At 60.8% G+C, this 57,671-nt stretch carries 47 protein-coding genes (1 of these 47 running past the window's edge); 25 read left to right on the top strand and 22 right to left on the bottom strand.

What is annotated here, in order from left to right; genetic code table 11:
• Both CLH61_RS17560 and CLH61_RS17555 read right to left on the bottom strand, forming a co-directional pair.
• Nucleotides 1-670 carry the 5' portion of a DNA cytosine methyltransferase gene (locus CLH61_RS17560; protein WP_099616029.1) on the bottom strand. Its footprint begins 929 nt before the window's first position, so only the first 670 of its 1,599 coding nucleotides appear in the window; its start codon is at nucleotides 668-670; the stop codon falls past the left edge of the window.
• A 102-nt stretch (nucleotides 671-772) separates the two neighbouring features.
• Nucleotides 773-1,869, bottom strand: a protein-coding gene (locus CLH61_RS17555; protein WP_228152692.1) for an IS3 family transposase whose coding sequence is annotated in 2 segments (ribosomal slippage) — nucleotides 773-1,638 and nucleotides 1,638-1,869 — 1,098 coding nt in all. Because the reading frame shifts where the segments join, the coding sequence is not laid out codon by codon here.
• 201 nt (nucleotides 1,870-2,070) lie between these two features.
• On the opposite strand from CLH61_RS17555, the gene CLH61_RS17550 reads away from it, so the two are divergent.
• Both CLH61_RS17550 and CLH61_RS18405 read left to right on the top strand, forming a co-directional pair.
• Nucleotides 2,071-2,529 (top strand): very short patch repair endonuclease, encoded by a 459-nt coding sequence (locus tag CLH61_RS17550; RefSeq protein WP_099616028.1) that lies wholly within the window; start codon nucleotides 2,071-2,073, stop codon nucleotides 2,527-2,529.
• Nucleotides 2,530-2,554: 25 nt separating this feature from the next.
• Complete coding sequence (locus CLH61_RS18405) at nucleotides 2,555-2,713, top strand: hypothetical protein (protein ID WP_155522957.1); 159 nt, start codon at nucleotides 2,555-2,557, stop codon at nucleotides 2,711-2,713.
• A gap of 103 nt (nucleotides 2,714-2,816) precedes the next feature.
• Here CLH61_RS18405 and CLH61_RS17540 read toward each other — a convergent pair whose 3' ends face one another.
• Nucleotides 2,817-3,188, bottom strand: a complete 372-nt coding sequence (locus tag CLH61_RS17540; protein WP_099616026.1) for a thiol-disulfide oxidoreductase DCC family protein — start codon at nucleotides 3,186-3,188, stop codon at nucleotides 2,817-2,819.
• 242 nt (nucleotides 3,189-3,430) lie between these two features.
• Between CLH61_RS17540 and CLH61_RS17535 the strand changes: the two genes are divergently transcribed.
• From CLH61_RS17535 to CLH61_RS17500, 8 genes are all read left to right on the top strand, one after another.
• Nucleotides 3,431-4,573, top strand: a complete 1,143-nt coding sequence (locus CLH61_RS17535) for an alcohol dehydrogenase catalytic domain-containing protein (RefSeq protein WP_099616025.1) — start codon at nucleotides 3,431-3,433, stop codon at nucleotides 4,571-4,573.
• Nucleotides 4,573-5,613 (top strand): proline racemase family protein, encoded by a 1,041-nt coding sequence (locus tag CLH61_RS17530; protein WP_099616024.1) that lies wholly within the window; start codon nucleotides 4,573-4,575, stop codon nucleotides 5,611-5,613. Before CLH61_RS17535 ends, CLH61_RS17530 begins: the two co-directional genes overlap by 1 nt.
• 98 nt (nucleotides 5,614-5,711) lie before the next feature.
• A complete protein-coding gene (locus CLH61_RS17525; protein WP_099616023.1) occupies nucleotides 5,712-7,361 on the top strand; it encodes an AMP-binding protein in 1,650 nt (549 codons plus the stop codon).
• 107 nt (nucleotides 7,362-7,468) lie between these two features.
• Nucleotides 7,469-8,269, top strand: a complete 801-nt coding sequence (locus CLH61_RS17520) for an ABC transporter ATP-binding protein (RefSeq protein WP_099616022.1) — start codon at nucleotides 7,469-7,471, stop codon at nucleotides 8,267-8,269.
• The gene (locus CLH61_RS17515; RefSeq protein WP_099616021.1) at nucleotides 8,266-8,988 is read left to right on the top strand and encodes an ABC transporter ATP-binding protein; all 723 of its coding nucleotides are present in this window, start codon (nucleotides 8,266-8,268) and stop codon (nucleotides 8,986-8,988) included. The genes CLH61_RS17520 and CLH61_RS17515 overlap by 4 nt, the downstream gene beginning before the upstream one ends.
• A 77-nt stretch (nucleotides 8,989-9,065) precedes the next feature.
• Complete coding sequence (locus CLH61_RS17510; protein ID WP_099616020.1) at nucleotides 9,066-10,280, top strand: ABC transporter substrate-binding protein; 1,215 nt, start codon at nucleotides 9,066-9,068, stop codon at nucleotides 10,278-10,280.
• Nucleotides 10,281-10,382: 102 nt separating this feature from the next.
• Nucleotides 10,383-11,270: a branched-chain amino acid ABC transporter permease gene (locus CLH61_RS17505; protein WP_099616019.1), complete on the top strand. Its 888-nt coding sequence runs from the start codon at nucleotides 10,383-10,385 to the stop codon at nucleotides 11,268-11,270.
• Between the two features lie 2 nt (nucleotides 11,271-11,272).
• On the top strand, nucleotides 11,273-12,268 hold the full coding sequence (locus tag CLH61_RS17500; protein WP_099616018.1) for a branched-chain amino acid ABC transporter permease: 996 nt from the start codon (nucleotides 11,273-11,275) through the stop codon (nucleotides 12,266-12,268).
• A 72-nt stretch (nucleotides 12,269-12,340) separates the two neighbouring features.
• Here CLH61_RS17500 and CLH61_RS17495 read toward each other — a convergent pair whose 3' ends face one another.
• Nucleotides 12,341-12,775: a DUF7282 domain-containing protein gene (locus CLH61_RS17495; protein ID WP_099616017.1), complete on the bottom strand. Its 435-nt coding sequence runs from the start codon at nucleotides 12,773-12,775 to the stop codon at nucleotides 12,341-12,343.
• A 244-nt stretch (nucleotides 12,776-13,019) separates the two neighbouring features.
• On the opposite strand from CLH61_RS17495, the gene CLH61_RS17490 reads away from it, so the two are divergent.
• Nucleotides 13,020-14,399, top strand: a complete 1,380-nt coding sequence (locus tag CLH61_RS17490) for a sensor domain-containing protein (RefSeq protein WP_228152690.1) — start codon at nucleotides 13,020-13,022, stop codon at nucleotides 14,397-14,399.
• 56 nt (nucleotides 14,400-14,455) lie between these two features.
• On the opposite strand, the gene CLH61_RS17485 is transcribed toward CLH61_RS17490, so the two are convergent.
• From CLH61_RS17485 to CLH61_RS17440, 10 genes are all read right to left on the bottom strand, one after another.
• Nucleotides 14,456-16,144 (bottom strand): AMP-binding protein, encoded by a 1,689-nt coding sequence (locus CLH61_RS17485; RefSeq protein WP_099616015.1) that lies wholly within the window; start codon nucleotides 16,142-16,144, stop codon nucleotides 14,456-14,458.
• A gap of 51 nt (nucleotides 16,145-16,195) precedes the next feature.
• Nucleotides 16,196-16,771 carry a peroxidase-related enzyme gene (locus tag CLH61_RS17480; protein WP_099616014.1) on the bottom strand — a complete coding sequence of 192 codons (576 nt, stop codon included), beginning with the start codon at nucleotides 16,769-16,771 and terminating at the stop codon, nucleotides 16,196-16,198.
• 29 nt (nucleotides 16,772-16,800) lie between these two features.
• The gene (locus tag CLH61_RS17475) at nucleotides 16,801-17,706 is read right to left on the bottom strand and encodes a hydroxymethylglutaryl-CoA lyase (RefSeq protein WP_099616013.1); all 906 of its coding nucleotides are present in this window, start codon (nucleotides 17,704-17,706) and stop codon (nucleotides 16,801-16,803) included.
• On the bottom strand, nucleotides 17,706-19,703 hold the full coding sequence (locus tag CLH61_RS17470) for an acetyl/propionyl/methylcrotonyl-CoA carboxylase subunit alpha (RefSeq protein WP_099616012.1): 1,998 nt from the start codon (nucleotides 19,701-19,703) through the stop codon (nucleotides 17,706-17,708). Before CLH61_RS17470 ends, CLH61_RS17475 begins: the two co-directional genes overlap by 1 nt.
• A gap of 2 nt (nucleotides 19,704-19,705) precedes the next feature.
• On the bottom strand, nucleotides 19,706-20,512 hold the full coding sequence (locus CLH61_RS17465) for an enoyl-CoA hydratase-related protein (RefSeq protein ID WP_099616011.1): 807 nt from the start codon (nucleotides 20,510-20,512) through the stop codon (nucleotides 19,706-19,708).
• A gap of 14 nt (nucleotides 20,513-20,526) precedes the next feature.
• Nucleotides 20,527-22,134 (bottom strand): carboxyl transferase domain-containing protein, encoded by a 1,608-nt coding sequence (locus tag CLH61_RS17460; RefSeq protein WP_099616010.1) that lies wholly within the window; start codon nucleotides 22,132-22,134, stop codon nucleotides 20,527-20,529.
• A gap of 15 nt (nucleotides 22,135-22,149) precedes the next feature.
• Nucleotides 22,150-23,316: an isovaleryl-CoA dehydrogenase gene (locus tag CLH61_RS17455; protein ID WP_099616009.1), complete on the bottom strand. Its 1,167-nt coding sequence runs from the start codon at nucleotides 23,314-23,316 to the stop codon at nucleotides 22,150-22,152.
• 72 nt (nucleotides 23,317-23,388) lie between these two features.
• Entirely contained in the window at nucleotides 23,389-23,808 is a 420-nt protein-coding gene (locus CLH61_RS17450) for a MerR family transcriptional regulator (protein WP_099616008.1), read from the bottom strand.
• A gap of 306 nt (nucleotides 23,809-24,114) precedes the next feature.
• Nucleotides 24,115-25,710 (bottom strand): fatty acyl-CoA synthetase, encoded by a 1,596-nt coding sequence (locus tag CLH61_RS17445; RefSeq protein WP_099616007.1) that lies wholly within the window; start codon nucleotides 25,708-25,710, stop codon nucleotides 24,115-24,117.
• 135 nt (nucleotides 25,711-25,845) lie between these two features.
• Nucleotides 25,846-26,862 carry an AraC family transcriptional regulator gene (locus CLH61_RS17440; RefSeq protein ID WP_099616006.1) on the bottom strand — a complete coding sequence of 339 codons (1,017 nt, stop codon included), beginning with the start codon at nucleotides 26,860-26,862 and terminating at the stop codon, nucleotides 25,846-25,848.
• A 123-nt stretch (nucleotides 26,863-26,985) separates the two neighbouring features.
• On the opposite strand from CLH61_RS17440, the gene CLH61_RS17435 reads away from it, so the two are divergent.
• The 5 genes from CLH61_RS17435 (at nucleotide 26,986) to CLH61_RS17415 (ending at nucleotide 32,667) form a co-directional block, all read left to right on the top strand.
• Nucleotides 26,986-28,143, top strand: a complete 1,158-nt coding sequence (locus CLH61_RS17435) for an acyl-CoA dehydrogenase family protein (RefSeq protein WP_099616005.1) — start codon at nucleotides 26,986-26,988, stop codon at nucleotides 28,141-28,143.
• 26 nt (nucleotides 28,144-28,169) lie between these two features.
• The gene (gene bktB / locus CLH61_RS17430) at nucleotides 28,170-29,357 is read left to right on the top strand and encodes a beta-ketothiolase BktB (protein WP_099616004.1); all 1,188 of its coding nucleotides are present in this window, start codon (nucleotides 28,170-28,172) and stop codon (nucleotides 29,355-29,357) included.
• Between the two features lie 109 nt (nucleotides 29,358-29,466).
• On the top strand, nucleotides 29,467-30,228 hold the full coding sequence (locus CLH61_RS17425; protein WP_099616003.1) for an SDR family NAD(P)-dependent oxidoreductase: 762 nt from the start codon (nucleotides 29,467-29,469) through the stop codon (nucleotides 30,226-30,228).
• A gap of 84 nt (nucleotides 30,229-30,312) precedes the next feature.
• Complete coding sequence (locus CLH61_RS17420) at nucleotides 30,313-31,464, top strand: acyl-CoA dehydrogenase family protein (protein WP_099616002.1); 1,152 nt, start codon at nucleotides 30,313-30,315, stop codon at nucleotides 31,462-31,464.
• 21 nt (nucleotides 31,465-31,485) lie between these two features.
• The gene (locus CLH61_RS17415; protein ID WP_099616001.1) at nucleotides 31,486-32,667 is read left to right on the top strand and encodes a thiolase family protein; all 1,182 of its coding nucleotides are present in this window, start codon (nucleotides 31,486-31,488) and stop codon (nucleotides 32,665-32,667) included.
• Nucleotides 32,668-32,772: 105 nt separating this feature from the next.
• On the opposite strand, the gene CLH61_RS17410 is transcribed toward CLH61_RS17415, so the two are convergent.
• Entirely contained in the window at nucleotides 32,773-33,051 is a 279-nt protein-coding gene (locus tag CLH61_RS17410; RefSeq protein ID WP_099616000.1) for an ACT domain-containing protein, read from the bottom strand.
• Entirely contained in the window at nucleotides 33,048-34,748 is a 1,701-nt protein-coding gene (gene ilvG, locus CLH61_RS17405) for an acetolactate synthase 2 catalytic subunit (protein ID WP_099615999.1), read from the bottom strand. The genes CLH61_RS17410 and ilvG overlap by 4 nt, the downstream gene beginning before the upstream one ends.
• 345 nt (nucleotides 34,749-35,093) lie before the next feature.
• Here ilvG and CLH61_RS17400 point away from each other — a divergent pair, with 345 nt between their 5' ends.
• Genes CLH61_RS17400 through CLH61_RS17390 form a run of 3 tightly spaced genes read left to right on the top strand, consistent with a single transcriptional unit; the run spans nucleotide 35,094 to nucleotide 40,031 of the window.
• A complete protein-coding gene (locus CLH61_RS17400; RefSeq protein WP_099615998.1) occupies nucleotides 35,094-36,176 on the top strand; it encodes an efflux RND transporter periplasmic adaptor subunit in 1,083 nt (360 codons plus the stop codon).
• Nucleotides 36,177-36,181: 5 nt separating this feature from the next.
• Nucleotides 36,182-39,283: an efflux RND transporter permease subunit gene (locus CLH61_RS17395; protein ID WP_099615997.1), complete on the top strand. Its 3,102-nt coding sequence runs from the start codon at nucleotides 36,182-36,184 to the stop codon at nucleotides 39,281-39,283.
• Nucleotides 39,276-40,031, top strand: coding sequence for a pseudouridine synthase (locus tag CLH61_RS17390; protein WP_099615996.1), 756 nt, complete (start codon nucleotides 39,276-39,278; stop codon nucleotides 40,029-40,031). The genes CLH61_RS17395 and CLH61_RS17390 overlap by 8 nt, the downstream gene beginning before the upstream one ends.
• Nucleotides 40,032-40,034: 3 nt before the next feature.
• Here CLH61_RS17390 and CLH61_RS17385 read toward each other — a convergent pair whose 3' ends face one another.
• Nucleotides 40,035-41,927: a putative bifunctional diguanylate cyclase/phosphodiesterase gene (locus CLH61_RS17385; RefSeq protein ID WP_099615995.1), complete on the bottom strand. Its 1,893-nt coding sequence runs from the start codon at nucleotides 41,925-41,927 to the stop codon at nucleotides 40,035-40,037.
• 362 nt (nucleotides 41,928-42,289) lie between these two features.
• On the opposite strand from CLH61_RS17385, the gene CLH61_RS17380 reads away from it, so the two are divergent.
• The gene (locus tag CLH61_RS17380) at nucleotides 42,290-44,107 is read left to right on the top strand and encodes a sensor domain-containing diguanylate cyclase (RefSeq protein ID WP_228152689.1); all 1,818 of its coding nucleotides are present in this window, start codon (nucleotides 42,290-42,292) and stop codon (nucleotides 44,105-44,107) included.
• Here the strand turns inward: CLH61_RS17380 and CLH61_RS17375 are convergent.
• The 3 genes from CLH61_RS17375 to CLH61_RS17365 form a co-directional block, all read right to left on the bottom strand.
• Nucleotides 44,080-45,543: an amidase gene (locus CLH61_RS17375; protein ID WP_099615994.1), complete on the bottom strand. Its 1,464-nt coding sequence runs from the start codon at nucleotides 45,541-45,543 to the stop codon at nucleotides 44,080-44,082. The genes CLH61_RS17380 and CLH61_RS17375 overlap by 28 nt on opposite strands.
• A 94-nt stretch (nucleotides 45,544-45,637) precedes the next feature.
• The gene (gene djlA / locus CLH61_RS17370; RefSeq protein ID WP_099615993.1) at nucleotides 45,638-46,411 is read right to left on the bottom strand and encodes a co-chaperone DjlA; all 774 of its coding nucleotides are present in this window, start codon (nucleotides 46,409-46,411) and stop codon (nucleotides 45,638-45,640) included.
• A 93-nt stretch (nucleotides 46,412-46,504) separates the two neighbouring features.
• Entirely contained in the window at nucleotides 46,505-49,372 is a 2,868-nt protein-coding gene (locus tag CLH61_RS17365) for an HD domain-containing phosphohydrolase (protein ID WP_099615992.1), read from the bottom strand.
• 212 nt (nucleotides 49,373-49,584) lie between these two features.
• Between CLH61_RS17365 and alkB the strand changes: the two genes are divergently transcribed.
• Nucleotides 49,585-50,235: a DNA oxidative demethylase AlkB gene (gene alkB, locus CLH61_RS17360; protein WP_099615991.1), complete on the top strand. Its 651-nt coding sequence runs from the start codon at nucleotides 49,585-49,587 to the stop codon at nucleotides 50,233-50,235.
• A 20-nt stretch (nucleotides 50,236-50,255) separates the two neighbouring features.
• On the opposite strand, the gene CLH61_RS17355 is transcribed toward alkB, so the two are convergent.
• On the bottom strand, nucleotides 50,256-51,536 hold the full coding sequence (locus CLH61_RS17355) for an MgtC/SapB family protein (protein ID WP_099615990.1): 1,281 nt from the start codon (nucleotides 51,534-51,536) through the stop codon (nucleotides 50,256-50,258).
• Nucleotides 51,537-51,892: 356 nt separating this feature from the next.
• On the opposite strand from CLH61_RS17355, the gene CLH61_RS17350 reads away from it, so the two are divergent.
• The 4 genes from CLH61_RS17350 to CLH61_RS17335 all read left to right on the top strand — a co-directional run bounded on the left by CLH61_RS17350 (nucleotide 51,893) and on the right by CLH61_RS17335 (nucleotide 56,889).
• On the top strand, nucleotides 51,893-53,380 hold the full coding sequence (locus CLH61_RS17350) for a SulP family inorganic anion transporter (RefSeq protein WP_099615989.1): 1,488 nt from the start codon (nucleotides 51,893-51,895) through the stop codon (nucleotides 53,378-53,380).
• A gap of 1 nt (nucleotide 53,381) precedes the next feature.
• Nucleotides 53,382-54,308, top strand: coding sequence for a universal stress protein (locus tag CLH61_RS17345; protein ID WP_099615988.1), 927 nt, complete (start codon nucleotides 53,382-53,384; stop codon nucleotides 54,306-54,308).
• Nucleotides 54,309-54,406: 98 nt separating this feature from the next.
• Nucleotides 54,407-55,921 (top strand): phospholipase D family protein, encoded by a 1,515-nt coding sequence (locus tag CLH61_RS17340; protein WP_228152688.1) that lies wholly within the window; start codon nucleotides 54,407-54,409, stop codon nucleotides 55,919-55,921.
• A gap of 122 nt (nucleotides 55,922-56,043) precedes the next feature.
• Nucleotides 56,044-56,889 (top strand): iron-sulfur cluster assembly protein, encoded by an 846-nt coding sequence (locus CLH61_RS17335; protein ID WP_228152687.1) that lies wholly within the window; start codon nucleotides 56,044-56,046, stop codon nucleotides 56,887-56,889.
• Between the two features lie 41 nt (nucleotides 56,890-56,930).
• Here CLH61_RS17335 and CLH61_RS18705 read toward each other — a convergent pair whose 3' ends face one another.
• Nucleotides 56,931-57,227: an NAD(P)/FAD-dependent oxidoreductase gene (locus tag CLH61_RS18705; protein ID WP_407657603.1), complete on the bottom strand. Its 297-nt coding sequence runs from the start codon at nucleotides 57,225-57,227 to the stop codon at nucleotides 56,931-56,933.
• Between the last annotated feature and the right edge of the window lie 444 nt (nucleotides 57,228-57,671).

The raw sequence follows: 57,671 nt of genomic DNA, 5'->3' as shown, positions 1-57,671 counted from the left end.
TGGCGTTAACATGTAAGCACAGTGGGACATAGTCCACTGAGGCAAATGCCTTAGCGACTTCAAACCATGCATGGAATTCTTCCCCGTTGTCCCGAAAGGCGCGCAGTATTCCGGTCACATTCTCGAGTAGTGCAAATTTGGGCTGAGTAAGTTTGACGAATTTTGCCATTTCCCAAGGAAGGGAGTTTCGTTGGTTGTTGCGCTGTCGGAGGCCCGCAAGGCTAAAGCTTTGACATGGCGGGCCGCCGGAAACCAAGTCTAACTCGCCGCGACCGAAGCTTTCTCTTAGCTCTTTTGCATATGGAGGCTGAGCTTCAAGAAGGTTGTTTAGTTCAATAATACTACCGATTACGAGAGAGCCGTTTAGGTCATCAGTGGTAGCTATATCTGTTTCACCCCTGCCTAGCGGAGGGTACTCGTGGGGGTTTTCCTTCAGTCGATTGGAAAGGTCTGAGCCTGCATATTGGCTGCTTAACCACTTTGTTTGTTTTCTGGATTCAGGAGGGTAGTCCCCTGCAGAAATTGCGCGAAGATTCTCTCCGAAAAAGTTATAGGCAAAGGTTTCTGCCGCCATTGGAGACAGCTCGTTAGCCATGACAAGTCTAAAGTTGGCAGACTCTAATCCGAGTCCCAGGCCGCCACAGCCAGCAAAGAGCTCAATATGGTTCACTGTTTAGTACCCGCAGATTGCTGAATGGGTGCGATTGTACGGGACCTTGGGGTTTCTGTCCAGGATGTCATGCGATTGACCTGCCCCCGATCACTGAACCGCTCACTGCTTAGTAAAGTCGGTTAATTTCGACCCATTTCCCATAGTCCGGTAGCCAGCGGCAAACTCCAGTGGCGTCTGGTAGTTCAAAGCTGAATGCGGCCGGTTTTCATTGTAGTCCCGCCGCCAGTTACCGATGATCTCCCTGGCATGGGCCAGATCTCGGAACCAGTGCTCGTTCAGACACTCATCTCGAAAGCGCCCATTGAAGCTTTCGCTAAAGCCGTTCTGAGTAGGCTTCCCCGGCTGGATCAGCTTCAGCTCCACCCGGTTGTCATAAGCCCACTGATCCAGCGCTTTACTGGTGAACTCCGGCCCTTGGTCTGTCCTGATAGCTTGAGGATAGCCTCTGAAGGCGGCTATGGCGTCGAGGGTGCGGGCCACCTGATCACCAGAGATGCCGTTGGCCACAGGGATGTCGAGACACTCCTTTGTGAAGTCATCGACAATGGTCAGGCACTTGATCCGCCGGCCGCACGCCAATGAGTCCATCACGAAATCCATGGACCAGGTCTGATTCGCAGCTTCTGGCAGCACCAGAGGCTGACGCTCCATGGCGATACCCTTGCGGCGCTTGCGTTTCGGCACGGCCAGACCGGCCTCCCGATACAGCCGGTAAACCTTTTTATGATTCACGTCGATGCCTTCCCGTCGCAACAGTTGGTGAACCCGTCGATAACCAAACCGACGGCGCTCATGGGCCAGTTCCGTAATGCGCTTGCTGAGCGCACTGTCTGCAGCTGCGACGGTGGATCGATAGTGAAATGAAGCGCGGGATAACCCGACGAGAAAACAGGCCCTGCGTTGTGAAATCGGCGTCTGCTCCTGCATCGCCCGCACGGCCTCGCGCTTGTTCTCGAGGGTCAGTACTTTCGGTTGAGGGCTGCCTTCAGGGCTTCGTTGTCCAGAAGCGATTCAGCCAGTAGTTTTTTGAGTCTGGCGTTCTCGTCCTCGACAGCCTTCAACCGGCGGGCTTCTGAGACCTCCATGCCGCCGAACTTCTTGCGCCAGGTGTAGAAAGTGGCGTCAGAAATGTTGTGTTTGCGGCACAACTCCTTCACCGGCAGGCCGGCTTCGGCTTCCTTCAAAATGCTGATGATCTACTCGTCTGAAAATCGCTTTTTCATGTTCATCGTCCTCTGCTGTGATGAACATTACTAAGCTGAAAACGGTTAAGCCAGAGGGGAGCAGGTCACGATGACCGTTAACTACTCGGAAAAGTCGACAAGGAGGCCTAGTCTAGGCAGACCATAACTGTTTCGATTGGATAGGTGCCTCAGAGGAACTGAGAGGTGTAGATCATGGGCGCGATAGACGAAAAAGCTTCGAGGCGGAAGATTATGCAGGGTAACAAGGGTAAGAATACCCGGCCTGAACTTAAGGTAAGAAAGGTGCTGCATAGTTTAGGTGCACGATACCGGCTTCATCGGAAAGACCTCCCGGGTAAGCCTGATATTGTGATGCCGGGAAGGAGGTTGTGCATCTTTGTTCATGGTTGCTTTTGGCATCAACATGAAAATTGTCCTCTGTCGTCAAGTCCTAGGAAAAACGTGGAGTTTTGGCAGGCAAAGTTTGAAGCAACCAGGAAGAGGGACGTTCGAAGTCAAGAGGGACTGAGGCGATTGGGGTGGCACGTAGCAGTTATCTGGGAGTGCGAGGTTTGTCGGTCAGCTGAGCTGAGGGAGAGACTCGAGCGCATGCTAGACACCTACCCTCTTATTGCCTCATCGCGCCCAGTCAGGCCTAGACGGAGTTTGTGATGTGCGGGGTGGAGTGTCTCGGGACTTGCCACTCAGTTACCGTTTCGATCTGGTGCTGGTGTCTGCGGTGTGGATGCACCTTCCGCCCACAGTCGCGGAATGGGCGCTCTGCATTCTGACAGAGCTGCTGGCGACGTCCAGTATGTTGGTGGTCGCGCTTCGCAATTGGCCGGGCGATGGCTAGCGGCAGTTTAATGAAGTCACCGAGGCCGCGCCGGATAGCTTTGCCCGCAATAACCCGTTCCGCATTGTTTGTTAGTTAAGGAGCATCTCGCCGGTCCCGGAAATTAGGTTTTCTCCACTCCAAAAGCACAAGCATACTTCCGTTCATACCGCCAGTCAGCCCATCTCTCATACACCCGCCTGGCAATCGGGTAGATAACCGGCCACAACAGTGGCTTGAACAGCCAGCCAAATCCCGTGTGCCCCCAGGCGCGCACATTGGCGTGCAATCCGGTTACCCATTCGCCGTTGCTGGTCATCAAGTGCAGGCGGCGGAGCAGGTTTTCGTGGGAAGGCAGATTCCGGTTGCCTTCCGGTTGTTCGTGGATGTTCGCGAAGATGAGTTGCCCACGCTGTAGCCGGCGCAGGGTGCGGATTTCTTTTGTGCACAACGGGCACCGGCCATCGTAAAACAGTGTGTCGAATGTTGGGTTCATGCAGCTTCCGGTTATCGAGTTTCTCATAGTTATACGAGCCGTGTTGCTGGCGGTTCTGCTGGCGGCATGCCTGATGATGGTGATTCAGGCAGAACCGAAGCAGACCCCCGGATTGCAGCCGGTCTGCCGAGTGATTGTCCGTTAGCCGGATCGATATCCAGCCCTGTCCCTGACACTCCGGGTGATCTTTTCTATTCTGTTGGATAGACCACCATTCAGCAGGCAGGGAGGTTCACCCAGCCATGATCCCGAATACCATGAAGGCCATGGTTCTCACCGGTCACGGTGATATCGACAAGCTTGAGTATCAGGACGTGCCCACGCCGAGTGCCGGTCCCGGCCAGGTGCTGGTCCGGGTTACGGCGACGGCAAAGAACAACACTGATCGCAAGGCCCGCGAGGGCCTGTATCCCACGAAAAAAGGTGAGATAGCCTCGTTCCGCATGGGCGGTAAAGCCACGCTGACATTTCCGAGAATTCAGGGGGCGGACATCGTCGGGCGGGTCGTCGCGGTTGGCGAGGGGGTCAGTGACCGCAGGATTGGCGAGCGGGGTCTGCTGGATTTCAATATCTACGCCGATGGCCGGAGTGACATCAACCTGACCCCGGATTATTACGGTCACGGTGCCGACGGTGGTTTTGCCGAATACGTTGCTGTTCCCTCCGCGCAGTTCCATCACATTCCCAACCCGGAATTAACGGATGCCGAACTGGCGGCCATGGGCATGTGCTCCTACCAGACCGCCATGCACATGCTGACATCCGCCGAAATCCGGGCCGGCGAGCGGGTATTGGTGACGGGCGCCAGTGGCGGCGTGGGAACGGCGCTGATTCAGCTTTGCCGTCTGCTGGGTGCCATACCCTATGCGCTGAGCCGGCAGGATAAAGAGGCGGCGCTGCTGGCGCTCGGCGCGGAGGCGGTGCTGGACCGGTCAAATATGGGCAACTTTACCAACCGGGTGAAGGCAGACACCTTTGGCAAGCCCATTGATGCGGTTATGGATCTGGTGGGTGGCGAGATGACGGACCGCCTGATCGACACCATGATTTTCGACATGAACGCCCGGGATACCTACCCGCGCCTGAGTATTGCCGGAGCCAGTGGCGGCAATATCAGTGAGATCCTGTGGACCCGGATCTACCTCTATCAGGTGCAGATTTACGGCGTATCCCATGGTACCCGGGCGGAGGCAGAACAGCTGATCACCTGGATCCGTGGCGGTCAACTGAAACCGGTACTCCATGGCGCCTTCAGGCTGTCCGGGTTGCATCGGGCCGAGCAGTATTTTGTGAACCGGAGCAGCCAGTTTTTCGGCAAGATCGTGATCGTTCCCGATTCCCAGTGGGAGGAACACGGCAAACCCTGGTCACTGGAGCATGCCTGATGAAGCCGGAACTGACCCTTCAGTTAATGGATACCCACGCCGGCGGAGACGTCAGCCGCATCGTGACCAGAGGCATTGACCGGTTGCCCGGTGCTAGCGTGCGGGCACAGATGGAATACTTGAGGGATAACGCCGACGGTTTGCGCCGGCTCCTGCTGGAGGAACCCTACGGGATACCGGAAATGTCGGTGGATCTGCTGGTGCCGGCAACCGACGCCAGGGCGGCTGCCGGTTATATCATCATGGAGGTAATGGGTTATCCCATCTATTCCGGGTCCAACACCATCTGCACCGCCACCGCGGTACTCGAGGCGGGCATTGTGCCCAAGCAGGAAGGCCGGCAGCAGTTCCTGCTGGAATCCCCGGCCGGTCTGGTGCAGATCGAGGCAACCGTACACGAGGGTGTGGTGGAGGCCATCACCTGCGAAGGCCTGCCCAGTTATATTCACAGTTACCAGGCGACCATTGATGTGCCGGGGCTGGGCAGGGTTACCTACAGCGTTGCCTACAGTGGCGGTTTCTACGCGTTGGTGGATGCGGCCAGCCTGGGTTTTGATCTGACCCTGGATGAAGAGCGCACTCTGGCAACAACCGCCCATGCCATTGTTGAAGCCATCCAGGCCGAGCGGGGCTTCTCCCATTACACCTTGGGAGATATCGGCCCCCTGCCATTTCTGCACTTCATGGGGCCGCTGGAACTGGTCACCGACGGATATTACCGCTCCCGCTCGGCCACTTACGTGCATCCGGGGGTGATTTGCCGGAGCACGACAGGCACCGGCACGTCGGCGCGGCTGGCACTGATGCACCATGAAGGCCGACTAAAACCCGGTGACAAGCTGGAAACCGTTTCTCTGCGGGAAACCGGGTTTATCGGCCAGTTCACCTCGGTTGAGCGGAAGGGCGAGTACCAGGTTATCGGGAACAACATCACCGGCAGGGGTTACGTGATTGCCCGTTCGGACATCGTGGTGAACTGCGATGACCCGCTGGTGGATTGCGGCTCGCTGCACCACATTCTGTCCGCCAGCGACCCCTGAATTCTCTTTTTTTGATCTAATGTTTACCTTTACGTAAAGTGAAGGCTATGCTAAACCTTGATCCGTGCACTCAATGATAAAAACAACAGGAGTTGATAATGAGCCTTCCGGAATACACCGACGTTTATAACAACTTCGATCCTGCTGCTCTGGAAGCGGCCATCCTGGATGGGCGTCTGGACAGCGGGCTCAATGTCTGCCACGAAATCTGCGACAAGTGGGCCGATGACCCGCAGCGAGTCGCCCTGTATTACGAAAAAGACGGCGGCGGGGAGGGCGTTCTGACCTTCGCCGAGCTGAAAGAGCAGTCGGCGCGTTTTGCCAATTACCTGAGCACCTGCGGCATCGGCAAAGGCGACCGTGTCGCGGGCCTGTTGCCAAGAAGCCCTGAGCTGTTGATTGTAATTGCCGGTGCGCTGCGCGCCGGTGCCGTGTATCAGCCGTTATTTACCGCTTTCGGTTCCGGTGCCATCGAATACCGGCTGGAGCGCGCTGGTACCAGGCTGGTGGTGACGGATCCTGCCAACTACCCCAAGATGACGGAGGTGAACAATGCGCCGCCCGTTATCTGTGTCAACGCCAGCGAAGCCGGGGCTGCCATCCCTGACTTTGCCAGCAAGCTGGCCGAGCAGGACGCCGGTTTTGAGCCGGTGATGATCAAGGGCACCGATCCTTTCCTGCAGATGTTTACCTCCGGAACGGTAGGCAAGGCCAAGGGTGTTGCCGTGCCGGCCCGCGCCCTGATGGCGTTCTACGTGTACATGAAATACGCCATCGATCTGCGTGAGAGTGACCGCTACTGGAACGTGGCAGATCCCGGTTGGGCCTATGGTCTATATTACGCGGTCGTGGGGCCGCTGCTGATGGGCCACGCCACCCACTTCAATCCGGGCGCATTCACCCCGGAATCCACCTATGACATGATCCGCAAGTACAAGATCACCAACCTGGCGGCAGCGCCCACCGCTTATCGCCTGCTCAAAGCCAACGATCACATACTGCCGGAAGGCGAAAACCTTGGCCTGCGGGTGGCCAGCAGTGCTGGCGAACCATTGAATCCGGAGGTGGTCAACTGGATCAGGAACCGCCATTACTGCCCGGTGAAAGACCACTACGGCCAGACCGAAACCGGCATGACCTGTTGTAACTTCCACGGCCTCAGCCATCCGGTACGCCAGGGCTCCATGGGGTACTCCTCTCCGGGCCACAAGGTAGTTGCACTCAACGAGAACAACGAGGAAGTGGGCGAGGGTGAGACCGGCCAGCTGGCGGTGGATGTGAACGCGTCGCCGCTATTCCATTTCGACGGCTACACCTGGGGCGAGAAAGACCCGTTCGTCAAAGGCTACTACCTCACCGGCGACATGGTGATCTGTCACGGTGACGGCAGTTTCTCCTTCAGCGGCCGGGATGACGACATCATCACCACCGCCGGATATCGGGTGGGGCCAGCGGATGTGGAAAGCACGCTGCTGGAACACGCCGCCGTGGCCGAGTCCGGGGTGGTGGCCAAGCCCGACGACAAGCGTGGCTCCATCATCAAGGCCTATGTGGTGATCAAGGCCGGTCAGGAGCCGGGCGATGACGACGCCCTCAGGACCGAACTGCAGGAACTGGTGCGGCGGCGGCTGTCCACTCACGCTTACCCGCGAGAGATCGAGTTCGTCGACGAATTGCCGAAGACACCGAGCGGAAAGATCCAGCGCTTTGTGCTGCGCAATCGCGCAAAGGATGAAGTCGGGGCCTGACAAAACCACGGTGAAAATGTGGATTTTTAGTTTGACGTTTACGTATACGTTAACCTAATCTGTCCTGTACTTCAGATTTACAACAATAACAAAAGGTAGAAAGGCACATGAGTGACCAGTTCGTACTGGAGACCCGGGGCCTCGTCAAAGAGTTCAAAGGCTTTGTTGCGGTCGATGACGTTAACCTGAAGATTCAGGACGGCCACATCCATGCTCTTATCGGACCGAACGGTGCCGGCAAGACGACGGTCTTTAACCTCCTGACCAAGTTCCTGACGCCGACCCGTGGTCAGATTCTGTTCCGGGGTGACGACATCACCGCCATGAAATCGGCCGCCATCGCCCGCAAGGGCGTGGTGCGCTCCTTTCAGATTTCCGCCGTTTTCCCCCACATGACCGCATTGGAGAATATCCGTGTGGCCCTGCAGAGCTTCGAGGGCACCTCCTTCAGCTTCTGGAAGTCCGGCACCTCCCTGAACAAGTTGAACGACCGCTGCATGGAGTTGCTGGATTCGGTAGGGCTGGCTGAGTTTGCCAATACCACCACCGTGGAGCTGGCTTATGGCCGCAAGCGTGCGCTGGAGCTGGCAACCACCCTCGCGATGGAGCCGAAGCTGCTGCTGCTTGACGAGCCGACCCAGGGTATGGGCGGCGAAGACGTCGACCGGGTAGTGGAGCTGGTGAAAAAGGCCGCCGAGGGCCGAACCGTACTGATGGTGGAGCACAACCTCAGTGTCGTCAGCCGGTTGTGTGACCGGATTACGGTGCTGGCCCAGGGATCGGTGCTCACCGAAGGCGATTACCAGTCGGTGTCTGCCGATCCGCGGGTACGCGAGGTTTACATGGGCACCGCCAATGACAAGGCAGCCAAGGCGCAGACGACGGCCACGCAGGAGACAGTTGAATGAGTCGCGGTCCGGACAAAGAATACGAACAACTGCGGGTTTCCGGGCTGCACGCCTTTTACGGGGAGTCCCACATTCTTCATGGTATTGACCTTGTGGTACACCGGGGGGAGCTGATTACCCTGCTGGGCCGTAACGGGGCCGGACGCAGCACCACCCTCAAGGCCATCATGAACATGGTAGGTCGCCGCACCGGCTCCATCATGATCAACGGCGAAGAGACCATGGCCTGTGCGCCACACCATATTGCCAGGTTGGGTGTCGGGTATTGCCCCGAGCATCGGGGCATTTTTTCCGCGCTCAACGTCCAGGAAAATCTCACCCTGCCTCCGGTAGTGCGCAGTGGCGGCATGAGCCTGGAAGAGATCTACACCATGTTCCCCAACCTTTACGAACGTCGCTTCAGCCAGGGCACCAAATTGTCTGGCGGCGAGCAGCAGATGCTGGCCATGGCGCGGATTCTGCGTACCGGCGCCAACATGCTGTTGCTGGATGAGATCACCGAGGGCCTGGCACCGGTGATTGTCGAGAAGCTGGGCGAGGTATTGATCAAACTCAAAGAGAAAGGTTTGACCATCGTACTGGTGGAACAGAATTTCCATTTTGCCGCGCCGCTGGCCGACCGCCATTACGTTATGGAACACGGTCAGATCGTGGAAGAGATCAGCGCCGACGAGCTTGATGCCAAGCAGTCGATGCTCAACGACTATTTGGGTGTGTGACACCGGATAGAGTGCAACAACAACAATAGAACCAACAACCCGAACAACCGACGCAAGACAGTAGCGGAGATACAATAATGACAATGATGAAAAAGCTTCTGACCTCAGCCGTTGCATCAGCCCTGATGGTGGGTGGCGCCCAGGCGGAAATTACCGACAACACCGTGAAAATCGGTTATCTGGCCGATATGTCCGGAACTTACCGTGACCTGGCAGGACCGAACGGTCTGAAAGCCCTGGAAATGGCGATTGCGGATTTCGGTGGCAAGGTAAAAGGCGCCAAGATTGAAGTCGTCAGTGCGGATGACCGAAACAGCCCGGATGTCGCGTCCAGCACCGTCCGTCGCTGGCTGGAGAACGACAAGGTGGACATGGTCAGCGGTCTGGTTGCCTCTTCCGTCACCATTGCAGCCACCAAGATCCTGGAAGAAAACGACAAGCTCGGCCTGGTTTCGGGCTCTGCCGCCTCCAGCATCACCAATGAGCACTGTACGCCTAATCACATCCACTACGTTTATGACACCTACGCGCTGTCCATTGGCACACCGACCGCGATCGTCCAGGAAGGGGGCAAGAGCTGGTATATCCTGACCGCGGACTACGCGTTCGGCCATGCCATGGAAGCCGACGTTACCCGCGTGGTGGAAGCCAACGGTGGCGAGATTGTGGGCAGCATCCGCCATCCGTTCCCGACTCCGGATTTCTCCTCGTTTATCCTGCAGGCTCAAGCGTCAGGTGCTGATGTTATCGCCCTGGCCAACGCCGGTGCCGATACCACCAACGCCATTACCACCGCCAGTGAGTTCGGGGTGACCCAGGCTGGCCAGACCATTGCCGGTCTGGTGGTGTTCCTGAGTGACGTTCATGCGCTGGGTACCCAGGCCGCTCAGGGCCTCCAGCTGACCACCGGCTGGTACTGGGATATGAACGACGAGACCCGCGAATGGTCTGATCGCTTCCTGAAGGAAACCGGTGCCCGCCCGACCATGGTCCATGCCGGCATCTACTCCAGCGCCATGCAGTACTTCAAGGCGGTGGAAGCCACCAACTCCGATGACGCCCAGACTGTACGCAAGTACATGATGGAAAATCCGATCAACGACATGTTCGCGAAGAACGGTCGTATCCGCGAAGACGGACGCATGGTGCATGACATGTATCTGGCCCAGGTCAAGACTCCGGAAGAGTCCAAGGATGAGTGGGACCTGTACAAGATCGTCCGCACCATTCCGGCCGACGAAGCCTTCCGTCCGCTCTCCGAGAGCAAGTGCAAGCTGGTAGCCGGCAAGTAAGGCTGCGGGCAACAGGGCTCCCCGTCGCCAGGCGGGGAGCCCGGGCCAACCTGCAAAGACGGCAACCGTCGTAACGTTTGTGCTGCTTCTGGAGTTAGCAACATGTCCATGATTCTTGGCGTCCCCGTCGCCGTGCTGTCCGGCCAGCTGTTGATCGGGATTATTAATGGTGCCTTTTACGCCCTGCTGAGCCTGGGCCTCGCGGTCATCTTCGGCCTGCTCAAGATTATCAACTTTGCCCATGGCGCCATGTACATGCTCGGGGCAATGGCCACCGTGATCATGTTCGATATGCTGGGCCTGAACTACTGGGTTGCCCTGTTCGTGGCGCCGGTTCTGGTCGGTGTGTTCGGGATGCTGATCGAATACTTCCTGTTACGCCGGATTTCCGGCCAGGATCATATCTACAGCTTATTGCTCACCTTCGGCGCCGCGTTGATGATTCAGGGCGTGCTGACCAACATCTACGGCGTGTCCGGCCTGCGTTACGCCATGCCTGATGCGTTCAAGGGGGGGATGAACCTTGGCTTCATGTTCCTGCCGTACTACCGGGCCTGGGTGATCGCCATTGCCCTGGTCGTGTGTTTCGGTACCTGGTTCATGATCGAGAAAACCAAGCTCGGCGCCTACCTGCGAGCCGGCACCGAGGATGCCCAGCTGATGCAGGGCTTCGGAATCAACGTCCCGCTGCTGGTCAGCCTGACCTACGGTTTCGGCGTTATGCTGGCGGCGTTTGCCGGTGTTCTGGCGGCACCGATCTATTCCGTTACACCGGTGATGGGGTCTCATATTCTCATTGTGGTATTTGCCGTGGTGGTCATCGGCGGCATGGGTTCCATTGCCGGCGCGATTGTCACCGGCATCCTGATGGGCATTATTGAAGGCCTCACCAAAACCTTCTATCCGCCTGCGTCATCTGCTGTGATCTTCCTGGTCATGGTGGTGGTCTTGATGTTCCGACCCACCGGCCTGTTCGGTAAGGAGGCATAACCATGAATCAGCCTGTCAACCAGACCGAGATCAAAAGAGCCATACTGGAACAGCAGACCGCCGATGCCCGGAAGAAAATGATACTGAACGGTGTGCTGCTGGCGATTCTTCTGGTGGCACCGTTTGTCATGTATCCGGTGTTCCTGATGAAGATCCTCTGCTTCGCGCTGTTCGCCGTCGCCTTCAACCTGCTTTTCGGCTTTACCGGGCTGTTGTCCTTCGGCCATGCCGCGTTCCTGGCGGCGGGTGGCTATACCACCGGTTACCTGCTGAGCAACTTCCCGGGTCTGACGACCGAGATGGGCATCGTTGCCGGAACCCTCGTTGCCACCCTGCTGGGGCTCGCCTTTGCGGTACTGTCGATCCGGCGTCAGGGCATTTACTTTGCCATGGTTACCCTGGCTTTGTCGCAACTGGTGTTTTTCTTCTTCGTGCAGTCCGAGTTCACCGGGGGTGAAGACGGCATGCACGGCATCCCGCGAGGCCAGTTGTTCGGCGTGGTTAACCTCGAAAGCAACCTGAACATGTATTACTTTGTGCTTGCGGTGTTCATCGCCTGCTACATCCTGGTTCAGCGTATTGTCAGCAGCCCCTATGGCCAGGTTCTGCGCTCGATCAAGCAAAACGAAGCCCGTGCGGTTTCCCTGGGCTACAACGTCAATCGCTACAAGATGCTGGCGTTTGTCATCTCGGCCGCGCTGGCGGGGCTGGCCGGGTCCATGAAGTCTGTGGTGTTCCAGCTGGCGTCCCTGAACGATGCCCACTGGCACATGTCCGGCGAAGTCATACTGATGACGCTGGTTGGCGGGATGGGCACTTTGCTGGGGCCTGTCGTAGGGGCGACCTTTGTGGTGAATATCGAGTATCAGTTGTCCCAGGGGCCACTGCGGGACTGGGTGGATTTCATCCTGGGTGGTATCTTCATCCTCACGGTGCTTGCATTCCGCAGCGGGATTGTCGGTGAGATCCAGAAGTTCATGAAGAAAAACCTGGGCTGACGCCCAGGCATCCCGGTCCGGTCAGTCAGGCCACCTTGTCCGGTGGCCCGGCTGGCAGTCTCCCGGCGGTGTTTATTTGGCGGTAATGGTGGCCATGACCAGCTTGCCATCCATGCGGATGGGGCCGTCTTCCTTGGCGCCAAGGGTGTATTCGAACACACCGGTTTTCATGCCGCCGTCCTCACTATGGATCATCAACATCAGCATGTCGCCAGCCGCAACCTCTTCCGTCAGGATGGCAGCTACGTCCATGTTCTTGCCTTTCTTGAGCGGTGCATGACCAACAACGGGGCCTGGCTTCATCGCTTCATCCGTGCGGTGTACCACCAGCCAGCCGTTCTTCTCGGTGATGACTTTCTTGGCGGTCACAGTGCCTTCGGACACGGACTGGTCATCGCCCCACACTCCTGTTTTGGCATGATCGTCTGCCAGGGCAGTGCCTGACGTCAAAGCAGTGGAAACCAGGGCGGCAGCCAGAAATGCGCTTGTCTTGAAGTGCTTTTTCATTGCGTTCTCCTCACTATCGGTTTGGCCCGTCCGTGCAGTTGTTTTTCAGACGGGGTTATCGACTGATACGTGTGTGCTTTCAGAAAGATGCAGGTCAGCGGATTTTTTACGGTTGTTGGCCCGATCTGCCTTGTGATGGCGCAGGCGAGGGGCACTGCAAGGATGTGCCGGGGTGAAATTCTGGCTAGGAGTTGCTGCCATTCCCATTTATGCTGGTGAGCATCCAAGTAGACCGATGCCATGAATGGCTGCACCTATGCCTGTCGATTTGAAAGCCCTGTACCCCAAACTGGTCAACCTGCTGCTGGACCCGGTATTCGTAGTGGATGAGCATGGCAGCATTGTGTTCATCAGTGAGGCATGCGAGCAGCTGCTGGGGTACACCGCAAGTGAAATGACCGGCACCTCGATCCTGAATTACATTCATCCGGATGACCTGGAACGTACCCTTGCGGCAGCACGCCGGGTGATGAGTGGCCAGTCCCACACCGATTTTGAAAATCGTTACCTGCACAAAGACGGCAGTGTGGTACACATTCTGTGGTCTGCACGCTGGTCGGAGGAAGACCGGCTACGGATCGCAGTGGCCAGGGATGTCACCGCACTGCGGCGGGCCAACCAGATCCGTGACGCGCTGTACCGGATCTCCGAAGCCGCCCATGGGGCTGACACCCTCCGCGGGCTCTGCGACGGTGTGCGTCGGGTGATTGGCGAGCTGTTCCCGCGGGATGACTTCTACCTGGCGTTCCACGACGTGGCTGGCGGCCTGCTCCGTGTTCCCGATTGGTCTGCGGACCAGCCCAGTGGCTGGGTAGAAGGGCCCATGCAAGCCGGAACAGCCCTTGCCGGAGTAGTCGGCTCCGGCGAACCTGTACTGGCCTCCCGCGACCCCGATCGTCCGGGGCTGGGGTTGGGATTGGGGTTGGGGTTGGGAAGAGCGGCCGGGTCAACAACACCTGAACTGGCCAACTGGCTAGGTGTGCCTTTGATCTCGAACAACGCGGTGCGCGGTGCGCTGGTGATCGAAAGCCGGTCACCAGACACCTGTTATCGGGAGGCGGACCAGGAGCTGTTGCAGTTCGTCGCGACCCAGGTGGCGACGGTGGTGGAGCGTAAACGGGCGGAAGAACATCTGCGATTCCTGGCCCACCATGACCCGCTCACCGGCCTGACCAACCGCTCATTGTTTTACGATCGGATGGATACTGCACTGCGTTCGGCCAGCCGCAACGAGAGCGGGCTGGCCCTGCTGTACCTGGACCTGAATGACTTTAAGGCGATTAACGACACCAAGGGGCACGGGGCGGGGGATCAGTTACTTGTCGAAATGGCCCGCAGGCTGGAAGGCTGCACGCGGGAAACCGACACCGTGGCCCGCATGGGGGGCGACGAATTCACCGTGCTTCTGACGGATATCCGCGATCACGCGTCACTCGGTACAACCGTCGCCAAAATCCGTGAAATTATGGCACTTTCCTTCGACCTTGGCGGCCAGGCAGTTCGGGTTTCCTGCAGCATCGGTACGGCTCTGTATCCGCAAGACGGAGACACCGCCAGGCAACTACTGAGCAAGGCCGACGCCAGGATGTACGCGGACAAACGGGGGACGCCAGGACCTCGTTAAACGACAGACCCCAACAAGGCGTCGGGGTCTGTAGGTCAGCAAGGTTCGTGGGCGGATTAGTTCTTTAGCCCGAGCTCCTCAATCGAAATCTCCCGCATCTTGAACTTCTGGATCTTGCCGGTGACGGTCATCGGGAAGGCATCCACGAACTTGTAGTTACGGGGAATCTTGTAGTGGGCAATCTTGCCCTTGCAGTAGGCCATCAGGTCATCGGCATCAACCGGGTCGGTATCCGGGCGCAGTTTTACCCAGGCGATGAGCTCTTCGCCGTACTTCTCGTCGGGGATTCCGGTCACCTGGACTTCTTCAATCGCCGGGTGGGTGTAGAGGAACTCCTCAATCTCCTTCGGGTAGATGTTCTCACCGCCGCGGATCACCATGTCCTTGATGCGGCCGACGATCTGGATGTAGCCGTCTTCGTCCATGGTGGCCAGGTCGCCGGTGTGCATCCAGCCGGCATCGTCGATCGCCTCGCGGGTCTTCTCTTCGTTATTCCAGTACTTCAGCATCACGCTGTAGCCCCGGGTGCAGAGTTCGCCGATCTCGCCACGGGGCAGTACGTTGCCGGTGCCGGGGTCAACAATCTTGGTCTCTAGGTGAGGCTGGGTGCGGCCCACGGTGGTAACCTGCTTCTCGAACGGGTCGAGGGAGCTGGTCTGGGTGGAGACCGGGCTGGTCTCGGTCATGCCGTAGGCGATCTGGACCTCTTTCATGTTCATCCGGCCGTTGACCTTTTTCATCACCTCTGCAGGGCAGATGGAGCCGGCCATGATGCCAGTACGCAGGCTGGAAAGGTCGTAGGCCTCAAACTCCGGCTCGGCCAGTTCGGCGATGAACATGGTGGGCACGCCATACAGGGCGGTGGCCTTCTCCTGATGCACCGCCTGCAACACTGACTTGGGGTCAAACCCTTCGCCAGGATAGATCATGGTGGCGCCGTGGGTAATGCAGCCCAGGTTGCCCATGACCATGCCGAAGCAGTGGTACAGCGGCACCGGGATCACCAGGCGGTCGTTCGCGGTAAAGCGCTGGCTCTCCGCCACAAAGTAGCCGTTGTTGAGGATGTTGTGGTGGGTGAGGGTGGCGCCCTTGGGGTTGCCGGTGGTACCGGAGGTGAACTGGATGTTGATGGGGTCATCAAACTGCAGCCCGGCCTGGCGTTGGGCCAGGTCGTCTGCGGAAACCTCACTGGCGAAGCCGAGGAACTCCTTCCAGGACCACATGCCGTCGTGCTTGTCTTCATGTACGTTGATGACGGCACGAAGATCGGGAACGTGGTCTGCCTTGAGCTTGCCCGGCGCGCTGCGCTTCAGTTCCGGTGCCAGCTCGTAGATCATTTCCCGGTAATTGGAGGCCTTGAAGGTGTCTGCCGTCACCAGCACGGTGATGCCCGCGAGGTTGAGGGCGTATTGCAGCTCGTGTACGCCGTAGGCCGGGTTGATGTTGACCAGGATGGCGCCCACTTTCGCAGTGGCAAACTGGGTAACGGTCCACTCATAGCGGTTCGGTGACCAGATGCCCACCCGATCGCCGCGCTTGACGCCGATGGCCATGAAGGCGCGGGCGGCCTCGTCGACCTTTTCGACAAACTCCTTGTAGGTCCAGCGAATGTCCTGGTGCAGGCACACCAGGGCTTCGGTGTCCGGGAACTGTTCGGCGGTACGGTCGAGCATTTCACCGATGGTCATGCCCAGCAGGGGCACTTCTGCGGTTCCACTGGTATAGCTTGGAAGAGTCTTGCTCATATCTCTGCCTCCATTGTTTTTGTATTCGAGGGCGAGCGGGTTGCGAACCTGCTAGCGACTCTGGCTGTGATACTCGGGGTTGGGTTGCATATCGCTGGCAATCGCCACGCGGTTGGACATGTTGTAAAAGCCGACCAGGTTGCTCAGGTCCCAGATGCCACGGTCGCTGAGGCCGGCATCCCGCAGGGCCTGGATGTCGTCTTCGGTGACGGTGGCCGGTGAGCGGGTGAGATGCGATGCAAAATCCAGCATCGCCCGCTGGCGCTTGTCGAGTTTGGCGCTGCGGTAGTTCATTACCATGTGCTCGCCCAGCTGCGGGTCGCCGCTCAGCACCCGCACGGCGGCACCGTGGGCGACCAGGCAGTAGAAGCACTTGTTCTCGGAGGAGACCACCACGGCCACCATTTCCCGCTCCAGCTTGGAGAGTTCGCCTTCGCCAAGCATGAGCTCGTTGTAAAGGCGGGTGAAGCCTTCCAGCTGCTTGAGGTTCTGGCTGTAGGCGGTCAGTACGTTCGGGACCATGCCGAGTTTTTCCTGGCAGATCTCGAAGTACTTGCGGGTGTCGTCCGGCATGTCGCTGATCTCGGGGATCGGCAGGTCCAGGGCGACGACGTTGTTATTGCTCATGACTTCTCCTTGCTGTTATCGAGCGTAATTCAGCAGTTGCCGCCGAGGGCCTGGCCCACTTTGGAGCCGTTGTGGCGATTCAGCTGGCCGCAGATCCAGTGGCCGGTAGCGACCAACTGGTCCAGATCAACACCGGTCTCGATGCCGAGGCCGTTGAGCAGATATAGCACGTCTTCGGTGGCGACGTTGCCGGAGGCGCCCTTGGCGTACGGGCAGCCGCCGAGGCCGGCGACGGAGGCATCGATCACCGCAACGCCTTCTTCCAGCACCGCATAAAGGTTGGCCAGGGCCTGGCCGTAGGTGTCGTGGAAGTGGGCGGCGAGGTTCGCCATCGGCACGTGGGCGGCCACGGCTTCCAGCATGCGCTTGGCTTTCAGCGGCGTGCCGACGCCGATGGTGTCGCCCAGTGATATTTCGTGGCAGCCCATGTCGTACAGGGCCTTGGCCACGGTCGCTACCTGTTGCGGGTCGATATCGCCTTCGTAGGGGCAGCCCATGACAGTGGAAACATAGCCCCGCACCGGGATGCGATGCTTGCCGGCGGCTTCCATTACCGGCAGGAACCGTTCCAGGCTCTCGGCAATAGAGCAGTTGATGTTCTTCTGGCTGAAGGACTCGGAGGCCGCTGCGAAAACCGCCACTTCGTCCACCCCGGCGGCCTGGGCACCCTCGAACCCCCGGAGATTGGGGGTGAGCACGGAATAGCGCACGCCGGCCTGCCGGTTGATTCCCGCCATCACCTCGGCGGCATCGCCCATCTGTGGCACCCATTTGGGTGAGACAAAACTGGCCGATTCGATGTGGCGCAGGCCGCAGTCTGCCAGCCGGTCAATCAGTCCGGTTTTGATGGCGGTGGCAATCACCGGGCCGGGCTCGTTCTGGAGGCCGTCCCGGGGGCTCATTTCCACCAGCCGTACCTGCCTGGGAAACCCCATTACGCGGCCTCCTCGTCACTGCTGGTTTCAATGGCGATCAGCTCGGCACCTTCTGCAACCTGGTCGCCCTCGGCGAAGTAGATCTCGGTGACCACGCCGTCGGCAGGTGCCTTGATGACATGTTCCATCTTCATTGCTTCCATGATCACCAGGGTCTGACCGGCCGTTACCGTGTCGCCGACGTTGGCCTGGATGGCCACAACGGCGCCGTTCATCGGGGCGGTGAGGCTGCCTTCGCCGGCCAGGTCCTGCGGATCGAAAGTCTCGCGGAACACGCTGCACTGGAAGGTGTCGCCCTCATAGAACAGCACCAGCTGATGATGGTCCAGGTTACCGTGGACGCTGAGGCGGTGGCCGTTGATCACTGCCTGCAGGTAATCGTCATCGAGGCGGCAATTGAGGTTGTAGACACTGCCACCGACGAATACCTGGTAGCGGTCGTCCCGTTCCAGCACCTTCAGTTCGTGCACTTCATCGCCCACCAGCAAATGCATCGGCTGGGCAAATTCGGAGTTCATCCGCCAGCCGTTCTGGCGCGCGAACGGCGACCAGGGATCGGCCGACGCCGGTTCGCGGGACTTGCGTTGTTCCAGCAGGAAGCCGGCAGCCAGCACCAGCGCCTTGTGGGGATCCAGTTTTGATTTCGGGAACAGCAACTCGCGGTGGCTGTCGATGAACCCGGTGGTGAGGTCAGCTTCGCGGAACGGCTGGGCATCCGCCAGGGCGTGGAGGAAGCGGATATTGGTTCTCACCCCGGCAATGCGGTAGTGCTCCAGCGCCTGTACCATGCGATTGATGGCCTGGTCACGGGTTTCGTCCCAGACGATCAGCTTGGCAATCATCGGGTCGTAGTGGATGCTGATTTCGTCGCCTTCGGTGACCCCGGTATCCACCCGCACGTGGGCGTTCTCGTCCGGTGTGCTCAGGTAGCGCAGGGTGCCGGTTGCCGGCAGGAAGTCCTGGTCCGGGTCTTCGGCGTAAATCCGCGCTTCCAGGGCATGGCCGCGGGTTTTCACCTGGGCCTGCGTCAGCGGCAGCGGCTCACCCCAGGCGACTTTCAGTTGCCACTCCACCAGGTCCTGGCCGGTGACCATTTCGGTGACCGGGTGTTCCACCTGCAGACGGGTATTCATTTCCATGAAGAAGAAAGAGCCGTCCACGTCGTACAGGAATTCAACGGTGCCGGCGCCAACATAGTTGATGGCCTGGGCAGCGCGTACCGCGGCCTCGCCCATCGCCTTGCGGGTATCATCCGCGAGGCCCGGCGCCGGTGCTTCTTCGAGGACTTTCTGGTGGCGGCGCTGCACCGAGCAGTCCCGCTCGGCCAGGTACACACCGTTGCCCTGCTGGTCGCAGAATACCTGGATCTCCACGTGGCGCGGCTGGGTCAGGTAACGTTCGATGAGCATGTCGGGGTTGCCGAAGGCGTTGCGGGCTTCGCGTTGGGCCGCGGCCAGGGCGTCGTCAAACTCGGCCATACTCTCGACTACCCGCATGCCTTTGCCACCACCACCGGCGACGGCCTTGAGCAACAGGGGGAAGCCACACTTCTCGGCCTCGGCGCGGAGCGTTTCGGCGGCCTGGTCGTTACCGTGGTACCCCGGCACCAGGGGAACGCCGGCCTGCTCCATGATGGTCTTGGCGGCTGACTTCGAGCCCATGGCCGCGATGGCGGACGAGGGCGGCCCGATAAACACCAGGCCGTTGGCTTCGCAAGCCTCGGCAAAGCCGGTGTTCTCGGAAAGGAAGCCATAGCCCGGGTGGATGGCCTGGGCGCCACTTTGTTTGGCGACTTCAATGATCTTGTCAGCCCGCAGGTAGCTTTCCGAACTTGCGGCCGGGCCGATGTGAAAGGCTTCATCTGCCATTGCGACATGGCGGGCACTGGCATCGGCATCGGAGTAGACCGCGACACAGCGGATCCCCATGCGATGGGCTGTCTGAATGATCCGGCAGGCAATTTCGCCCCGGTTGGCAATCAGGATTTTGCTGAACATGGCTATTCGTTCCCCGGAATCCAGTTGGCGCGACGTTTGTTGAGAAAGGCACTGAGGCCCTCCTGGCCTTCGGCGCCCACGCGAATGTCGGCAATGCGCCGGGCGGTGTCTTCAATGACCTCGCCGTCTATGGCCTTGTGGCTGACGGCAAAGACCAGGTCCTTGGCGGCTTTCATGGCCTCCGGCCCGTTCATGGCCAGTTGCCGAAGCAGGTCGTTGCAGTGGGCTTCCATGGCCTCGACGTCGTCACAGACGATGTGTACCAGGCCGTATTCCCGGGCCTGCGCAGCGGTGAATACTTCGGCGGAAATGAAATACCGGCGGGCCTGGCGTTCGCCGATGGCCCTTACCACATACGGACTGATTACCGCCGGAATCAGCCCGAGTTTCACTTCGCTCAGGCAGAAGCTGGCGGTTGCGGTGGCAATGACAATGTCGCAGCAGGCGGCGAGCCCCACCGCACCACCGTAGGCGGCCCCCTGGACCAGGCCGATCACCGGCTTTTGCAGGGTGTTGAGCACTTCCATCAGCCGCGCCAGCTGGCGGGCGTCGTCCAGGTTTTCCTGGTGGCTGTTGTCGGCCATCCGCCGCATCCAGGCGAGGTCCGCACCGGCGGAGAAATGCTTGCCTTCGGAACGCAGGATGACCACCTTCACGCGGTTGTCGGCGTTGACTTCGGCAAGGGTGCTGATCAGCTGCTGGATGATCACGTCGTCAAAGGCGTTACGTTTGTCCGGGCGGTTGAGCACCACCTCGGCAATGCCGTCGGCGCGGTGATTGAGCAGAACTGCGGATTCGGTGTCTGTCATGTCAGTCTCCCCGGTCACATCCGGAACACGCCGAAGCGCGTGGGCTTCGCCGGCCGGTTAAGGGTGGCAGAGAGGCTCAGGGCAACCACTTCCCGGGTCTGTGCGGGGTCGATGACGCCGTCGTCCCACAGCCGGGCACTGGCGTAGTAGGGGTGGCCCTGGTGTTCGTAGGTGTCGATCACCGGCTTCTTGAACGCCGCTTCGTCTTCGGCGCTCCAGGACTGGCCCTTGCGTTCGAGGCCTTCCCGGCGAACGGTGGCCAGTACCCCGGCGGCCTGTTCGCCACCCATCACCGAGATGCGGGCGTTGGGCCACATCCACAGGAAGTCCGGGCTGTAGGCGCGGCCACACATGCCGTAGTTGCCGGCGCCGTAGCTGCCGCCAATCAGCACCGTGATCTTGGGTACGTTGGCACAGGCCACGGCCATCACCATCTTGGCGCCGTGCTTGGCGATGCCTTCGGATTCGTACTTCTGGCCCACCATGAAACCGGTGATGTTCTGCAGGAACAGCAGCGGAATGTTGCGCTGGCAGCACAGTTCAATGAAGTGTGCGCCTTTCTGGGCGGACTCGCTGAACAGGATGCCGTTGTTGGCGATGATGCCGACGGGGTAGCCGTGGATATGGGCAAAGCCGGTAACCAGGGTCTGACCGTAATAGCGTTTGAATTCGTCGAACTCGGAGCCGTCCACAATGCGGGCGATCACATCGCGCACATCGAACTGTTTGCGCAGGTCGGTGCCGACGATGCCGTAGATTTCGTCCGGGTCATACAGCGGTGCTGCCGGTTTGCGCACTTCCACCGGAACCGGCTTGCGGCGGTTCAGGTTGGCCACGCAACGGCGGGCGATATCGAGGGCATGGGCGTCATTCTCCGCGTAGTGGTCCGCCACGCCGGAGATCTTGCAGTGCACATCGGCACCGCCCAGATCCTCGGCACTGACCACTTCACCGGTCGCGGCCTTCACCAGCGGCGGGCCGGCCAGGAAGATGGTGCCCTGGTTGCGCACGATGATGGATTCGTCGGCCATGGCCGGCACATAGGCGCCGCCGGCGGTGCACAGGCCCATGACTACCGCGATCTGCGGAATGTCGTCGGCAGACATGCGGGCCTGGTTGTAGAAGATGCGGCCGAAGTGGTCCCGGTCCGGGAAGACTTCATCCTGGCGGGGCAGGTTGGCACCGCCGGAATCCACCAGGTAGATACAGGGCAGGCGGTTTTCCAGGGCGATTTCCTGCGCCCGCAGGTGCTTCTTCACCGTCAACGGGTAGTAGCTGCCGCCTTTAACGGTGGCATCGTTGGCGATGATCATGCACTCGGTGCCGGATACCCGGCCGACGCCGGCGATTACACCGGCGGCAGGGACTTCTTCATCGTAGACGTTGTAGGCGGCCAGCTGGCCGATTTCCAGGAACGGTGAGCCCTCGTCCAGCAGCCGGTTGATCCGCTCCCGTGGCAGCAGTTTGCCCCGTGCAACATGGCGCTCCTGGTAGGACGGGCCGCCACCTTGCTGGATGGTTGCCACCTTGTCCTGCAGATCGGCCACGGCGGCAGCCATGGACTCGCGGTTGGCCTGAAACTCGTCAGACCGCGTGTTGATCTTGCTTTGCAGTATGGTCATTTTGGAAGCAGGCCCTTATTTGTTCTGGAACAGTTCGCGACCGATCAGCATCCGGCGAATTTCCGAGGTGCCGGCTCCGATTTCATACAGCTTGGCATCCCGCAGCAGGCGGCCGGTGGGGTATTCGTTGATGTAGCCGTTACCGCCGAGCAGCTGGATGGCGTCGAGGGCCAGCTTGGTGGCCATTTCGGCGGAGTAGAGGATGGCGCCGGCGGCATCCTTGCGGGTGGTTTCGCCGCGGTCGGCAGACATGGCCACCATGTAAACGTAGGACTTGGCGGTGTTCATGAAGGTATACATGTCGGCCACCTTGCCCTGCACCAGCTCGAATTCGCCGATGGCCTGGCCGAACTGTTTGCGCTCACGGATGTAGGGCACTACCACGTCCATTGCCGCCTGCATGAGGCCCAGCGGACCGCCGGACAGCACCAGGCGTTCGTAGTCGAGGCCGCTCATGAGCACGCGGGCACCGCCGCCGAGTTCGCCGAGAATGTTTTCCCGCGGAACCTTGCAGTTTTCGAACACCAGTTCGCAGGTGTTGGAGCCACGCATGCCCAGCTTGTCGAGTTTCTGATGGCGGCTGAAGCCGGGATAGTCACGCTCGACAATGAAGGCGGTGACGCCGCGGGAGCCGGCCTGGGTGTCGGTTTTGGCGTAGATCACGTAGGTGTGGGCGTCCGGGCCGTTGGTGATCCACATCTTGTTGCCGTTCAGTACAAAGTGGTCACCTTCATCCCGGGCGGAGAGTTTCATGGAGATGACGTCAGAGCCGGCGTTCGGCTCGGACATTGCCAGCGCACCAATGTGCTCGCCGCTCACCAGCTTGGGCAGGTACTTGCGCTTTTGCTCTTCGGTGCCGTTGCGGTGAATCTGGTTGACGCACAGGTTGGAGTGGGCGCCGTAGGACAGACCAACCGAGGCGGAGGCGCGGCTGATTTCCTCCATGGCAATCACGTGTGCCAGGTAGCCCATCCCGGATCCGCCGTATTCTTCTTTCACGGTAATACCCAGCAGGCCCATATCGCCAAACTTCCGCCACAGGTCCATGGGGAACTGGTTGTCACGATCGATTTCCGCGGCGCGGGGGGCGATTTCGGTTGCAGCGAAACTGTTCACCTGCTCCCGGAGCATGTCCAGGGTTTCGCCGAGGCCGAAGTTGAGCTCTGAGTACTGTGATTTCATGATTGGCTACCTTTTTGTTCTGCAATCGTGTTGTTTGGTGACCGTCCGGGCGGGCCGACGGTGCGTGAGGTGCTATTTGTTTGTCGCCAAGCTCTGCTCTTTGGTCTTCTGCAGTTCGGCCAGCGCTTCGCGGCACCGTGCCTCGGCGGTATCCATTTCCATCTCCGCCATGGCGATGTCGTTTTTCTGCTGCTCCAGATGGGCGCGTCGGTTGTTGAGGATCTCGAGCATCTTCAGCAGCTGTTTTTCATTACCGCTCAGGGTCTCGTCCCACAGGTCGAACAGTTCTTTGGTTTCCGACAGGGAAAAGCCCATGCGCTTGCCGCGCAGGATAAGCTTCAGGCGAACCCGATCCTTGGAGCTGAAGATTCGCGTCTGCCCGCGCCGCGCGGGTTTCAGCAGCCCCTGGTCCTCATAGAAGCGAATGCTCCGGGTGGTTACATCGAACTCCTGGGAAAGCTCGCTAATGCTGAAGGTTCGTTTTTCGGCCATCGTGATGTCCTTTCTTGTTTCGACTAAGGTTAGATAAAGTTTACGTAAACGTAAAGTAGTTTGAGGGCCAGAAGTGGTGAAATTTCGAACTCGGAACAGATCTGGCCCATGCAATCCAAAAAGGTGACGGTGATTGTAACAGGCCTGGACGGCAGAGCGGGCGGGGGTTAGCAGCAGGGCAGGACGGGAAAATTGGCTGACCGCAGCAGCTGCGGTAGCCGTAATGGTGGCAGTATTGCCGGAAGTCGGCGCGGGTTGCATCGTGCTGGCCAGCCCGGATCAGGGCCGGCCAGAGCGATGCCGGTGTCAGGCAACCGTCGTGGCGGCGGCGAAGGTCTCCCGCAGCGTGCGCTTCAGCAACTTGCCGGCGGTATTCTTCGGCAGTTGGTCAACAAAGTGAAGGTGTTTCGGCACCTTGAAAGGGGCGAGCCGGGCACGGGCATGGGCCAGCAAGGCGGCGGCATCCTGCGGGTAACCGTCCTTGACCACCACCACCGCGCAGATCGCCTCGATCCATTTCTCGTCCGGCACCCCGATGACCGCAACTTCGGCTATGGACTCATGCTGATAGAGGGCTTCCTCCACGTCGCGACTGGCCACCAGCACACCGCCGGTGTTTACCACGTCCTTGATCCGGTCGACGATGAAAATGTAGCCCTGTTCGTCCCGGTAACCGAGATCGCCGGAATGGAACCAGCTGTCCTTGAAGGCTTCGGCGGTGGCTTCGGGTTTGTCCCAGTAGCCCACCATCAATTGGGCGGAGCGGTGAACCAGTTCGCCCTGTTCCCCTGGCTGGCAGTCTGCTCCGGTGACGGGATTGACGATGCGGGTCATCACCGTTTGCAGCGGCCGGCCGGCGGAGGCCGGGCGATCGGCGTGTTCCTCGGGCAGCAGCACAGTCGCGAGCGGGGCAATCTCGCTTTGTCCGTAACAGTTGTAAAGTCCCGCCGCCGGCAATTGTTCACTCAGCTCCCGGACCACCTGGCCGGGCATGATCGACGCGCCATAGTACAGCTTGTCCATGTGCTGCAGCCGGCTGGCATCAAAGCCGGGGTGCCGCAGCAGGGCAATCCACACGGTGGGCGGGGCAAAGAAGGTATTGAGTTGCTCGCCGGCCAGCCATTGCAGGATGGCGTCCGGAGTCGGTGTGTTGATCAGCCGGCTGTAGCCCCCGGTCAGCAGCATGGGCATGGTGAAAACATGCATCTGCGCCGAATGGTACAGCGGCAGGGCGGCCAGCGCGCGGTCGCTGCCGCGAATGTTCAGGTGGTACTGGCACGCGCTGTACTCGGTCATCAGTGAACGGTGGGTGTGCATCGCTCCCTTGGGGTCCGACGTGGTGCCCGAGGTATACAGAATCTGTACTACATCGGTTTCCGCCAGTTCCAGTTCAGGTGGTGTGTCGTCGCCGGCAGCCCGGGCCAGCTCCAGGATATCGCGGTCGCTGTCACCGCCATACAGGCCGCCCTGGATCCCGATGCTTACCTGTGACGCCACGGCATCGACCTGGGGCTGTAGGTCCTGGTCGAAGAACAGCGCCCTGGCGCCGGACTGCCTGAGGACATAGATCAGCTCATGCTCAACGAGGGCATAGTTGACTGGCACGTGGATCAGCCCGGCTTTGGTGCAGGCCAGCCAGAGCAGGATGTAGGCATCAGAATTCTTGCCGTAGGCCGCTACCCGGTCACCGGGCGTAAGCCCCAGTGCCAACAGGCGATGGGCAAGGCGGTTACTGGCAGTTTCGATGGCGGCGAAGGTCCAGTTGCGCTCAGCAAAGGCCAGTGCAAGCCGCTCGCCGTGGGTTGCGGCAGAGCGGGCCAAGGCGTCACCGATGGTGTTGCGCAGGGCGCGGCGGGTCGTGGCAGCAGGTTCGTAGCGATGGGGCGTGCTGGAAACGGACATGGTTCACCTCGGGTGCTTGTTGTTATTACCTTTACCGGCGTCATTAACGCAGAGGGCCGGCCGGAACGGGAATGACCGCAGAGGTCGAAAAAATTGACCCGATCGGACAGGCTGGCTGGCTGCGGGTGGTCAGGGTTATCCCGCGCGGTGGCTTGTCCAGTTGGAGGGAGACTGGCCGGTCCAGCGTTTGAAGGCGCGGCAGAACGAGGCGGTTTCGGAGAAGCCGACCTTCTCGCTGACGTCGGCAATGCTGAGGTTTTCTGTGGTCAGTAACCGGATGGCGTGCTCCCGGCGCAGCGACTCCTTGATCTTGCGCAGCGACGTGCCTTCTTCCTGCAGCTTGCGGCCAATGCTACGCGGCGTCATATGCAGCTGCCGGCCGAGCATCTCCAGGCCCGGCATGTCGTGGTAGCTGTACTGGCCCAGCAGGGCACGGATGCGGGTGCGCAGGCTTTCGTCCTGGTTGGGCCGGTGCAGAATGTTCGCGGGCGCTACCCGGAGAAACTCCATCAGCTCCTCTTCGCTCCGGATGATTGGCAGTTGCAGGTATTTTTCGTGCAGGTAAAAACCGCAGGCGTCCTGGTTGAACGACAGTTCACCGGGATACATCGCCAGGTATTCGGCGGCGTGCGGGGGCGGCGGGTAGTTGAACTGGGTCGTAGCGAAGGGAATTTGCTGATCTACCAGCCAGCAGCAGAAGCGTTCCCACATCAGCAGCAGGAACTCCTGCAGCATGTGATCGGTATCGTTGCGGGCATCCTGCAGGCTGAGACGAAAGAAGATCAGTCTGTCGTTGTCGTCGTTTTCTTCGAGGCTGATATCCAGGTTGTCACAGGCAATCCGGTAGAAGCGTGCACTTTTTCGCAGGACGGCTCCCAGGGTGGAGGATCCCAGGCAGTAATCGGCCATCAGGGCAAAGGTGCCGTTCTTACAGCGGGAGGACGACATCGCCAGAAACTCATCCCGGGTTGTTCGCCATACCGCCTTGATCAGCAGGGTAAGTTGTTGCTCGGTGAGCAACCGCTCCGGTTTGTTCAGCCAATCGGCGGCCATGCCGGCCTGATTCAGTAAGGTTTCGGCGGGATGTCCCTGGCGCTCGGCGCCCCGGATGGCGGCCTGCAGGTAATGATTTGCGATGTGGGCTTTGGCCATGGGGTTGTCGGGCTGCTGCGTAAAAGGTCAATAATTTCGGCCAGTCGGGCCATTCTCGGCCTGCGGGATTATGGGTTAAATGATGCGTTAACTCATCTGCCGAATTCAATGCCAGAGGCGTGTATGTCTGCAAAACAAGAAGATATCGAACTGTTCCACTCCATGATCTCCCGCGTCCTTGATCAGGAGATTGCCCCCTATTACGACCAGTGGGAAGACGCGGCCGGTATCCCCCGCTCGGTCTGGCACACCCTGGGCCGGGCCGGCATGTTGGGCATCGATATGCCGGAGGCATATGGCGGTGCGGCGGCCAGTTTCGAGATTTCCCAGCTGGCCATTGAAGAGATCGCCCGGATGGGTTTCGGTGGCCTGGCCTCCGGCTACAACATTCACGCCAACATCGTGATGCCCTACATCCTCCATCTGGGGTCTGACGAGCAGAAGCAGCGCTATCTGCCGGCAATGATCAGTGGCGAGGTGCTGGGGGCCATTGCCATGACCGAACCGGGTGCGGGCAGTGACCTGGCCGCCATGCGCACGACCGCCGAGCGCATCCCTGAGGGCTGGCGAATCAACGGTGCCAAGGTGTTCATTACCAATGGGTTGCAGGCCGAACTGGTGATTGTCTGTGCCAAGACCGATCCCGCTGCCGGCGCCCGGGGGGTGTCGCTGTTTCTGGTGGATACTGCCTTGCCCGGCTTTTCCCGCGGTAAGGGCATCCGCAAAATCGGCCAGCATGCCAGCGACACCGCGGAACTGTTCTTCTCCGACCTGGTGGTGCCCGAAGAGGCCCTGCTTGGCGAGGCCGGGAAGGGTTTTGCCTATCTGATGCAGGAGTTGCCGCGGGAGCGGCTGGGGGTTGGCGCCCAGGCCATTGGTGCCTCCGAAGGCGCGCTGGCCCTGACACTCGACTACGTGCAGCAGCGCCAGGCGTTCGGCCAGCGGATTGCCGACTTCCAGAACACCCGCTTCAAACTCGCCGAAGCCCGGGCCCGGCTGGAAATGGCCCGGGCCTATCTCGACCAGTGCATCGCCAGGTATCACCAGGGCAACATGACTCCGACCGATGCGGCCATTCTCAAGCTGATGCTGACTGAAATGCAGTGCGACATTGCCAATGAGTGCCTGCAACTGTTCGGAGGCTATGGCTACACCGTGGAATACCCCATTTCCCGCTTCTTTGTGGATGCCCGCGTGCAGACCATTTACGCCGGGACCTCCGAAATCATGAAAGAGGTGATTGCCCGTTCCATGCTGGGCAAAGAAGCGCCTCACCGTTAGCCCCGAAACTTGCAAAGGAATTCGCTATGAAACTGACAGACGTTGTAATTCTTGATGGCGCCCGTACCGCCATTGGCAGCTTTGGCGGCAGCCTCAGCGCCCTGACGCCCGCCGAGTTGGGAACCTGTGCCGCAAAGGAGGCCGTCAGCCGCTCTGGCGTGGCAGCCGATGACATCGACCATGCCGTGTTCGGCCACATCATTATCACCGGGCCGCAGGATGCCTATGTGGCACGCCACATTGCCCTGAATACCGGAATGCCGGCCAGCTCGGCTGCCTTCAACGTCAATCGCCTGTGTGGTTCAGCGGTTCAGTCGGTGGTCAGCGCGGCCCAGATGATCGTGATGGGCGACAGCCGCATTGCCCTGGCCGGCGGTACCGAATCCATGAGCCAGGGCGCTTACCTGTTGCCCAATGTTCGCAAAGGTCTGCGGATGGGCGACGGTCGGGCGGTGGACATGACCGTGGGCATTCTCAGCGACCCGTTCGGCAGCGGCCACATGGGGCTGACCGCCGAACGGATCGCACAACAGTACGACCTGAGTCGTGAGGATCTGGATGCCTTCTCGGCGGAGAGTCACCGGCGGGCCGCCCGGGCCATCGAGAACGGGTATTTTGCCGGGCAGATTGTGCCGGTGACGGTGAAGCAGGGCCGCAAGGAGATCCTCTTTGCGCAGGATGAACACGTGCGTGCCGGCACCACGGTGGAAAGCCTGGCCGGTCTGAAACCGGCGTTCCGGCAGGATGGAATCGTTACTCCCGGCAACGCCTCGGGGATCAACGATGGCGCTGCCGCCATGGTATTGACCAGCGCCGCAGAAGCGGCGAAGCGCGGTCTGAAGGCTCGGGCCCGCCTGGTCGGCTATGCTTTCTCCGGGGTCAATCCGGAGGTGATGGGTCTGGGACCGATCCCTGCGGTCCGTCAGGTGCTGCAGCAGACCGGCCTGGCCGTCGCCGACCTGGACGTTATCGAGTCCAACGAAGCGTTCGCGGCCCAGGCGCTGGCGGTGAGCCGCGAGCTCGGGCTGCCGGACGACAAGGTCAACCCCAATGGTGGCGCGGTTGCTCTGGGCCATCCGGTGGGAGCAACCGGTTCGATCCTCATTATCAAGACACTGGCCGAGCTGGAGCGCACCGGGGGGCAGTACGGGCTGATTACCATGTGTATTGGTGGTGGTCAGGGCATTGCCCTGATTATCGAGCGCCTGGGCTGAGGCCCTGGTCTGTTTCCTTTTTGGGCTCGAATTGGTTAAAGTTTACGTAAACGTAAAGAATATTCGGGCCCTATTTCACTAACAAGCCTAACGAGCAGGAGAGAATGCAATGGATTTCAATAACGTAGCAGCCATTGTCACCGGCGGTGCTTCCGGTCTGGGTGAGGGCGCCGCCCGTGCGTTGGCCAGTGCCGGCTGCAAGGTCGCCATTCTGGATCTGCAGAAAGAGCGCGGTGAGCAGGTTGCGGCGGACATCGGCGGTATTTTCGTGGAATGTGACGTGAGCTCGGCCGCCAGCGCCGAGGCCGCCATCACAGCGGCCCGCGAGGCCCATGGCCCCTGCGGAATCGCAGTGAACTGCGCCGGCATCGCCACGGCGTCGCGGATTCTGGGGCGGGACGGGGTGATGCCGCTGGATAACTTCAGCAAGGTGATCCAGGTCAACCTGATCGGCACCTTCAACATTCTGCGGCTGGCCGCGGCCGACATGGCTCAGCGGGAACCCAATGCCGATGGCGAGCGCGGCGTGATTATCAACACCGCCTCGGTGGCGGCCTACGAGGGCCAGATTGGCCAGGCTGCGTACAGTGCCTCCAAGGGCGGCGTGGTAGCGCTTACCCTGCAGGCGGCCCGGGAACTCGCCCGCGAAGGTATCCGGGTGAATACCATTGCGCCCGGCCTGTTCATGACGCCGATGATGGCCGGTATGCCCCAGGAAGTGCAGGACAGCCTGGCGGCAACCTTGCCGTTCCCCCAACGTCTCGGCAAGCCGGAGGAATTCGGCATGATGGTGGACCAGATGGTGCGCAATCCGATCCTCAATGGCGAGGTCATCCGCCTTGACTGCGCCCTGCGCATGGCGCCCAGATGATTCGATGCGCGGGGCCTGCCACAAGCGGAGCCTCAATAACTACCTGATCTGCCACAAGCGATCTGATAACCACAGGTGAGCGACATGACCAACGCGGTCGACCAACAAGAACTGGCGCTGTTCCGGGACTCCGTCATCAAGGCCCTGGAAACCGAAGTTGCGCCCCATTATGAGGCCTGGGAAAAGTCCGGCATCGTTCCCCGGGAGCTCTGGAACACACTCGGCAATGCCGGCATGTTGTGTGTGGATGTGCCCGAGGAGTGCGGTGGTTGTGGCGCTCCCTTCCAGTATTCCGTGGTGGTCGGAGAGGAGCTCGCGCGCCTGGGCTTCGGGGCCCTGTCCACCAATGTGATGGTGCATTCAGACATTGTGGCGCCTTACCTGAGCCATCTCGGAAATGACGAACAGAAGCAGGCCTGGTTGCCGAAGATGGTTTCCGGTGACGCGGTGGGCGCGATAGCCATGACCGAGCCGGGTGCCGGCAGTGATCTGCAGGCAATCCGCACCAGCGCTGTGAAGGGTGGCAGCGACTACATCCTTAACGGCTCCAAGACCTTTATCACCAATGGCCAGCACGCCGATATGGTGATTGTGGCGGCCAAGACCGACCCGAATGCCGGGGCCAGGGGCATCAGCCTGTTCCTGGTGGACACCTCGCTGCCGGGCTTCAGCCGGGGCCGCAACCTGGACAAGATCGGCCAGCACTCCGGTGATACCTCTGAGCTGTTCTTCTCCGACATGCGCGTTCCTGCTTCGGCACTGCTGGGCGAGGAAGGGCAGGGCTTCGTTTACCTGATGCGTGAGTTGCCCCGGGAACGCCTGGTGATCGGCGCTCTCGGCGTTGCAGCCGCCCGCGGCTCCCTGGACATGACCATCGCCTACACCCAGGAGCGGGAACTGTTTGGCCAGAAGCTGGCCCAGCTGCAGAACACCCGCTTTGAAATTGCCCGGATGGAAACCGACTATCGGGTAAACAAGGCGTTTGTGGACCAGTGCATCCGCCAGTACGAAGCGGGTGAGCTCGATGCACCTACCGCGTCCATGGCCAAGTACAGCGCCACCGAAATGCAGTGTCGGGTGGCAGATGGCTGCCTGCAGTTGTTCGGTGGCTACGGCTACACCACGGAGTATCCGATTTCCCGCAACTTTATTGATGCGCGGGTGCAGCGGATTTACGGCGGTACCTCCGAGGTGATGAAAGAAATCATTGCACGCTCGGTTCTTGGGCGGGCATAACGATTCGAATGAGGGTGGATTATGAGTAACAACGATGTGGTTATTGTTGGTTCGGCCCGCACCCCGATGGGCGGCATGATGGGCGCCCTGAGTTCCGTGCGGTCCCCGGAGCTGGGCGCGGTTGCTATCCGGGCGGCCATCGAGCGGTCCGGTCTCCAGCCGACGGATGTCCAGGAAGTAATCATGGGCTGCGTACTGCCGGCGGGCCTGGGGCAGGCGCCGGCCCGTCAGGCCTCCCGTTCGGCCGGAATTCCGGACACCTCCGGTTGCACCACGGTGAACAAGATGTGCGGCTCCGGTATGCAGGCGCTGATACTGGCCCACGACCAGATCAAGGCCGGCACTAACAGCATCATGGTCGCCGGAGGCATGGAGAACATGAGCCAGGCGCCTTACCTGCTGCCCAAGGCCCGCGCGGGTATGCGTATGGGCCACGGCCAGGTGATGGACAGCATGTTTCTCGATGGCCTGGAAGACGCCTACGAAGGCGGCCTGATGGGGGTGTTCGCCCAGCGCACCGCCGATCAGTACGGCATTACCCGGCAAGCCATGGACGACTTTGCCCTGGGTTCCCTGAGCAAGTCGCTGGCGGCCATTGAGAGCGGCTGGTTCACGGCAGAGATCGTAGCGGTACCGGTTGCCGGCCGCGGCGGCGAAACCATCGTGGATACCGACGAGCAGCCGGGCAATGCCCGCCCGGAGAAAATCCCGACCCTCAAGCCGGCGTTCGCCAAAGACGGCAGCGTGACCGCAGCCAACTCCAGCTCGATCAGCGATGGCGGATCGGCGCTTGTGGTGACCTCCGCCGCCGAAGCCGCGGCCCGCGGCCTCGCCCCCCAGGCCCGGATTGTGGCCCATGCCACCCACGCCAGGTTGCCGTCCGAGTTCACCCTGGCGCCCATTGGCGCCATTGAGAAAGTGCTCGGAAAAGCCGGCTGGTCGGCCGATGAGGTGGACCTGTTTGAAATTAACGAGGCATTCGCGGTGGTCAGCCTGCTGGCGATCAACGAACTCAAGCTGCCCGCTGACAAAGTGAATGTCTTCGGCGGCGCCTGCGCCCTCGGCCACCCGATCGGTTCGTCCGGCTCCCGCATCATCGTCACCCTGATGAATGCGCTCAGGCAGCGCGGGCTCAAACGTGGTGTTGCCTCGCTCTGCATCGGTGGCGGCGAAGCCACGGCAGTGGCCATCGAACTGCTCTGATTGGTGCGTGGCGGAGGCCCCTGGGTCCCGGGCGGGATCCAGGGGCTTTTCTGTTTGTGCGGTGTTTTTTCAGGGTCTTCAGGCTACCAGAGCCTAACCCTCCGCTCAGGCACTGCGAGACCGTGCAACAGCAGGCGCCCCAAGGGCGACCTCAGCCACCGTATGAAGTTTCTCCAGTTGTGACTGCAGCATCGCTATGGGGCGCGTGCCCTCCAGGGTAAGCGCGATATCCAGATGTTCCCCGGCGGTTTCCACCGCCATCCTGGCAATCCGGAACCCACGGATACGCACCACCTGACACAACCGCTCCAGGGCGGCGGCTTCCTGTGACATGCGGCAGTTGAGGGTGTAACGGGGCGTCGGGATTTCCGTTTGCGGGGTCATGCTACCTGCTCCTTGTTTGCAGTACTGGTGCGTCGGGTTTCGTCGATCATTTCACGGTTGCTGGCGCCGGGTTTGACGATGGGCCAGACATTGTCCTGCCGGCTGATGGCCACGTGCAGCAGCATCGGGCCGTTGTAGGCGATGATGGTTTCGATGCCGCGGCGGATCTGGTCGGTGCGCTCGATGTGCAGGGCCGGGATGTCGAAGGCCCGGGCCATGGCCACGAAGTCGGGGTTGTCGTCCAGGTTGATGTGGCTTTCCCGGTTGTTATAGAACAGCTCCTGCTGCTGGCGGACCATACCCAGGCACTGGTTGTCCAGCACGATCAGTTTCACCGGCAGGTTGTAGCGGCGGATAGTGGCCAGCTCCTGGGCATTCATCATGAACGAGCCATCGCCGGTCACGTTGATCACCATGCGATTGCGGTCGGCGAACTGGGCGCCGATGGCAGCCGGCAACCCGAAGCCCATGGTGCCCAGGCCGCCACTGGTCAGATGATGACGGGGGTGGTCGAACTCGTAGTGCTGGGCAACCCACATCTGGTGCTGGCCGACGTCGCAGGCCACGATGGTGTCGTCCGGTGCGATGCGGGAAAGCTGGCGGATGAAGGCCGGGCCGGTGATCGGTGCCAGCGCTTCTTCGTTGTCGGCGGCTTGGAAACCGCCCGTGGTGTGCCAGGTGCGACATTGTTGCTGCCAGTTACGGATGGCCAGCGGTTTGCTCGTCAGGGCGCCGGTTAACTCAGCGAGAATGGCATTCAGGTCTCCCCGAATGGCCAGGTCGGCCGGGCGCAGCTTGTTGAACTCGGCAGCGTCCGCATCGATGTGGATTGTCTTTGCGTTGGGGGCAAAACCGTCCAGTTTGCCGGTAGCCCGGTCGTCCAGGCGGGCACCGATCACCAGTAACAGATCGCACTCGTCCACCGCCCGGTTGGCGGCGCGGGAGCCGTGCATGCCCAGCATGCCGAGGTTGTACGGGTTGTGTTTGCCCGGATTGCCAATGCCCTTCAACGTTACCACCGCCGGCAGGGCGGAGGTTTCGGCAAAGGCGCGGAAACGGTCCTCGGCGTGGGCCAGGCTGATGCCGCCGCCGCTGTAGAGCAGGGGCTTGCGGGCAGAACGCAGCATAGCCAGGGCATCGGTGAGATCCGGGCAGGCCGGTTCACGGAATTCAGGCTGAGGGAGGGGAGCCTCGGCAACCTGGCTCAGCAACAGATCTTTGGGGATATCGATCCACACCGGCCCGGGGCGGCCACTCTGGGCCAGTGCGATGGCTTCTTCCATGATCGCCGGCAGGGTGTCTGCGTCATCCACCAGGTAACTGTGCTTGACGATGCCCAGGGTCATGCCCAGGACATCGGTCTCCTGGAAAGCATCGGTCCCGATCAGACCGGAGGGCACCTGGCCGGTGATCACCAGCATGGGGATGGAGTCCCGGTGCGCATTGGCAACGCCGGTGATCAGGTTGGTGGCGCCGGGCCCCGAGGTGGCGATGCAGACTCCGAGCTTGCCACTGGCGCGGGCAAAGCCGTCGGCGGCCAGGGCGCAGGCCTGCTCGTGTCGGCACAGCACGTGCTCCACACCGACATCGTCCACCAGCGCGTCGTATAGCGGCATGATGCAGCCGCCGGGATAGCCGAAGACTGTGCTGATGTTGTGGCGGTGGAACGCTTCAAGAATGTGCTGTGCGCCGTTCATGGTCGTTTTTTCCTTTTTCTTTGCCGCAAAAAAGAAGCCCCCGGGACCTTGCGGTGCCGGGGGCTTCTGGTGTCTTGTCAGGTTTGTCGCTATCTCACCCGCTTGTCCACGCAAAAGCCCCCGGACGGTACCACGACCACCAGGATAAGCTTCACAAGGACAATCACTGCGTTGAGATTCATAAAATCGACAGTCTGCTCTGAATTCGTAAAAGGATTCTGTGTAGAATCTACCCCACGTTTTTGGCCGGATGCAACAGTTAATTTCCGGTTTTGTCGTCGGACTGGGATCAGGTTTTTACGGTCAGCGTATCTATTCATCGGTATCAGGCACAGCGAGTATTGGATGACGAAAGCAAAATGGAGCTCCCTCGGACTGTCGTTCCTGGTTGTGATTATTCTGGTTGTCTGGATGGCCACCGGGGAGGTCAAGGTCGCCGGTACGGAGGCGCCACCGCAGCAGGACATCGGTGATGGCCAGCTGACGTCCGTTCAGGTGCAGACCCTGACGGCCCGGGTTCACGAACCGGGGTTGTTGTTACAGGGCCAGTTGGAGCCGTGGCATTCGGTCATGCTGAGTGCCCAGGTTTCCGGCCGGGTGGAGTCGCTGGCGGTTGACCTGGGGGAGTCGGTGAAGGCCGGACAAACGTTGCTTACCCTGTCGGATGAGGGCCGCAGTGCGGCCGTGTTGCGCTGGCAGGCCCGGGTTCGCAAGCTCGAGGCCGACCTGGCTGCGGTTCGCCGGTTGCGGGCCGGCAACCTTGCGGCCCAGTCGGAAATCCTGGCCCTGGAAAGTGAACTGGCTGCGGCCAATGCAGAGCTGACCAGTGCCCGGCTGGAGGTCAGCCACCTGCAACCGGTAGCGCCCTTTGCCGGTGTCATCAACAGCAAGGCCGTGGATGCGGGAGATCTCGTCCAGATTGGCGCACCGCTGTTCCAGCTGGTAAGAATCGACCGGCTCAAGGCGAAGGCGCAGATCCCGCAGCAGGCGGTCAGCGACGTTGCGCCTGGCCAGGCGGTGCGGGTGGATTTGCTCGATGGCACCCGGCTTTCCGGTGTGGTGACCTTTGTTGCCAGTGCCGCGGCACCGGAAACCCGGAGCTTTGCGGTGGAAATCGCCGTGGAGAATCCGGACCTGAAGCGGGTGGCCGGAGGCAGTGCCAGCCTGCGGGTCGCCTTGCCGGAGGTGAAAGCGATTTTTGTATCGCCGGCCTATCTGTCCCTCGGGGATGATGGTCGCCCGGGGGTGAAATATGTTGATGACCAGAATCGCGTGGTGTTCGGCGAAGTCCGGTTGCTTAGCGTATCCACCGATGGCGCCTGGGTCACCGGGCTGCCGGATGAAATCCGCCTCATTACCCGGGGTGGCGGATTTGTCAGCACCGGCGAGCAGGTGGTGCCGTTCGATTCCTCCGAAGACCGGGGGTAGCTGCCATGCGCGCACTGATCTTTGCAGCCATTGACCGCAGCCGGACCACACTGCTGACCCTGCTGTTCCTGATTCTCGGCGGAGTTGCCGCGTTCCAGGCGATTCCCAAGGAGGCAAATCCGGACGTCACCATCCCGATGATCTACGTGTCGATGACGCTGGACGGCATCAGCCCGGAGGATGCTGAAAGGTTGCTGGTACGCCCCATGGAACAGGAGCTGCGCTCCCTGGAAGGCATCAAGGAAATGCAGGGCACGGCCTCCGAGGGCCACGCTTCGGTGATGCTGGAGTTCGATGCCGGTTTTGATCCGGACAAGGCCTTGCAGGACGTCCGGGAAAAAGTCGACACAGCGCGCAGTAAACTGCCCGGCGAGGCGGATGAGCCCAGGGTCAACGAGATCAATGTGTCACTGTTTCCGGTGCTGTCGGTGGGGCTGTCCGGACCCCTGTCCGAGCGCGAGCTGATTACCATTGCCCGCCAGTTCCAGGACGCCATCGAATCCATCCCGGAAGTGCTGGAAGTCGAGATCGGCGGCGACCGCGAAGACCTGCTGGAAATCGTGGTAGACCCCCAGGTGCTGGAGAGCTACGGCATCGATTTTGACCAGCTGGCAGCGCTGGTTACCCGTAACAATCAGCTGGTGGCGGCCGGCTCGCTGGATACCGGCAACGGCCGTATGGCGCTGAAAGTGCCCGGGGTCATCGAAACCATCGAGGACGTAATGGCAATGCCGGTCAAGGTGGACGGCGATACCGTGGTGACCTTCGGTGATGTGGCCATGCTCCAGCGTACGTTCAAGGACCCCACCGGGTTTGCCCGCATCAACGGTGAGCCGGCGCTGGTGCTGGAAGTCTCCAAGCGCTCCGGCGCCAACATCATCGAAACCATTGCCCAGGTGCGCGAACTGATCGAGCAGGTCCGGCCGCGGCTGCCGGACAGCCTGGAAATCCGCTACATCATGGACCAGTCCGAGGAAGTGCGGGATATCCTCAGCGACCTGCTGAACAACGTCCTTACCGCCATCGTGCTGGTCATAATCGTGGTAATTGCAGCGATGGGGCCGCGGTCAGCGCTGCTCGTGGGACTGACCATTCCCGGAGCGTTCCTGACCGGGATCCTGGTGATCTGGGGTATGGGGCTCACCCTCAACATCGTGGTGCTGTTCAGCCTGATCCTGGTGGCGGGCATGCTGGTGGACGGCGCCATCGTGGTGTCGGAGCTGGCGGATCGTAACCTCTCGGATGGCCAGACGGTCAGGAACGCCTGGGCCGAGGCGGCCAGTCGCATGGCGTGGCCGATCATTGCGTCCACCGCCACCACCCTGGCGGTGTTTGTGCCACTGTTGTTCTGGCCGGGGGTGGTGGGGGAGTTTATGAAATTCCTGCCGCTGACCGTCATCATCTGTCTGGTGGCGTCGCTGGCCATGGCACTGGTTTTTCTGCCGGTACTGGGCAGTACCAGTGGTGGCCGGCGTGCCCGCCAGAGTCACGCTGCCGGACGGATGATGCAGCACTATCGCCAGTCGCTGTCGCTGCTGCTGAAATTTCCCGGGCTGACCTTGATCGGCGTGTTGTGTGTGATCGCCGTCATTTACCTGGCGTACGCCCGCTTTAACCACGGCGTGGAATTCTTTCCCAGCGTAGAGCCGGACTCCGCCCAGGTACAGATCAGGGCGAGAGGTGACCTCTCGATCCGGGAGCGGGATGCCATTGTGCGGGAGGTTGAGCAGCGCCTGCAGGGTATGCCCGAGGTGAAAGCACTGTATGCGCGCTCAATGGTCACCGCCAGTACCCGGATGGCACCAGACGTGATCGGCGTGCTGCAGTTCCAGTTTACCGACTGGTTTACCCGGCGCCCGGCCAGCGCGATCCTGGAAGATTTCCGGGAATTGACCGGCGATATCCCCGGCATTGAGCTGGAGTTTCGCAAACAGGAAGGCGGGCCGGCGGAAGGTAAGCCCATCGAGTTGCAGGTGAGCAGCCGCACTGCCAACAGTCTGAACGGCTATGTGGACCGGATCGAGGATCGTATGCGGGCCCTTGGCGGCTTTGTCGACATTGAAGACGATCGCAGCCTGCCCGGTATCGAATGGCGGCTGCAGGTCGACCGTGAAGCTGCCGCCCGCTTCGGTACCGATGTGCTGGGCATCGGCAGCGCCGTGCGGCTGGTGACCAATGGCTTGGTGCTGGCCACCTATCGCCCCGAGGATGTCCGGGATGAAGTGGACATCGTGGTGCGGGTGCCCAACAACTGGCGCGAGCTCGACCACCTTCAGCGGCAGACTATTCATACTTCCCGGGGCCAGGTGCCGCTTTCGGAATTTGTGGACCTGCAGCCGGGGGACAAGACCGGGAGTATTGTCCGGGTCGATGGTCAGCGCACCGTCACGATCAAATCGGACCTGGCCCCGGGACGGCGGGTTGACGAACTGCTGCGCGCCCTGCGGGCCGAGATGCCGGAGCCACCGGAGGGCATTACCGTGACCTTTGCCGGGGAGAACGAGGATCAGCAGCAGGCTTCCAGTTTTCTGGTCTCGGCGTTCCTGGTGGCGGTCGGACTGATGCTGCTGATTCTGGTTACCCAGTTCAATTCCCTCTATCAGACTTTCCTGATTCTCTCGGCCATCGTACTGTCGACCGCCGGTGTTCTGCTCGGCCTGCTGTTAAACGGCCAGTCGTTCGGAATCGTCATGGTGGGCATGGGGACCATTGCGCTGGCCGGTATCGTAGTGAACAACAACATCATTCTGATCGACACCTACAACCAGATGCGCAAGGAGGGGCTGGGGGCGTATGAGGCGGCACTGGAGACCGGGTGCCTGCGCCTGCGGCCGGTATTGCTGACGGCAATTACCACGGTACTGGGCCTGTTGCCCATGGTGCTGGGGGTGAACATCGACCTGTTGACACCGTCACTGGGGCTCGGCGCACCCTCCACCCAATGGTGGACGCAATTGTCCAGCGCCATCGCCGGCGGGCTGACCTTTGCCACGGCACTCACCTTGCTGCTGACGCCGGCGATGCTGGTGTTGGGGGACAGGGCGGGGGACAAGGTGGCCCGCCTGGGCAGGGCGATTACCGGAAAGTCCGGAGTCATCAATGACTGATCCGTCCTGTTCGCCGGAGATCGCGCCGGCCGGGGAAAATCCGTTGCGGGTGCTGTACCGGGACGACTGGTTGCTGGCGGTTCACAAGCCGGCGGGGTTGCTGGTCCATCGCAGCCCCATCGATCGTCACGAGACCCGGTTCGCCCTGCAGTACGCCCGTGCCCTTAACAACGGCCGCCATGTCTACCCGATCCACCGTCTCGACCGACCGACGTCCGGCGTGCTGGTGTTTGCCCGTGACCCGGGCACCGCGAGCGTCCTCGGTCAGAAGATGATGGCCGGGGCGGTACGCAAAACCTACCTTGCCATTGTGCGGGGCTGGCCGCCCGCAGAAGGTGTCATCGATTACCCGTTGCGGGACGAGCCGGAAGACCGCCGCCTGAAAGGGCGGGAACAACCGGTCCGCGAGGCCGTTACCCGCTACCGTACCCTGGCCACCACCGAGCTTCCGGTGGCGATCGAACGCTACCCCACCAGCCGCTATGCGCTGCTGGAGCTCTCTCCGGAAACGGGTCGTAAGCATCAGTTGCGGCGTCACCTCAAGCACATCAGTCATCCCATAATCGGCGATGCAAACCATGGCCGGGGGCGCCACAACCGCTATTTTGCCGAACGGTTCGGTCAGGGGCGGTTACTGCTGGCCGCTACCGCCCTGGAGTTTGAGCATCCTGCTGACGGTCGCCGGATTCTCATCGAGGCGGAACCGGAGCCCAGCTTCCGCGACGTCATGGCTATTTTTAATCTCTGACGGTCAGTGCCCTGGCGTGGGGTGGTGCGTGGTCAGACCGTCAAGCAGGGCGAGGCGGTCAAGCAGGGTGTGAAAGGGCACGGGCTTGCTGTAGAGGAAACCCTGCAACAGGTCACAGCCCTGGCGCTGCAGCCAGCGCTGGTGGCTGAGGGTCTCCACGCCTTCGGCGACCACCGACAGGTCCAGCCCCCGGGCCAGGCCGAGAATGGAGAGGGTGATGGCGCAGTCGTCCTCGTCGTCGGGGATGTCGTGGATGAAGGAGCGGTCGATCTTCAGTTTGGTGAACGGCAGGGATTTGAGGCGTGACAGCGATGAAAAACCGGTGCCAAAGTCATCAATGGCCAGCGCGGATCCGGCCTTTACCAGTTGGTTGAGGGTCTGGCGCAGAGTGGCGGAATCGCCCTGGATGGCATCCTCGGTCACTTCAAAGTGCAAGGCCGACTGCGGCACCCCGAACTCCCGGCAGATGGCGGCCACCCGGGCTGGCAGGTCCGCCGCCAGGACCTGCTCTGCTGCCAGGTTGACCGACACCACCGGCAACAACCGGCCATTGGTACGGGCCTTCGCGATGTCACGGCAGACCACCCGTAGCACACTCTCGCCCAAGGCAACCATCAGTCCGGCACCGCGGGCGATGTCGAGGAATTCAAACGGCGACAGCCAACCCCGTTGCGCATTATTCCAGCGTACCAGGGCTTCGGCGCCGATAATGGCGGTGCCACCCTTGTCAAAGATCGGCTGATAGAACACGTCCAGTTCGTTGTTGTGAATGGCCGAGCGCAGTTCCCGCTCCAGCTCGAAGCGGGACCGGGCAGTGGTCTGGATTGACGTGTCAAAGTGACAGGCCCGGCCCTTGCCCTGGTCTTTGGCGGTATACATTGCGGCTTCGGCGCTGCGCAACAGAGTCTCGGCATCCTCGCCGTCGCCCGGGAACTGGCTGATCCCGATACTGGCGCTGATGTTCAGCATGTGACCCCCGGCATTCACCGGGCGGGTCATCTCCTCCAGGATCCGTGTAATGGTGTACTCCAGCACCCGCTCTTCGCCCGGGTTACGGATGAGCATCGCGTATTCGTCTCCGCCAATCCGCGCCAGCTTGTCCTTGCCTTCAACCGGCAGGTTGCCCAGGCGTTGTCCGATTCTTGAGATCACTTCGTCCCCGATGGTCGGGCCGAGTCCGTCATTGATGGCTTTCAGCCGGTCGAGATCGATCCACAACAGGGCAAAGCCGGACAGGCGGTGGCGCCGGGTCTTGCTGATGAGGTAGCGCATGCGCTCGCGCAGGGAATCGAGGTTGGGCAATCCGGTCAATGAATCGAAGCGGGTCAGGTAATCAAGTTTTTCCTTGGAATGAAGCCAGGCTTCATGGGTATTGACCAGGCTAACCGTGTCGGCAATCGCGACGACAAAAGACAGTTCGGGCAGGCTCCAGGTGCGGGGCTGGCATGATTCCAGACAAACAACGCCACTGAGCCGCGCGCCATTGAAGACCGGGGCGTCCAGCATGGAGTGGATACCCAGTGGGGCGAGGTAGCTGTCGGTAAAGTCGCGGGTGCGGGGGTCGCTGCGGGCGTCGTCTGCCTGAAGAATCCGGCCGTCACTCAGGGCGCTGAAATAGGCCGGATTATCGTCGCGGAACAGGCTTGTCCGGATCGGTCCGCGGGTAGCAAAGGTTTCGCTGCGGTCCGACAGCCATTCGCAGGTCAGGTGGTCGCCACCGTGACTCAGCTCCCACACGCTGGCCCGCTCTACCGCCAGTTTGGTGGCGCACAAGTGGGTGAGCGCCGCCAGCTTGAAATCACGAGACGAACCAATGAACTCGGTGCTATGACTGAGTTTCATCAGTTCCGCATGAAAGTCGGTAAACGTTCCGTTGTCACCTGTGACATCTGCCATGGCGGTGCCTGTCCTCCGCCCCGGGTAAAAGCTGCGAGGCCAATGGGATTCGGGGGCGTCCCTGATGTTGCAGGATTGCCGCGCCGGTTATGCTCATCATGGCAACGACCAGAGACCCTGTCCATTGTAAACGAAAGAACGGTTCCATTGGATTTGTAGTATTTTTGTTGGGTCTTTGAGTCATTTTATGACCAGATAGCGAATCGGTTGCAAATGTGATTCATACTCTCCGGTATAACCATAGAAGCAAAAATCCCTGGTGGGAGGGGACGGTGTTCGTGATCGTGACGCGGTTCATCGCACTGCTGGTTCTGTTGGCAGCCTCCGCCTCTGCGTATTCGTCGATAGTGCAATCGTCGATAGTGCAATCGTCAACAGTGCAGTGGGATGGCCGCAGCCCACAGCTGGAACTGACCAATCACGTTGCCTTCGCTGCCGAACCTCAACAAGGCTGGTCGGTGGAGGAAGCCCGGGGGCTGCCCGCGGCGGCCTGGACACGAGTCCGGGGTGAGAACGTCAGTCTGGGCTATAGCGATACTGCCTACTGGTTCCGCCTCGACATCGATAACATAGCCGGTTCACAGACCACGGCCCTTCTGGAAATCGCCTATCCGGTCCTCGATCACATCGAGGTCTACAGTTTCGTCGGCGGCAATCCGGTTTCCCGTCTGGTGATGGGGGACAAATACCCGTTCCGCGAGCGGCCGGTTTACCATCGCAACTTTGTCATACCTCTTGATTTGCCGCCGGACCAGCTGGTGACGGTGCTGCTCCGGGTCCGGAGCACCAGTTCCATGCAGGTGCCAATGACCCTGTGGTCGCCGGATACCTTCCATGCCGAGGAACAGGCCCGCAGCCTGTTCGAGGGGCTTTACTACGGCATCGTCCTGGTCATGGTCCTGTACAACCTGTTTGTGTACCTGGCGGTCGGGGAGCGGAGCTTCCTGTACTACATCGGTTACATCACTGCGATGCCGCTGTTCCTGGCCAGCCTCCATGGGGTCGCGTTCCAGTACCTCTGGCCCGATGCCACCTGGTGGAACGATCAGGCCATCATCGTGTTTCTGAACCTGGTGGTGGTGTTTGGCGGTATTTTCAGTATGCGTTTCATCAGTGTGCTGCCGTCGACGCACCCGGTGCTCAGCCGGGTGACCATCCTGGTGGTCTCGGTCGCCGGCTTGCTTGCCCTGGCCGGCTTGCTGGTGCCGTACCGCTATATGATTCTGCCCACCATCGGCCTGGCGTTTATCGGTTGTACGGGGATGCTGTTACTCAGCATCGTGCGCTGGATGAAGGGAGATCCGGCGGCCCGATACTACGGTGTGGCCTGGGTTTTCATGCTGTTTGGTGGCATCGTCCTGGCGCTCAGTAAATTCACCGTGCTGCCCCGCAACCTGGTGACCGAGAATGCCACCCAGGTCGGTTCGGCAATAGGGGTCATCCTGTTGTCCCTTGCCCTCGCGGACCGGCTGAACCGGGAGAAAAAACGCAATTTCGAGGCCCAGCGCCAATTGCTGGTAGAAGAGCGTAAGGTACGTCTCGCCCAGGAAAAATCCCTGCAGATCCAGCAAGACGCCAATACCCTGCTGGAGCAGCGGGTTGAGGAGCGCACCCGGGACCTGGCAACCCTTAACGAGCGGTTGCGGGAACTCAATGCCACCGACGCACTCACCGGATTGAAAAATCGGGGCTATTTCGACCGGGCCTTCCAGACGCTGTCCGTCGGGGCCTTCCGGTTTGGCCAGCCGTTATCGTTGCTGATTATCGATATTGATCGTTTCAAGCAGTTTAACGATACCTACGGCCACCTGGTGGGCGATGATTGCCTGCGGATGGTGGCACAGGGCATCCGCCAGTATGTGACCCGTCCCCAGGACCTGGCGGCCCGCTACGGTGGTGAGGAGTTTGTCGTGATCCTGCCGGATACGCCGGAGGAGGGCGCGGTGCAGGTGGCCGAGAAGATCCGCAGGGAGATTGAGGGAACCGATTTCCGGGTTTCCGATACCACGGTGCGGCTGACCATCAGTATTGGCGTCTGTTCGCTCACCCCGGATCAGGCCGATGCCACCCGCGAGCTGTTCCGTCGCGCCGATGAGGCACTATATGCTGCCAAGGCGCAGGGCCGTAATCGGGTCGTTTGTCACGATCCGGATCAGGAAGCCCTGACGGCCGGCTCCTGACCTTCGCTGGTATAGCTGGCTACGGTTGGCCACGGCCAGTTCTGTTCGAGACTGAAGGCCAGCTCCAGCAAGGTTCGCTCACCACCATGGCGCCCCATCAGCTGAACCGAGACCGGCAAGCCGTGCCCGGTGTGGCTGGCGGGCAGGGCAATTGCCGGTGCCCCGGTGGCATTGGCCAATGGCGTAAAGCTGACATAACGGGTCAGCCGGTCAAACAGGGTGTCAAAGGGCAGTTCAGGGCTCAGGTAGCCGAGTTCGGGCGTGGTGTGACCGAGGACCGGGGTCAGCGCCGCGTCGAAGCCGGCCATGGCGTGGGCGTAATCGTGACAGGACCGCTTCAGGCGCCAGATGGCGGCCGGGACATGGACCAGCCGGCTGCGGAACATCCGGTCGAGGCCGTGGGTCAGGCCATCCACCCGGTGCTTGTCGAACTGCGGGTGAAGCAGCTTGCGGCCGCCGGTTTTGAGGGCAAACGCCAGCATCCCCCAATAAAGTGCGAAATCGTCCGCAAACGATGGCTTAACCGGCACATCGATTGGCTCAATCCGGTGCCCCAGACTTTCGAGGCGCCGGGCAGTTTCCTCGACTGCTGCTCGGGTCACCGCGTCAGTGCGGTGACCGTTGATCGAGTCGACGACCAGGCCGATGCGCATGGATCGGTCTGCCGGCCGGATGTGCTGGCCGACGGGTGGCAGTTTCGGATTGCGATAGAACGACTCGGCAGCAGCAAAAAAATTGGCGGTATCGCGAACACTGCGAGAGACGATACCTTCGCTCACGATATTGACCGGCAGTGCCCGCGCCGCCTCGTTATCCACCAGCCGGCCCCGGCTCGGTTTCAGGCCCACCAGGCCGCAGCAGGCAGCCGGTATGCGGATGGATCCGCCGCCGTCGTTGGCGTGGGCAATCGGGACCACACCGGCGGCGACCAGTGCGGCTGAGCCCCCTGACGATGCCCCGGTCGAATAGGCGAGGTTCCACGGGTTACGGGTAGCCGGCCCTCCCGCAGGTTCGGTGGTGGCGTTGAAACCGAACTCCGGCAGAGTGCTTTTACCGAGGCAGACAAAGCCTTGCGCCAGCATCTGCCGGGCGAAGGGACTGGTTTTGCCGGCCGGCGTCGGCGGTACCGCGGCAGAACCATGACCGGTGGGCAGCCCGGCGACATCGGTGTTGTCCTTGATCAGGGTGGGGACCCCGGCAAACGCACCGCTGCCTATCGCTTTCTTTGCGGCAGCCAGCGCCGGCCCGAATGCTTCGGTGGCCAGGCCATGGACAGCCGGCTCTACCTGCCTGGCGCGGTTGATGGCGGCTTCGGTTACTTCGGCGACCGAGAGTTCGCCCGTGCGAATCAGCTGCGCAAGTGCGGTACCGTCGTGGCTGGCAAGCACGTCGTTGGTGAAGGCGTGAACCGGGCGGTGCAAGTGGGGGACGGTCATGGCGGAGCTCCTCAGCAAGTGGAGCAGACTTTAGCGCATTCCAAAACGTGACGATATGTCATTTAAGGAATACCTGCGATCTGTCCCCCCTGACTCAGCCGGCCCGTTTGCGGGCCTCCTTGATCACGTCGTAGGCGTGACTGATCTCCCGGGTACGTTCTTCGGCCATTTCCCGCATGCTCTCCGGCAGGCCGCGCCCCGCCAGCTTGTCGGGATGGTTCTCGCTCATCAGCTTGCGATAGGCACGCTTTAACTCACTGTCGCTGACCTCCGGGGCAACTCCAAGCACCCGGTAGGCCTGGCTCAGGTTGTCAGCCCGGGCACCCGGGCCGGCACCCCCGGCCTGGCGCCCGCCGAGCATGGCTTCCAGCTGGTCGACCTGGGCTTCCGGCAGGCCGAGGCGGCGGGCGATTCGCACCAGCATCTCGTGCTCCGCCGGGTGCACCTTGCCGTCGGCGGCAACCGCGGACACCTGTACCTGCAGGAACAACTGAAGCAGGGCGGGCTGGTTGCGGCTGATCCGCAGAAACGCTGCCAGTTCGGCGTCCAGATCAAAGTCGGCCGCCTTGCCGCGATTGAAGGCATTCTTGGCCTGCTCCCGCTGGACCCCGGTCAGCCGGAAGCGGTCAAACAGTGTCTCCGCCATGCGGATTTCGTCCTGGGTTACTACGCCATCAGCCTTGCAGAGCGCACCCATCACCGCAAACATCGGCTCGGTAAAGCCGGACTGCAGTTTGCCGATGCTCTGGCGGACTTTCTTTTTCAGGGCGCGGGCAATCATGTAACCGGCAAAGGCGCCAATCAACAGGCCGGGGAACTTGCCCATCTGGTAGCCGATCAGCGCGCCGATGATCATGGCAAATGACATAGGGTTTCCTTCTGGAATGAATCGTGATCTTGGTGAATGTTGCCCAGTATACGGATTTCCGGCGCATCAGCCGACAGTTCAGCCGGCCTTTCGTCAGCTCAGGAACCTGGCCTCGTCCACCTCGTCGATCTGCTCCGGCTTCATGTGTTCACGGGCGTACTCCCGATAAACCCCCGAGCGGATAAACAGGTTGAAGACATCGCCGTCCAGATGGTGCTCCCGCACCATTGTGGCCATGATGCCGAGGGCTTCGGTCAGCGTTTTGCCTTCCTTGTAGGGACGGTCCACCGCCGTCAGTGCCTCGAACACATCAGCCACCGCCATGATGCGCTCGGGAATGCCCATCTGGTCGCCGCTCAGGCGACAAGGGTAGCCCCGGCCGTCCATCCGCTCGTGATGGGTACCCGCCAGTCTCGGCACATTGGACAGCCAGTCGGGCAGGGGCAGGGCGTCGAGCATGCAGATGGTCTGCACGATGTGTTCGTTGATCTTGAAGCGTTCTTCCGGTGTCAGGGTGCCGCGACGGATGGTGAGGTTATGGATCTCCCCCCGGTTGTAGGCGTGCTCCGGCAAGTCCATGTCGAAGCCCCAGCGGTTGCGGGGGTCGTCCCGGGTTACCGGCGGTACCCGCTCACCCCAGTGCTCGATATGCTCCGGGCGGTCGGCCAGCAAAGGCTCGGTTACTGGCAGGCGTGCCTCCGGAGCGGCCGCGAAGGCGCGGCGTTCCTCCGCAGAAAGCCCCAGACGGTTGCTGAAGTGGCGCTGCCAGGTTCGGCTGCTGATCTGGTGCACCCGGGCAACGGCGTCGTCATCCATGCTTTCACCGCCAATGTTGGCGGCGGCGATGAAGGCAAAGTCCTCCTGCAACTGGCGCTGCTCCTGATCCCGCCGGGTTCGTGCGCCAGCTTGGTCACCGCCAGCCAGGCAGTCTTGCAGATAGCGGATCTCGGCATCCCGGTGCAGCACCTCGAAGCGGGTTCGGACCTCGTGGATACGGTTGCACAGGGTCTCCAGTTTGGTGGCTTTATCCACGACATATTCCGGGCTGGTGATCTTGCCGCAGTCGTGAAGCCAGGCGGCCAGGTGGAATTCGTAGGTTTCCGTCTCAGACAGCTGAAAATCCCGGAACACGCCGTCACGGGCCTGGGTGGCTTCGGCAACCAGCATCTGGGCGAGCTTGGGCACACGTTCGCAGTGTCCGCTGGTGTAGGGTGACTTGGCGTCAATGGCATTGGCCACCAGGCGGATGATGCCCTCCAGCAAGGCCTGCTGGCTTTCGATCAGTTCCCGGGTTTCGATGGCGACCGCTGCCGAGCCGGCGATCTCGTCGACAAATACCGCGAGGTCGTCGCTGATGTTGGAGAGGTCGCCGTCTTCCATTTCGACGATCAGCGTACCAACCAGCTGCTTCTTGCGGTTACGCAGGATCGCGAACACCGGGTGCCCGGAAAACGGCCCGCGCAGGCTGCGGATAATGTCACTGTCATCACTGTCCGGGCGGATATCCGGAATTGTCTTTGGCCCCTCCAGGTTGTGGGTCGTGGCCAGGCCGAGCTCGCCGTTGCCGCGGTTGAACAGGTAGATAGCGCCGCGGTGCTGGCCCAGGATATGGATAATCTGGTCGAGAATGTCTCCCAGCAGGGTGTGCAGGTCCTGGCCGCGGTTGAGGGTGGTGGCGATGTTCTGGAAGCTGTGGATGGTGCCGGCCATATCGTCCAGGGCGATACTGAGCTTGCTGGCTTCGCGAATGCGCGAGTCCACCCGGATGGGAGTGTCGAAGCGGAAACGGGACAGGGAGCTGACCCGGTCGGTCAGCTGCTCCAGCGGCCGGCCCACCCGGCGCCCGAGCATCCAGCCAGCGGCCAGCAAGACCAGCGCGATCAGGCTGGCAATGCCGGTCTGGCGGGCAAGGGCGGACCACACCTCCGCCAGCAGTTCATCGGCCGGAATTGCGATAACAATGGTCAGTTCCTCCGGCCCCAGGGTGGTCAGTGGTGCGGTCATGCCGTACCAGTCCTCGCCGGCCAGGGTGAACCGCTCGGCCCGTTCGCTGTCGGCAAGTCCGGACGCCATCGGCAGCGGACTGTCGGGAATCTCCTCCAGGTGGTAAAGCGGGTCTTCCTGGTCCGTTCTGGCGGGCAGGCGGTCCGGATGGGAGTAGGCCAGTACGGTCTGTTCCCGGTTAATAATCGCAATCCTTGAGCCCGGTGTCTGGCGCAAGTCAGCAATCTGGCGACTGAGGTCCGACACGGTGACGTCAATACCGGACACGCTGCCGTTGCTGTTTATGTTGTCAGCTGCGCCGGCAGCCTGCCGTGACAGGGTCAGCCCCAGTTCCCGGGTGGTGTAGAACACGTACGGCTCGCTCACGTGAGTCGCAGCTGTGGTGCGGGCAGCCTTGAACCAGCCGCGTTCCCGGGGATCGTAGTTGTAATCCGGTCGGCGCTCCTGGCGGAGCAGTTGCAGGTTACGGTCGTAAAAGCGCCATTCACCGATTCTGGTCCCGGTGTCGTCGAGGGTCATGGTCTGCAGCAGGAACCAGGCCTGTTGCGGAGCATCGGGGAAGTGGAGAATGCCGGAGCTGCGAACCTTGCGCAGCAAAAAGGACTCGCCGTTGTCGTAACCGGTATAGACGGCACTCACGATATCATTCTGGCGCAGGGCATCGGCAATCACCGGCAGTCTCTGCAGCCGGGCATCCAGGGAGCTGGCACGGGTCAGCGGGTCGTGGCTGAGCAGGGTAAGGGTGACCGAGGTTGGCTCGATGATGGCACGAATGCGGTCGTTGACGCTGACCGTGAGCTGATGGGTGGCATCGGCGGCAGCGGTGGCTTTGGCGTTCTCCATACCGCGAAAGCTCTGGCCAACCAGTACCAGGGTCAGTACCAGCATTCCGAAGGTAATGGTGGACGCAATGAGCAGGGCAAGGGACACCTGGGCGGATTGCCGGTGAAAATGCATTGAGTCATCCTTGTGCTGGAGGCCGGTGGTTCGCAGAAGATGCGCAGTATTTTGCCAGGCAATTTGCAAAGCAATATGCAAAGTAACAGGGAACGTAACAAAAAAAGTAACCTGCATCTCCCTGGAGATTAGACGTAAATCGATGAATTGTCAGGAGAAAGGTTGTTGATTATCGAACAGTCCGGCCATTGCTGGCCGGGAGGAGCACAGCGATGACCCCTGACCTGTTCGGGGACACTCCCGGGGCGTTTGCGCCGGAGCCCCTGGCCCCCGGCGCAGTAGTGCTGCGGGGCTATGCCGCTGGCGTGGCCGGAGCGTTGCTGGCTGCCATCACCGAGGTTGCCGCCGGGGCGCCCTTCCGGCAGATGAAAACCCCGGGCGGTTACACCATGTCGGTGGCAATGACGGGGTGTGGTGAGGTCTGCTGGGTGACGGATCAGACAGGCTACCGTTACCAGGCCGGGGATCCGCTGAGCGGTCAGCCGTGGCCCGCCATGCCGGAGCCGTTTCTGCGACTAGCCGGTGAGGCTGCCGCGGCGGCGGGCTACCGTGATTTTATCCCCGATGCCTGCCTGATTAACCGTTACTGCCCGGGCAGCCGGATGTCCCTGCACCAGGACCGGGATGAGCGCGACTTCGACCAGCCCATCGTGTCGGTGTCACTGGGGCTGCCTGCAACCTTCCAGTTTGGTGGAGAGACCCGTCGCGTGCGGCCGGTGAATGTGCCGCTGAGCCATGGCGACGTCGTGGTGTGGGGTGGTCCCGCCAGGCTCCGCTACCACGGGGTGCTGCGGCTGAAGCAGGGCTGGCACCCACTCACCGGTGAATACCGCTATAACCTGACTTTCCGCCGTGCCCTCTGAATCGGGCGGTGCGTGTCCGCCTAGAGCAGCCAGGCTGTCGCGAGGCCGGCGGACAGTGATATGACCATAGGCACTGCCACCCGCATTCCCAGGGCGCGGCTGCCGATAACACCTGCCATGGCTGCCTTGACCAGATTGTTGGACGCGGCGGCGATGATTATCCCGATCACGGCCGTAGCCGGCGTGAGACTGGTCTGGGACATCCGGGTCAGGGACAGGGTAATGGCGTCCACGTCGGCAATTCCCGAGGTGGCGGCCAGCACATAGACACCGGTGTCACCCAGCCAGTTCTTGAGCACTTCGGCCAGTACCAGGATCGCGGTCAGCAGTGCGCCGAACATCAGGGCGGATTTGAGGTCCAGAGGATTCTGGGTCAGTTCCGGGCGGTTAATCTCCAGCCCGTCACGGTTGCGCATCCAGATCAGGATGGCCGGTACATACAGCAATACCGTCATCACGATGACCGGCAGCATCAGCTGGGCCAGCAGGTCACGGTTGATGACCGCGCAATAGATCAGGATTCTGGGGAACATGGTGCCGCAGGCGATCAGGATGCCGGACGCCAGCTGCGGGGCCAGCGCCGGGGCCTGCCGCGACTGCCTCGAAAAGTGCAGGGTAAGGGCGGTGGAGGAACTCAGGCCGGCAAACAGGCTGGTGAACAGGATGCCTTTTTCGGTCCCTGCCACCCGGATGGCGAAGTAGCCTACGAAAGAGACCGAAGCAATCAGCACCACCATCCACCAGATTTCGTAGGGATTGAGGGCGCCACCGGGGCCCATATCGGTGTTCGGCAGCAGCGGCAGCATCACTGCAGAAATCACCAGCAGCTTCAGTGCCGCATCCAGTTCATGTTCCTTGAGCTGGTGGATGAAACCGTGGATCTCCGGTTTGTTGTCCAGAATGATGGCGGTAACCACCGCGGCAGCCGTGGCAATGGCCGGGTCCACCGCGACCGCCACCGCGCCGTAGCAAAAGGTGAGCACCATGCCGATGGTGCCGGTGATGCTGAAATTGCGGATGTGCTCCAGCCGCTCACTGTAGGCGACCAGGGCAATGGCTACTACGCTGACCAGTAACACCGGGAACGCCCATTCAGTGATCTCTTGGGCCAGCACGGCCGCGATACCGCCCAGCAGGCCAATCAGGGCGAAGGTGCGGATGCCTGCGATGCGTTCGCCGGCTTTCTGCTCGCGGGCTTCCCAGCCTCGCTCAAGGCCGATGATGCCGCCGAGCAACAGGGCAATGGCGAGATTGATGGTGGTCTGGTTGGATTGCAGGAAGTGGGCGGCTACGTCGTCCATGGAGCGGTCACAAGTCTCTGAAATGATTGCCGCCAGTATAGGACTTTTTTACAGGTCGAAGAAATTCCTTCGCCTTGCCTTACTTTAATTTTGCGGTTTTGCTAAGCTTCGCGACCCTTGTTTTCTCTATTCATGACAAACATCAACGGCACAGCCGGAAATGACCGTGACGATCACTCCACCGTAGCGTTCCCTTCTACCGGAGCGGGCCCTCCACCGGAGCTTTCGCGCCCCACAAGTTCCTGTTCTCCCGGGCGACAACCATTCCGTACCGCGCAAACCCGACGGGTACTGCGGGCTGGCATGTCTGCCTGAACTGTCTGTGTATTCCATACTGATAACCCGGATCCCGACTTATGGTTAATACCCTTAAAAACCAATGGCTCTCCAACATACGCGGCGATGTCCTGGCAGGTATTGTTGTCGCCCTGGCGCTGATTCCTGAAGCCATCGCATTTTCGATCATCGCCGGTGTGGACCCGAAAGTGGGGCTGTATGCGTCGTTCTGTATTGCGGTGGTGATTGCCTTTGTGGGCGGCCGCCCCGGAATGATTTCTGCCGCCACTGCTGCCATGGCCGTGCTGATGGTGACCCTGGTCAAGGAACACGGCCTGCAGTACCTGCTGGCGGCCACCCTGCTGACCGGCGTGCTGCAGGTTGTGGCCGGCTATCTCAGGCTGGGAAGCCTGATGCGCTTTGTGTCCCGCTCGGTGGTGACCGGTTTCGTCAACGCCCTGGCCATTCTTATCTTCATGGCGCAGTTGCCAGAGCTGACCAATGTGACCTGGCATGTCTACGCCATGACCGCTGCCGGACTTGCCATCATTTACCTGTTTCCGCTGTTGCCCGTGGTGGGCAAGGTCATTCCCTCGCCCCTGGTTTGTATCGTCACCCTGACGGCGTTTGCCGTGGCTGTCGGGCTTGATATCCGTACGGTGGGCGACATGGGCGCGCTGCCGGATACTTTGCCGGTGTTCCTCTGGCCGGACGTGCCGCTGACCCTGGAAACCCTGATGATCATTCTGCCGTACTCAGTGGCCATGGCAGTGGTCGGACTTCTCGAGTCGATGATGACGGCAACCATTGTTGATGATCTCACCGATACGACGAGTGACAAGAACCGGGAGTGCAAGGGGCAGGGTGTTGCCAACATTGGCGCCGGTCTGATCGGTGGTATGGCGGGTTGCGCGATGATTGGTCAGTCAATCATAAATGTGAAATCCGGTGGCCGTACCCGCTTGTCTACCCTGACCGCCGGTTTGTTCCTGCTGGTGATGGTGCTGGTGCTCGACAGTTTGCTGGTGCAGATCCCCATGGCGGCACTGGTGGCCGTCATGATCATGGTGTCCATCGGTACCTTCTCCTGGGACTCCATTCGAAATCTGCGCAAGCATCCGTTGTCAACCAATGTTGTGATGCTGGTGACCGTTGTCGTGGTTGTGGCTACCCACAACCTGGCATTCGGCGTTCTCGCAGGGGTCCTGCTGGCGGCCCTGTTCTTCGCCAACAAGGTTGGCCATTACATGGTGGTGACGTCGGACTTTGATGAAGCGTCTGCTACCCGTACCTACACGGTCATCGGACAGGTGTTTTTCAGTTCTTCGGAAAAATTCCTCGAATCCTTTGACTTCAAGGAAGCAGTGGATAATGTGGTGATTGATCTGAGTCGTGCGCACTTCTGGGACATCACCGCCGTTGGTGCGCTGGACAAGGCAGTGATCAAGTTCCGCCGCGAGGGTGCCGACGTGGACGTTATCGGGCTCAACGAGGCGAGCGCTACCATCGTTGACCGCTTCGGGGTACATGACAAGCCGGACGCCGTTGACCAGTTGATGGGGCACTGAAATGACACAGACCAATGAACTCCGCAACGATCGCAGTCACAATAACAATCAATCAGACCATGAAGGCGAGGGTGAGATGTTACGAGTAGTTGCCTGTATCGATGGTTCCCGTGCAGCCCCGGCGGTATGTGAATTCGCAGCCTGGGCCAGCAATCACATGAATACGCCGGTGACGCTGCTGCATGTGCTGGATGAGGAGCGCTACCCGGCGGAACCGGACCTGGCGGGGAGTATTGGCCTGGGAAGCCGCGAACAACTGCTGGAGGAGCTGGCCGATCTCGATCGCAAGCGTTCCAAGCTGGCTCTGGAACATGGCCATCACATGCTGGATGAGGCGGAACGGCTGGTCAAAGCGGCAGGCGTCGAGGATGTGGTCAAGCGACAGCGTCATGGCGACCTCACCGAATCCCTGATGGCGCTGGAGAACCAGACCCGGCTGCTGGTGATGGGGCTTCATGGTGAGAGCAGTTCTGATCGGGATATCCATATTGGCAGCCAGCTGGAAACCGTAATCCGCAGTCTGCACCGGCCAATCATGCTGGTGCCGGATCAGTTCACGCCGCCGAGGAGTGCCATGCTGGCCTTTGATGGCAGCGCCACCGCCTTCCGCAGTGTCGAGCTCATGGCCGGAAGTCCGGTTTTCCGGGATATGCCCCTGCATCTGGTGATGATCGGTCCGGACACCAGTGACCGCCGGGAGCAGCTGAAAAAAGCGGAAACCATGCTGTCGGGTCTGGGCGTGGATATCCAGCTGGCCATCCGTGCCGGCGATGTGGAGCCTGCACTGCATGAATACCAGGATGAGCACGACATCGATCTGCTGGTGATGGGGGCCTACGGCCACTCCCGGATTCGTCAGTTCCTGGTGGGCAGCACCACCACAACCATGCTGAAAACCGCCGAGAAACCCCTGGTCATCCTCCGTTGATGACCACCGCCTGAAACCTGGGGAGTGACATGCCAGCGGATACCGGTCAGCCATCAGGAAAAGCGCCAGTTGGAGTCCTGAGCCGGTGGGTGATTCCGGTGCTACTCGTCACCCTGACAGGCTGTGTGGCCGGGTTGGCCCCGGCGGATCGGGATTCCGGACCGGTGATCATCGGTCAGGCCAAAACACCGCTGACCGAGTGGGCAGCCGGTGCCGCTCCGACCGGCCCCGGTGAATCCGCCTTTCATGTTCTCGATTCTGGCCGGGATGCCTTCCTGGCCCGGGCGGCACTGATCGAGGCAGCCGGCACCCGTATCGATGCCCAGTATTACATTTGGAATGATGACCCGTCCGGGCGCTACCTGGCGGCTCGCTTGTTGCTGGCTGCCGAGCGCGGTGTCCGGGTACGGCTGCTGCTGGATGACATCAACGTGGCCGGGGACGAGCCGTTGTTTGCGGCCCTGCAACAGCACCCGAACATTCAGGTCCGGATCTTCAATCCGGCACCGGCACGAGACGGCGCCGGGCGCTGGCTGTCCTTTCTCTCCGATTTCGAGCGCCTGAACCGTCGCATGCACAACAAGACGTTTGTGGTGGACGGCGCAGCCGGGATTGTCGGTGGTCGCAATATCGGTGACGAATACTTCGATTTCCACCCGGAGCTCAACTTTCTTGACCGGGATGTCCTCGCCATTGGTCCTGTGGTCGGGAGCATGGCGAATAATTTCGAGGCCTGGTGGCACAGCCGCTGGGCCTACCCGCTCACCCAGCTGTATCCGGAGGACCGCTCCGGGCAGGATCTGGCGGCTGTCGCGCAGCGCCTGCGCCAGCATGCCCGCAAGCCCGCAGGGCTTGGGCTCACGCCGCCGGCCACGAGCGCAGCGGTTACCCGGGAACTGGCGAGATTTTCCGGGGGGGCGGTGAGCGCCCGGGGCCAGCTGGTGTTTGATCTGCCCTTCGGTGACGCTGACCAGGCCGCCGATGCGCCCGGTAATACCGCCGTCGCCCTGGGCAGGCTGGCGCAAGGGGCGCAGGAAGAGGTGCTGATCGAGTCCGCCTATCTCATCCTGACCCACGAGCAGCTGGCACAGTTTGACGACCTGCAGCGCCGGGATGTGCGCGTGGCGGCACTCACCAATTCACTGGCCTCCAATGACCTGGTTACCAACCACTCCGGTTACGCCCGCTGGCGCCGGGAAATGCTCCGCCAGGGCCTGGTCATTCACGAGCTCAGGCCAGACCCCGCCAACTGTCCGGTCTGGCTTGCCCGCGGGGATTTCTGCACCGGGGGCGCTGTAGGATTGCACTCAAAATCCGCTGTTTTCGACCGAAAGATCGTGGTGATCGGCTCTTTCAACCTCAACTTACGCTCCATCTTCCTCAATGGCGAAACCCTGCTGATCATCCACAGCCGGGAACTGGCAGGGCGTCTGGCGCAGGATATCGACATCGCCATGGCCCCTGCCAACAGCTGGCAGGTCCGGCTCGATGATGACGGTGAACTGAGCTGGCAGGGGGTTGACGGCGACCATTCCAGCGAGCCGGCAGTAGGCTGGTGGCGCCGGTTTACGTCCAGCCTGCTGGCGCTGTTGCCGATTGAGAAGTATCTCTGAAGCTAGCTGGTCGCTCGGTCGATTGGTATCTCATGACGGGTTTCCTCTGCCGCCCTTTAAGATGTATAGTGAATCCATGTTTAAGTATGCATCAATGAGAATATTGATCATGTGGTGGGGCTATGATGAATGTTAATGCAGAAGTAACACCGGAAGCGCAGCACTACCTGCGCAACGTATTAGCCCAGAGGGGCGAGCCGGGTATGGCGGCGCGGGTATTTGTTGAGCACGGGGGCACACCGCAAGCAGAGACCTGCCTGGCATTCTGTCCACCCGGCGAGGAGCGCGCCAGCGACACCAGGGCGGAGTTTGACGAGCTGACGCTGTACTTCGATGCCCTCAGCCTGCCGTACTTGCAGGATATGAAAATCGACGTTGACCGGCACGGTTCCGGCCAGATGCTAGCCATCAAGGCACCCAATGCCAAAAAACCGGCAAAACCGCCCACAACCTTCGAACTGCCGGTGGCCGGCGTCGGATTGCATGTTCCCCACGGCAATCCGGTAACCCTGCCGGCCGGGGCCGTGGTAAACATCACCCAGGCACTTGGCGGCAGTTTTACCGTGAACTACCAGGGCAACCTGTATCGGCTGGCACCGGAGGTGGCCCGAACCCTGGGGTTGCACAGTGATGTACCGGTTTTTGCCGAGCCGGAAGACGGCCTGATCAGTGAAGACCAGTGCCGGGATGCCCTGCGACAGGTGTACGACCCGGAGATTCCCGTCAATGTGCTCAGCCTGGGGCTGATCTACGGTCTGGAAATTGACCAGGATACGCGATCTGTCCGAGTGGAAATGACCCTGACCTCACCGACCTGCGGCATGGGCGATGTGATTGCCGACGATGTCAAAGCCAACCTGCTTCAGGTGCCCTTTGTAACGGATTGCCGGGTGGATGTTGTCTTTGACCCGCCCTGGAGTTACGACAACCTGGATGAGGAAGCACAGCTGGAGCTGGGGCTGATTTGAACTGTGGCCCGGTAACGTTACAGATTGGGGATCTGTCGGGCTCAGGCCTCATTCCCCGCCGCCACACCCGATGCCCAGGCCCACTGGAAGTTGTGGCCACCCAGGTGGCCGGTGACATCCACCACTTCACCGATAAAGTACAGGTTGGGGCGGTCCAGCACCGCCATGGTCTTGGAGGAAAGCTGGCGGGTGTCGACGCCACCAAGGGTCACCTCGGCAGTTTTCCGAACACATCCCAGAGACTTGTCAAAAAAATTTTTTCTTGGCGTAGTTTGTCCGGCTTTTGATACCGAAATTTTTCCGCTCCAAATCCATGAATAGCAGTAGGAGCCCGACACCGGGAGCTAGGGGCAATGGAGTGGACTCGGGAGGAGCGGGAGCGGTTTGCTAACGATCCGGTGAGCCTGTTGCCAGGTGAGGCACTAATAGGAGTAAGGGGGCCAAAGGCCCGGATAAATGGCTGCCGTAGGAGCCAGTCGGGTAGTTTGGGGGCAGTGCATTTGCAAATGAACCCAATCCTGCAGTGAGTCCGACTTCGATGAAATGGTCGCTTTAACTTATGCGCACTATTCAGGTTCATGGAGCAGGGTAGCGTCAAAAAACCTATGAAGTATGAGCGTAGCGAACAGCTGGCTTGAGTTAGTTCATCAAATGTTTGAAAAAGGGCGGTTTTCAGCATTCTCGTGAACTCATCGTTTTTTTTCGGGACTCTAGCGAGTGCGTTTAAAAAAAGCGAATATTCGAGATTCATCTTCCGGTTAATAACGCTTGACGTTAATGTT

Origin of the sequence: Marinobacter profundi (genome assembly GCF_002744715.1) — a bacterium.
Lineage (GTDB): Bacteria > Pseudomonadota > Gammaproteobacteria > Pseudomonadales > Oleiphilaceae > Marinobacter > Marinobacter profundi.
This window is presented reverse-complemented; position numbering and strand designations above follow the sequence as displayed.

Bases quoted from the DNA above. Each gene is read 5' to 3' on its own strand.
- CLH61_RS17550 (WP_099616028.1), top strand. From the start codon at position 2,071: ATGGGCGCGATAGACGAAAAAGCTTCGAGGCGGAAGATTATGCAGGGT.
- CLH61_RS17540 (WP_099616026.1), bottom strand. From the start codon at position 3,188: ATGAACCCAACATTCGACACACTGTTTTACGATGGCCGGTGCCCGTTG.
- CLH61_RS17535 (WP_099616025.1), top strand. From the start codon at position 3,431: ATGATCCCGAATACCATGAAGGCCATGGTTCTCACCGGTCACGGTGAT.
- CLH61_RS17530 (WP_099616024.1), top strand. From the start codon at position 4,573: ATGAAGCCGGAACTGACCCTTCAGTTAATGGATACCCACGCCGGCGGA.
- CLH61_RS17525 (WP_099616023.1), top strand. From the start codon at position 5,712: ATGAGCCTTCCGGAATACACCGACGTTTATAACAACTTCGATCCTGCT.
- CLH61_RS17520 (WP_099616022.1), top strand. From the start codon at position 7,469: ATGAGTGACCAGTTCGTACTGGAGACCCGGGGCCTCGTCAAAGAGTTC.
- CLH61_RS17515 (WP_099616021.1), top strand. From the start codon at position 8,266: ATGAGTCGCGGTCCGGACAAAGAATACGAACAACTGCGGGTTTCCGGG.
- CLH61_RS17510 (WP_099616020.1), top strand. From the start codon at position 9,066: ATGACAATGATGAAAAAGCTTCTGACCTCAGCCGTTGCATCAGCCCTG.
- CLH61_RS17505 (WP_099616019.1), top strand. From the start codon at position 10,383: ATGTCCATGATTCTTGGCGTCCCCGTCGCCGTGCTGTCCGGCCAGCTG.
- CLH61_RS17500 (WP_099616018.1), top strand. From the start codon at position 11,273: ATGAATCAGCCTGTCAACCAGACCGAGATCAAAAGAGCCATACTGGAA.
- CLH61_RS17495 (WP_099616017.1), bottom strand. From the start codon at position 12,775: ATGAAAAAGCACTTCAAGACAAGCGCATTTCTGGCTGCCGCCCTGGTT.
- CLH61_RS17490 (WP_228152690.1), top strand. From the start codon at position 13,020: ATGGCTGCACCTATGCCTGTCGATTTGAAAGCCCTGTACCCCAAACTG.
- CLH61_RS17485 (WP_099616015.1), bottom strand. From the start codon at position 16,144: ATGAGCAAGACTCTTCCAAGCTATACCAGTGGAACCGCAGAAGTGCCC.
- CLH61_RS17480 (WP_099616014.1), bottom strand. From the start codon at position 16,771: ATGAGCAATAACAACGTCGTCGCCCTGGACCTGCCGATCCCCGAGATC.
- CLH61_RS17475 (WP_099616013.1), bottom strand. From the start codon at position 17,706: ATGGGGTTTCCCAGGCAGGTACGGCTGGTGGAAATGAGCCCCCGGGAC.
- CLH61_RS17470 (WP_099616012.1), bottom strand. From the start codon at position 19,703: ATGTTCAGCAAAATCCTGATTGCCAACCGGGGCGAAATTGCCTGCCGG.
- CLH61_RS17465 (WP_099616011.1), bottom strand. From the start codon at position 20,512: ATGACAGACACCGAATCCGCAGTTCTGCTCAATCACCGCGCCGACGGC.
- CLH61_RS17460 (WP_099616010.1), bottom strand. From the start codon at position 22,134: ATGACCATACTGCAAAGCAAGATCAACACGCGGTCTGACGAGTTTCAG.
- CLH61_RS17455 (WP_099616009.1), bottom strand. From the start codon at position 23,316: ATGAAATCACAGTACTCAGAGCTCAACTTCGGCCTCGGCGAAACCCTG.
- CLH61_RS17450 (WP_099616008.1), bottom strand. From the start codon at position 23,808: ATGGCCGAAAAACGAACCTTCAGCATTAGCGAGCTTTCCCAGGAGTTC.
- CLH61_RS17445 (WP_099616007.1), bottom strand. From the start codon at position 25,710: ATGTCCGTTTCCAGCACGCCCCATCGCTACGAACCTGCTGCCACGACC.
- CLH61_RS17440 (WP_099616006.1), bottom strand. From the start codon at position 26,862: ATGGCCAAAGCCCACATCGCAAATCATTACCTGCAGGCCGCCATCCGG.
- CLH61_RS17435 (WP_099616005.1), top strand. From the start codon at position 26,986: ATGTCTGCAAAACAAGAAGATATCGAACTGTTCCACTCCATGATCTCC.
- bktB (WP_099616004.1), top strand. From the start codon at position 28,170: ATGAAACTGACAGACGTTGTAATTCTTGATGGCGCCCGTACCGCCATT.
- CLH61_RS17425 (WP_099616003.1), top strand. From the start codon at position 29,467: ATGGATTTCAATAACGTAGCAGCCATTGTCACCGGCGGTGCTTCCGGT.
- CLH61_RS17420 (WP_099616002.1), top strand. From the start codon at position 30,313: ATGACCAACGCGGTCGACCAACAAGAACTGGCGCTGTTCCGGGACTCC.
- CLH61_RS17415 (WP_099616001.1), top strand. From the start codon at position 31,486: ATGAGTAACAACGATGTGGTTATTGTTGGTTCGGCCCGCACCCCGATG.
- CLH61_RS17410 (WP_099616000.1), bottom strand. From the start codon at position 33,051: ATGACCCCGCAAACGGAAATCCCGACGCCCCGTTACACCCTCAACTGC.
- ilvG (WP_099615999.1), bottom strand. From the start codon at position 34,748: ATGAACGGCGCACAGCACATTCTTGAAGCGTTCCACCGCCACAACATC.
- CLH61_RS17400 (WP_099615998.1), top strand. From the start codon at position 35,094: ATGACGAAAGCAAAATGGAGCTCCCTCGGACTGTCGTTCCTGGTTGTG.
- CLH61_RS17395 (WP_099615997.1), top strand. From the start codon at position 36,182: ATGCGCGCACTGATCTTTGCAGCCATTGACCGCAGCCGGACCACACTG.
- CLH61_RS17390 (WP_099615996.1), top strand. From the start codon at position 39,276: ATGACTGATCCGTCCTGTTCGCCGGAGATCGCGCCGGCCGGGGAAAAT.
- CLH61_RS17385 (WP_099615995.1), bottom strand. From the start codon at position 41,927: ATGGCAGATGTCACAGGTGACAACGGAACGTTTACCGACTTTCATGCG.
- CLH61_RS17375 (WP_099615994.1), bottom strand. From the start codon at position 45,543: ATGACCGTCCCCCACTTGCACCGCCCGGTTCACGCCTTCACCAACGAC.
- djlA (WP_099615993.1), bottom strand. From the start codon at position 46,411: ATGTCATTTGCCATGATCATCGGCGCGCTGATCGGCTACCAGATGGGC.
- CLH61_RS17365 (WP_099615992.1), bottom strand. From the start codon at position 49,372: ATGCATTTTCACCGGCAATCCGCCCAGGTGTCCCTTGCCCTGCTCATT.
- alkB (WP_099615991.1), top strand. From the start codon at position 49,585: ATGACCCCTGACCTGTTCGGGGACACTCCCGGGGCGTTTGCGCCGGAG.
- CLH61_RS17355 (WP_099615990.1), bottom strand. From the start codon at position 51,536: ATGGACGACGTAGCCGCCCACTTCCTGCAATCCAACCAGACCACCATC.
- CLH61_RS17350 (WP_099615989.1), top strand. From the start codon at position 51,893: ATGGTTAATACCCTTAAAAACCAATGGCTCTCCAACATACGCGGCGAT.
- CLH61_RS17345 (WP_099615988.1), top strand. From the start codon at position 53,382: ATGACACAGACCAATGAACTCCGCAACGATCGCAGTCACAATAACAAT.
- CLH61_RS17335 (WP_228152687.1), top strand. From the start codon at position 56,044: ATGATGAATGTTAATGCAGAAGTAACACCGGAAGCGCAGCACTACCTG.